This window comes from Terasakiella brassicae, from assembly GCF_014641495.1.
Lineage (GTDB): Bacteria > Pseudomonadota > Alphaproteobacteria > Rhodospirillales > Terasakiellaceae > Terasakiella > Terasakiella brassicae.
Genome location: NZ_BMHV01000022.1, coordinates 1 through 54,119, shown reverse-complemented (window position 1 = coordinate 54,119; position 54,119 = coordinate 1). Strand labels below are relative to the sequence as shown.

The window sequence follows — 54,119 nt, the reverse complement described above, 5'->3', positions numbered from 1 at the left end:
CCAGAGCATCATCTGGTTGTCCGAATACTGCGATACCCAAAAGGCCGGTGATCGCACCGACAGTATGATTTTGACCCATACCAGCCCAGTATCTGAATTAATCAAGGACCGTGGAGTAGTTCCAACATGGGCAGTTAAGGACTTTTTCGTCGTTGCACTGCCTATTTTTTCATCACCAACCAGTGGTGCCATGAGTTCGATTGTTAGATCGTGGCACTTCGCTTGAGCGTCATATCGGACGTCGATACGGCGGGTATACCGCTCCAACCATCTCTGTCTGTCGGTATCGCTGTCGCCGGTTTTGACCACCGTCAGCTTCATCAGTTCATTCAACCGTTGGTCGCTATTGTCCATCTCTGACAGTTGACGTGTTGACTGTGCAATATCGTCCTGTGTTGAGTGTCTGGATATGGTTAGTTTACGCTCAGGCTTCACTAGAAGTCTGAGCGTTGTATAATCCTGTCATGGTGAAAAAATTACATATCTATACCCGTGTCTCAACCGTAATTCAGGAAGAGCAAGGGACGTCATTAGAAACTCAAAAAGACATGGGTATTGCCAAAGCAAAAGAGCTTGGGTTCGACTATGAAATATGGAATGAAGGCGGCAAGAGTTCCAAGTTTGAAGACCTTGAAAATCGACCAATTCTGCGGAAGTTAATGCTGGCTATTGAAGATGAGCAGGTCACCGATCTGTTTGTCTTCAACACGGATCGATTAAGTCGCAATCAACGCACATGGGGCAGCATTCGCTGGAAGCTCAAAGAGAAAAAGGTGAGGCTGCATACGCCATCCGGGGTGATTGATTTAGCATCACCATTGGACGAGCTTATCATTGGGATTCTCTCAGAAATCAGTCAATACGATAATGCATTACGGTCACAAAGAAGTCAAATCGGCAAACTTAGTAAGGTCAAAGAAGGCTTCTGGCACGGTGGACCACCACCGTTCGGGTATCGTATTGAGAATAGTAAGCTGGTCATTGATCCGGTGGAAAGCGTGTGGGTCCAGCGTATATTTGAAATGTCCGCTGGGGGCATATCAACCATGAACATCAAAGATGAATTGGAGGTCAATCAGGTTGAGACACGGCGACGATCTAAAAATTGGTCTCTTGGTTCAATTCAGAAGATATTGCACAACACGCTCTATCTCGGACGCTACAGTTACACTGATAAGAAGCAGGATGAAACGGTCTGGTGTTGCTGTCCGGCGATTGTTGATCAGCGACTCTGGGATCGTGTGGTTCAACAACGAATGACGGTGTTGGAACGCAAAGGCCAAAACAACCGGACACAGAAGTTCTATCTGCTGCGGAACATGATGTGGTGTGGTCATTGTGGCACCATCATCGGTGGAAAGCGAAATCCGCAAAAACGGGAAGCTCTTTACTATTGTCCAGCCAAGGAACGGAAGTGGGTGAAGCGACCGTTGGAAGACGATGAAAAGTGGGTTCGTGGTAATGGCTGTGGTTTGGAACGATCACTGAATATTCCACGCACTGATGCCATCGTGTTTGATGCGGTCCATGAGACCCTGACGCATCCTGAGAAGCTCTACAATGCGATGAAGGATAAGTTGACTGATGCTGGCAGTATCAAAAATAGGAGGCGATTGGAGAAGCGGAAAAACGGTTTATTGCGTGACGAGCTTGAACGGATCGAAATCGCATTTTGTGATGTGGAAGCAGATTACCGGCTTGGTAAGATAGACCAGTCAATTTATGACAAACTCATAAACAAACTAACCATATCCAGACACTCAACACAGGACGATATTGCACAGTCAACACGTCAACTGTCAGAGATGGACAATAGCGACCAACGGTTGAATGAACTGATGAAGCTGACGGTGGTCAAAACCGGCGACAGCGATACCGACAGACAGAGATGGTTGGAGCGGTATACCCGCCGTATCGACGTCCGATATGACGCTCAAGCGAAGTGCCACGATCTAACAATCGAACTCATGGCACCACTGGTTGGTGATGAAAAAATAGGCAGTGCAACGACGAAAAAGTCCTTAACTGCCCATGTTGGAACTACTCCACGGTGACGGATTTGGCGAGGTTTCGGGGTTGGTCTACATCTGTGCCTTTGTGAATGGCGACATAATAGGCCAGCAGTTGGACCGGGATGGAATAAAGGATTGGGGCAACAAACGGGTCCACATTGGGCATGGTCACGGTGGCGATGCAATGGTCGGCCATTTTTTCGACGCCTTCTTTACTGGCCATGAAAATGACCTTGCCGCCACGGGCCACTGATTCTTGTGTGTTTGACGCGGTTTTTTCAAAGTTGCTGTCCATAGGGGCAATGACGATGATCGGCACATTTTCGTCAATCAGTGCGATCGGGCCGTGTTTCATTTCCCCGGCGGCATAACCTTCGGCATGGATATAGGAAATCTCTTTGAGTTTGAGCGCCCCTTCCATCGCAATCGGGAAACTGGAACCACGTCCGAGATAGAGAACGTCGCGTGCTTCGGCAACGTTTTGAGCAATTTTGCGCAAGGCTTCGTCATGATTAAGCACTTCTGCGGTGCGGCTGGGCACTTCTGCCATTGCCCTGCACAGGCGTGCTTCACAGGCGGTATCTATTGCCCCTTTGGCTTTGGCGAGAGAGATTGCAAAACAAGCCAGAACGGTTAATTGTGTCGTGAAGGCTTTGGTCGAAGCCACACCGATTTCCGGCCCGGCATGGGTCAAAAGGACGGCATCTGATTCGCGTTCCATCGAGCTTTCCGGCACATTGACGATGGAAAGAATGGATTGCCCTTGTGATTTGGCATAGCGCAGGGCCGCCAGCGTATCGGCGGTTTCACCGGATTGGGAAATGAACAGGGCAAGGCCACCGTCCTGCATGGGCGCTTCGCGATAGCGAAATTCCGAAGCAACGTCGATATCGACCCCGATACGGGCATATTGTTCAATCCAGTATTTTGCGACCAACCCGGCATAAAAAGATGTGCCGCACGCTACAATTGTAATGCGGGGTATGTTTTTTAGATCAAAGGGGAAATTCGGCATAGAAATGGTCTGTGCCGTTGGATTGAAAAAGGTCGATAGGGTATCGCCGATGACTTGCGGTTGTTCGTAAATTTCCTTCAGCATATAATGACGGTGATCCCCTTTACCGATCAAGGCGCTGGACATGGCGCTTTCTTTGATGTCACGTTGGACTTCCTGATCGTTTTCATCAAGAAAGATCACGTGCTCACGTCCTAAAATGACCCAGTCGCCTTCCTCAAGATAAGCGATTTGTTTGGTGAGGTGCGCTAGCGCCATCGCATCTGATCCCAGATACATTTCACCATCGCCAAACCCAACGGCCAAGGGGCTGCCGCGCCGTGCCCCGATGAGAAGGTCTTCTTCGCCGGCAAAAATAATACCAAGGGCAAAGGCTCCTTCAAGGCGTTTCAGAGTTTTGCTGACGGCATCGCGCGGGTTTGCCCCTTGATCCAGATAATAGGTGATCAGTAAGGGGACAACTTCGCTATCTGTTTCCGACAAGGGATGATAGCCGTTTTTGACCAGTTCAGCGCGAATTTCCTGAAAGTTTTCGATAATACCGTTATGGACGACAGCCACTTTCTCGGTTGCGTGCGGATGTGCATTGGTTTTATTGGGAATGCCATGCGTTGCCCAACGCGTGTGACCGATACCAACGTTACCGGAGGCGGGGGTTGTGCTGAGGACTTGCTGGAGATTGCAAATTTTTCCTTCGGCGCGGCGGCGCTCAATTGTCCCATTGGAAAGGGTTGCAATACCGGCGGAATCATATCCGCGATATTCCAGCCGTTTCAATCCTTCAACCAAAAGAGGGGAGGCTTCTTGTTTTCCGATAAAACCGACAATTCCACACATGTTTGAGATACTCTACAATGATTATTTGCTGTTTTTGCGAAGGGCTTGTTTGGCGCGGAACTTATCGGACCAGCCAACGAAGTTTTTCTGCGGGGCACGGGTGAGGCCGAGATCACCGGCCTCAACGTCTTTGCTGATGGTACTGCCAGCGCCGACATTGGCATTGTCACCGATTTTGACAGGGGCAACCAAGGCGGTATTGGACCCGATAAAGGCCCCTGCGCCGATGTCCGTATGATATTTGAAGAAACCGTCATAATTACAGGTAATCGTACCCGCCCCGATGTTGGCCTGAGCCCCAACGCGGGCATCACCGATGTAGCTGAGGTGGTTGACCTTGGCACCTTTTTCGATCACAGCTTTTTTAATTTCAACAAAATTACCGACTTTGACATCATCATGCAGGTCCGTTCCCGGGCGCAAGCGTGCATAAGGCCCCATGACAACACCGTTGCCAACTTGCGTGTCTTCCAGATGAGAAAAAGCTTTGATGGTGACATTATCACCAACGTTTACGCCGGGGCCGAAAAAGACGTTGGGTTCCACGACAACATCACGGCCCAAGCGGGTGTCGAAGCTAAAATGTGTGGAGGCCGGATCCAGCAGGGTTGCGCCATTAACCATCGCGTGATGGCGCAGGCGATCCTGGGCGATGGCTTCGGCACGGGCAAGCTCGACACGGGAATTTACCCCCAGAAGCTCATCTTCTTCCCCTTCAACCACACCACAATGCAAACCGTCTTTGCGGGCTAACGTAACGATATCGGTCAGGTAGTATTCGCCAGCGGCGTTGTCATTCGTGATACGCTCCAGCAAAGGGAACAGTTTTTTACCATCCACACACATGACACCCGAGTTACACAGGGCGATGGCGCGTTGTTCTGCATCGGCATCTTTAAATTCGACAATGGCTTGTAATTCGTTTTGCGCATCGACAATAAGGCGACCATAAGCGCCGGGGTTTTCAGGGCGAAAACCCAGAACGACCACATCGGCACGTTTTCGTGCCTCCAGCATTGCGTGGAAGGTTTGATCGGTGATTAAGGGGGTGTCCCCGAAGGCGATCAAAATATTTTCTTCATCACCACGCATTACGTCTTTTGCAGCAAGGACCGCATGCCCGGTTCCAAGGCGGTCTTTCTGAATTGCTGTCTTGTGTGGGGCCACTGTTTGTTCAAGTTCCGGCATATCGGGACCAACGATGCAGACGACTTCTTCGACGCTGGCGCGCTGCAGGTTGGCAATGACATGATTGACCATAGGCCGCCCCGCCAAAGGGTGCATGACTTTGGGTTTTGCGGACTTCATACGGGTGCCGAGGCCGGCAGCGAGAACGATGGCAGCAGATTTTGACATGATATTTTGGAGTCGTTCGAGGTTGAAAGCACTTGGTTCAATGCCTTTTTAAGCCTAAAAAGAGGCAAGAGCAAACTCAAACATTGTTACGGAATGCTACAAATGCCTTTAAAAGCAGTTATTTTTGATTTGGATGGTACGTTGATTGACAGTGCACCCGATTTACGCACGGCCTGTAATAAAGTGCTCGCCCAATATGGGTATCGTCCGATTACAATTGAAGAAACCATGACATTTGTCGGCAACGGGGCCGCAAAATTGATGGAACGTGCCTTTCGGGCGAGCGGGAAAGCCATTGATGTTGACCTTGAACAAATCGAATATCTGACAACGGCGTTTCTCAAGTTTTATGAAGGCCATGAAGCGGATGAAACCCGTATATATGAGGGGGTTGTTTCTACTTTGCACCACCTGCAAAAACAGGGAGTACGCTTGGCGTTATGCACCAATAAGCCAAGTCGTCCGACTTTAAATCTGTTAAAAGATCTGGAGCTTCAAGATTTTTTTGAAGTTGTTGTCGGCGGGGACGAACTGGAACATAAAAAACCGCACCCCCAAATGATTTTTCATGTTCTGGAAAGAATGCAGTTATCCGTATGCGAAGCGGTTATGGTCGGTGATAGCTCAAATGATATTGAGGCGGCGAAACAGGCCTCTATGTTAAATGTGGCGGTTTCTTATGGGTATCGAAAAGTTCCGGTTGAGGAACTCGGGGCCGATATGGTTATTGATCGTTTTTGTGATCTTCCGGGTGCCCTTGCGACTTTGTGAAAGACGTTCGCGATTATTCTTTCTTTTGAATCGTTTGTTTATCCAGTTTCCGGGAAAATCGGCTGTTGAAATCGTTCAGGAAACGATCTTTCCAAACAGACTTATTTGAGACCAGAATAGGGAAGGACGGGCTGGATTGCGCAGGGTTTGGGTATATATGGATGTTATTCTCCAAACCCATGATATCAGCATAATGTTTTACAACAGCTTGGGCATGGACAATACCGCTGACACGACCAACCTGTAACATTTTCAAACATTCTTCAATCGTTGGGACATAGTGAACATTTACGGGTTTGTTTTGATAAAATTGTGTGGCCCAACCATTCCCTAAGACATCGCAGAAAGTCGCCCCCATGACAGGGATTAAATTATCAGGCGATTTCAGGCGTTGGTCTGCGGCGCTTTCTTTCAGGGTTGTCAGAACAAACGGAACATAAAAAAGACTGTCTTGTGTGGGGGTGCTGTAGGTGAGCCGTTCTGGCGTTACTGTCGTGATAAAAGCATCGGCCGTCCCTTCGCGAATCATTTTTTGCGCCCGTCCCCAGGGGACAGCAATATGTTCAACGCGCAGGCCCATAATCTGTCCCAACAGGTGTTCCACGCGTTCAGGCAGGATCCCTTTGGTTTGTCCGTTTTCAATATAGGAAATCGGGTTCCAGTTGTTGGCGTAGACGATGCGAAATACGTTTTCTGTGTCTGGTGATTTTGCTTCTTGAGATAAGCCGTCAGCATTCCATACAAGTGTGGTTGAAAAGAGGAGGGCAAGGATTACGGCTGTTCTTTGCATTCAACGGCTCACTTTAAGATTTATCCTGTAGAGAATAGCACCCGGTTATTGAATTGACCAAGTGATTCGCAGAGGAGTTTTAGCGGTCTGTATTTTTCTTCCTGTTTTTTGAAAAAATTATGAAATTTTGTCCGCAAGAAGGCTTCTTTTTATAAAATTGCGGCTCCATCATGTCGTTTCACCATATAAAAAAAGTGGTTTTTGGAAATTCCTTTCTCTTTATGGGGGAGGCACGAAAATTCCGGTGGGAATAATAAAGTTTTTTGTATCAACTGTTTAATATAGTTTCTGAATTGTTTTTTATTAAAAAAACACAGTTTGGCGGAGTTGTTTTGCGCCCTCGAACAAATAGAGAGCCATCCGGATATCATTTTTTCGCCACATTTGATCAACGTAAAGGAATCAGGGTTTGGTCTATGTAAGCATGACGCACTGTTTGAATTAACAGGACCAGCTTGCTTGGGCGCAAACAGACAAGATGACCTGAGCCGACTGGACTTTTATTAACCTATATTGGGGGCAATGAAATGCGTAAGTTTGCATTTGGTACTTCAGTGTTGGGACTCGCTGCCGGCTTTATGTTCGGCATGGGTTCCGCCGTAAGTGCCGCAGAACCTACACTGTCTGAAGCTGATTTCGAAGAAGCCAAGCTGCTTTACTTCCAACGGTGCGCAGGCTGTCACGGTGCTGAGCGTAAGGGTGCGACAGGTAAAAGCCTTGAGCCGAAAGCGACTCAAAAACTTGGCCAAAAGCGTCTGGAAAAGATTATCACACTGGGTACCGAAGGCGGTATGAATAACTTCGATGATATCTTCTCTAAAGAGCAGATTTCCAAACTCGCTACTTTCATTCAGATGGAACCGCCGAAACCGTCTGAAATGTCTTTGGAAGATATGAAGAAAAGCGTAAAAATTTACGTGAAGCCCGAAGATTACGTTAAAAAGCCGATGCATGGTCGTAACTGGGAAAACTTCTTCGTCGTTATTCTTCGTGACGCTGGTAAAATGGCGATCATCGACGGCGATACCAAAGAAGTTCTGTCCAAAGTCGACACAGGCTATGCGGTACACGTAACCAAAGAAACTTCTGACGGTCGTTTCTGGTACACCATTGGTCGTGATGGCAAGCAAAACAAAATCGACCTTTGGATGGATCCGCCGCAAGTTGTTGCTGAATCTCAAATTGCATACGATGCGCGTGACATTGCTGTTTCTCATTACGGCGAATGGAAAGACAAATACGTCATCGCCGGTGGTTACTGGCCGCCGCATTTCGTAATTTCCGATGCTGTTACTATGGAACCGTTGAAAGTTGTTTCCACACGTGGTGTGAACGTTGACGGTGCCTTTGTTAACGAAGCACGTGTTGCTGCGATCTACAACACGCCGAAATCTCCGTCTTGGGTTGTTGCGGTTAAAGAATTGGGCCAAGTTTGGCAGGTTGATTACTCTGACCTGGAAAACCTGCGTATCGAGCAAATGGACTCTCACAAGTTCCTGCACGATGGTTTCTTCGATCCGACACAAAAATACTTCCAAATTGCTGCGAACGCGTCTAACCGTATGGAATTCTTCGATACGACTACTCGTAAGTTCGTAGGTTCCCTCGAAACTGGTAAAATGCCGCACCCGGGTCCGGGCGCAAACTGGACTGACGAAAAATGTGGTCCTGTTGGTGCAACTGGTCACATCGGTGAAGGTATGATCACTGTTTGGGGTAACGATCCGGAAGGTCACCCTGACCAAGCATGGAAAACTTGCTACAAAACCGAAACTGACGGTGCTGGCCTGTTCATCCGTACACACCCGAATACACAGTATGTGTTCATGGATCAGCCGAAACACCCGGAACCGGAAATTCAGCAGTCTATCCAAATCATGGACAAAAAGACTCGTAAAATCGTTAAAACAATCCGCGTAACCGATCGTGAAAAATCTATCGCGCTGCACGGTGAATTTAATGCTGACGGTTCTGAGCTGTGGGTATCCGTATGGGCCCGTGGCGGTAAAGCTGACTGGATGAACGGTGAAATCGTTGTTTACGATACAAAAACTCTCGAAGAGAAAGCACGTATCAAAGGTCTGGAAACTCCGACTGGTAAATTCAACGTTTACAACCGTGTACACCACGTAACCTGATCTTCAGGCATAACGTGAACTGATTGGGGCGGGCACATATCATTATCTGTGCCCGCCTTTTTCAAACGAATTCATTATATTATAGTTCTAGCATTTACACGGGGATTATTCTTTCCCGTTCACCCCCTACTTTGAGGATTGATCGATGGCCGAGGGTAGCTTTCTTTCACGCCTGTCGAAGATGAAGATTCTAGGTGCCAGCCTTATTGGTGCGGCGGTTATCTTTATCGGCGGTATTGTTTTTTGGGGTGCTTTCAACACGGCAATGGAAGCAACCAACCAGATGGAATTCTGTGTAACCTGTCATGAAATGGATCAGGCAGTTTATCCAGAATACCAACAGACTATTCACTATAAAAACCGGACAGGCGTGCAGGCGACCTGCCCGGATTGTCACGTTCCGCGTCCCTGGATTTACAAGATTGTACGTAAAATTCAGGCATCCAAAGAAGTTCTTTATTGGTTGACCGGTGAAATTAATACGCTGGACAAGTTTGAAGCCAAACGTCTGACGCTGGCCAAAAACGTTTGGAAAGCAATGAAGGAAACCGATTCACGTGAGTGCCGCAACTGTCACTCATGGGATGCGATGACGGACGAAAAACAAAAACCGCGTGCATGGAAGCAGCACCAGAATGCCAAACAAGAAGGCATGACCTGTATCGATTGTCACAAAGGCATTGCCCACCGCAAGGTTCATCATTTGATTGAAGATGAAGAAACATTCTATGATGGCAAACCGAACCCGGCGCGTCTGGACGTTCTTGATCCGCGTGAAGAAGTAAAACGTATTGCGGCGGAAAAAGCAGCCAAAGCAAAAGCGGAAGAAGAAGCCAAACAAAAAGCAGCTGAAGAAGCCGCCGCCAAGGCAGCGGCTGCACGCGAAGCAGCGGCAAAAGCTGGTACGGCTACCGGTGGCGGCAACGCACAAGGTGTTGCATGGGATGCCATTCCCGGTACCGATGTTGATCTGATGTATCCAGGGCAGGCCTCGCTGGAATGGATTTTCCAAGGCAAAGATCATGGCGGTGCCCGTGCGGTCAGTAAAACTGGTGATCGTTGTGCGGAATGCCATATGAAAGAAGTTCCTGCAATGGGGGCGAAAATTGTCGGCGGTGAAAAGGCGGAAGCCACACCGATCCCGGGTAAAGCAGCGGCGATCAAAATGAACGTCAAAGCGGCAAACGATGGCAATAACCTTTATATGCGTTATGAATGGGCTTCTAACCCGCATACCCCGGTACCGTTTGTTGACGGTGGCAAAATGGATGCGGAAAACCCGTTCAAACTGGCGATGATGATCAATTCCGGTAAGTCCGAAATTGGGGAACAGGCCGGTTGCTGGGCAACGTGTCACCATGACAGCCGTTATATGCCGGATGCACCCGAGAAGCTGGAAGGCGAAGCTGCCAGCCGTCTGGATGTGTCCACAGGCATTACCAAGTATCTCAACGAAACCCGTACCGAGTTCGAATATAAAGGGCGCGGCGGCAAAAAACGTGGTGCATGGGATAAACTGAAATCTCAGGAAGAGATTGATGCCTTGTTGAAAGACGGTTTGTTCCTGGACTTGTTGCGCTATAACAGCGGGACCAAAACGTCTGAAGATGGTCATGTCTTGGAACAGCGTGTCATGACCGGTGGTCAAGGTGTTGAGTTCGTGCACGAAGAAGTGGACGGTAAAAACGTTCTCTATATGACACGTAAACTGAGCTCCGATAAACCGGGTGACGTTTCATTCGAAGGCGACAAACTTTATAAAGTTGGTTTTGCCATCCATGATGACTTCACGGATGCCCGTTTCCACCATGTCTCTATCGATTGGTATCTCGGCCTGAACAATCCGGATGCACAGATCAATGCCATCACTATTGCGGCTCCGGCGGGTGGTGCCGGCAAGGCAGCTTCTTCTGCGCCAGCACCAGCTGCTGCGGGGAACGCGGCCGCTGGTTCTGTGAACTGGGCTGGTATCGAAGCCTTGAAAGTACCGTTGTTCTATCCGGGCCAAGCCTCTATGGAATGGATCTTTAAAGGGTCTGATCATGGTGGGGCACGTGCGGTTGCTAAAATCGGTGACCGTTGTTCGGAATGTCACGGTAAAGAGCAACCCGATATGGGTAAACGTATTGTTGGCGGTGACAAGGCAGAGCAAACGCCTATCCCCGGCAAGTCAGCCTTTATCAATGCCGAAGTCAAAGCCGCACATGATGCACAGAACGTTTATTTCCAGGTTTCCTGGAAAGATACGGGTGAAGATAATGCGGCACCCTTTATTGACGGTGGCAAAATGGATAAAGAGAACCAGGTCAAGCTTGCTATGATGATCTCTCCTATGAAGGAAGAGTTCTTTGGCTCGCAAGCGGGATGTTGGGCAACGTGTCATAATGACAGCCGTTATATGCCGGATGCCCCTGAAAAACCGGAAGGCGAAGCCGCCAGCCGTCTGGATGTCTCCACAGGCATTACCAAGTATCTGAACGAAACACGTACCGAGTTTGAATATAAAGGACGTGGCGGTAAACCGCGTGGTGCGTGGGACAAGCTGAAATCTCAGGAAGAGATTGACGCGCTGTTAAAAGACGGGACTTTCCTTGATCTGATGCGTTTCAAAAGCGGAAACGGTGGTCAGTTCGAAAATGGTTACGTTCTTGAACAGCGTGTAATGGGTAAAGGCATCGATGTGACAGGTCAGGCTGAACTGAAAGACGGTGTCTGGACTGTGACAATGCAACGTCCGTTGATCTCCAACGAAGTTGGCGACATCTCGTTCGAACCGGGTAAAGAGTATATGGTTGGTTTCGCTCTTCACGATGACCATACTTATGCCCGATTCCACCATGTATCTTTGGAATATAAGATGCAGTTGGACAGCCCGGATTCACAAATCAAAGTGATGCAGCAATAAGTTTGCTTAAAAGCTGATCTTGCATAGACCCGACTGAGACTTCATACTCTCAGTCGGGTTTTTTGTTTTTTACCAACGGAAAAGGAAGAGTGACATGTTATCTAAAACGTTTGCATTTGCGTTGCTTGCGGGTGTGATGATGATCGGTTCCGCACAGGCTGGTGATGTCTGCGAAGAGGCGGAGGCACGATATCAGGAGGTAAAAAACGAGTTACCCTCAGATGAGGGTGTGACTGTCGTAAAGCTCTATAACTATAACTTTTGCCCCCCAAAACTGACCGTAAAAGCCGGAACTACCGTGCGCTTTGTCAATGTGGATAAACGCACCAGCCATAGCGTCTGGTTAAAAGAGGCTGGTAAAGAAGAAAGCGAACGTTTCTTCCCCGTTGAATTTTGGGAGTTTCCTTTTACTGAAAAAGGCGAATACCCTTACCTGTGCGGCCCCCACTGGGAACGTGAAGGCATGCGTGCAACCATCACGGTTGAGTAAAAAAAATAAATCAGGATAACAGTCGGGCTGCATCCGCAGCCTGTTGAGCAGGGTTGGTCGGACAGAGATCTTCCAAGGCCAGATCCGCCAAGAGACGCGCATCCATCAAGGGATAGTCAAACGTGATGCAATGCCCGGCGACAATATAGGGCAAACCGGCCCGTGGAATATCATCCAGTAAAAAAGCGTTGGGGACATCCTCGCACAGGTGGGTGCCGCGTCCGGCCAGAATCGGACAAACCAAGACATTGCGTCCCAGTTTCAGGTCGCGCCAATCGTTTAATTGCGGTTTGTTGGACAGGAATAAAACATGGGTGGAAATGCCCTGATCGCATAAATCGCGACACAGATTTTGCGCGGTCAAAGCCGGACCGGCGCTGACACTGGATCCGTGGGCAACGATAATGACATCATCGGCATGATGGTGTTTGGCTTTCATGGCAATCTGTCGCGAAATGCCGGGGTGAAGGCCAAGCGGGCGGTGAATGCGTGCGCTGCGAAAACGTTTACGTTCGACCTCTAGGCAGGATTGCAGGTGGTCGTTGACAAAGGCTCCGGCTGCGGCAAAATGCGGCAGAACTTCAAGATCAATCCCATCGGGCAGGCATTGCAACAAGGCACGGACTTTCATTTCCTGTTTCATAAAGCCGCAATGCACCGCATTGAAATGGTTGCTATGGAATAAAAAACGTGAAAGGTCATGGGTGGAATTTGCCGCGTGCGGTCGCTTGGTTGACCCGTGCCCGACGACAACGACATGCAAGCCCGATTTTGTCATGTTCTCCCCCTCCTACCTTCAGATTAAAGGAGTCAGATTATCGCTGGTCTTTTTTTGAAAAGATTTGAGCTTGGTTAAGTTTTATCGCCCTGTAATCATTTTTCCATAATTTTTATATTGTTATTAAAATAGATCAATTTAATCAGATAGATATATCGTATTTTCTAATTATTTTGTATTTGCTTTGATCAACATCAAACACTTTTAAGCCTCGGGCGTGATAAAAATTCAGACCATGAACGAAGCCTTTGGGGGGCGGGTGCAAGACTGGAATTTTTCCTGACTTTGCGTGTTTATCAGGAGTGGCAAAAGTGACGACCAACGCTGATGTAAATGTGTTTCTGGTGGGGTCCGGACCGGGGGATCCCGATCTGTTGACAGTAAAGGCACATCGTTTGATATCCGAGGCCGATGTGGTTGTAATCGACCGTCTGGTTTCCGATCAAATTTTGGATATGATCCCGTCTAATACCACGCGGGTGTATGTGGGAAAACAGCCGGGGAATCATCATCATTCTCAAGACGAGATTAATGATATTTTGGTGCGTCTGGGGAAACAAGGCCGCAAGGTGGTCCGCCTGAAAGGTGGTGATCCTTATATTTTTGGACGCGGTAGTGAAGAAGCCGAACATCTGCTGAAACATGGTATCGCATTTGAGGTTGTACCCGGTATTACGGCGGCACAAGGATGCAGCAGTATTAACGGTATTCCGCTGACTCATCGGGGATATTCCACCGGGGTGCGTTATGTCACGGGTCATCGTCGTAACGATGGAGATCTGGCTTTAAACTGGGCGAGTCTTGCGTGTGATCAAACAACGCTTGTGGTCTATATGGGGGTATCCAGCATCGGTTTGATTTCTGAAAAACTGATTGCGCATGGTTTGCCAGCCAGTACACCCGTTGCAGCGATTGAAAAAGGACTATCGCAAGATCAGCGTCAAATTATTTCGACGCTGGATAAAGTTTATGACGAAGTTATGGCGGCTGAATTCTGCCCGCCGACTTTGTTTATTATCGGGAAGGTCGTGGCCTTGGCTGAAACCCTGAACTGGCAAGACAATGGCTTGGATTTAAGTGATGTTACATCTGAAGAGACCCTTTACGCAGTGCGTTAAAGCATTGTGTGGCGTCCTGATCTTTTGCGGGGCGGCACAGGCCGAAATCGCACAAGACAGAAAAACAGAATTGCTCAATTTTCTGGAGCAGGACTGTGGGTCTTGTCATGGCTTGAAGCGCACAGGTGGTTTGGGTTCCCCCTTATTGCCGGAACGTCTGGAAGCGATGGAAGATGAAACCCTCGCCGATATTATATTGAACGGAATTCCTGAAACGGCGATGCCGCCGTGGAAAGCAATTATCGCAGAAGAAGAAGCCTATTTCCTTATCAAGCAATTGCGCGACGGATTGAAAAAACAATGAAACTCTTCAAACACCTGAAAAAAATCTCTACAGCCGGTTTGTTCGGCAGTGCCTTGTTGTTGTCGGCTTGTGCCAGCGATGGTTTGATCCGTGGCACGGGCGATATGGGGATCGTGATTGAACGGGCGACAGGCTCAGTTCTGGTCGTTGATAACACCAAGGATGAGACAATCACACGGGTGAATGGGCTGGGCGATTTGTCCCATGCATCGGCTGTTTATTCCCGCGATGCGCGCTATGCTTATGTATTTGGGCGTGATGGTGGCCTCAGCAAAGTGGATATCCTGAAAGGTGAATTGGTTAAACGGGTTATTCAAGGCGGCAATTCCATTGGTGGCGCGATTTCCCAAGATGGTAAGCTGGTTGCGGTTTCCAACTATGAACCGGGTGGTGTGCGCGTTTTCGATGCAAAGACTCTGGAAATGGTGGCTGACATTCCGGCCAATGACGGTTCAAAGACCGTTGGTCTGGCGGATGCGCCGGGCAATGTGTTTATGGTCAGTCTGTGGGATGATGGCGAGATTTGGAAACTTGATTTTTCCAAAGGCCTGACACCGGCAATTACGAAATTTAAAGATATCGGCACCAATCCTTATGATGCCTTAATCAGTCCTGATGGTCGTTATTATGTGGCAGGCCTGTTTGGCGAAGACGGTCTGGCAAAATTGGACCTGTGGAATGAAGCCAAAGGGGTTACGCGCATTTTGGACCATTACGGCAAAGGCGAACAAAAGCTTCCCGTTTACAAAATGCCTCATTTGGAAGGCTGGGCGGTTGCCGGTGATTTAATGTTCTTGCCTGCGGTTGGGCGACACGAATTGCTGGTGTTGGATAAAAACACATGGAAAGAAGTTGGGCGCATTCCGGTACATGGTCAGCCGATCTTTGCAATGGCACAACCGGGTGGGAAATATATTTGGGTGAATTTCTCGGTTCCCAAAAACGATACCATTCAGGTGATTGATGTACAGCAGCTTAAAATCATCAAGACAATGAAGCCCGGCAAAGGTGTGCTGCATATGGAATTCACACCGCGTGGTGAAAAGGTCTGGATGTCGGTTCGGGATGAAAACCGTGTCGATATCTATCGTACCGACAGTTTTGAAAAAGTGGGTTCTATCGAGGCAACCAAACCCAGTGGCATTTTCTTCACTGATCGTGCGCACAAGATCGGCCTGTAAGATGATAGACGAGATCGACAAACATCTGCTCAACGATTTCCAACGCGGCTTTCCTTTGTGTTCGCGCCCTTATTTGGAAGTGGCAAACCGATTGGGGATTGACGAGAACGAGGTCATTGGACGTTTGTCGCGTTTAAAAGACAGCGGACATGTATCGCGCATTGGCGCGATTGTAAAACCCGGCAGTATCGGGGCCAGTACCTTGGCGGCCTTGCAGGTGGACGAAGATAAAATTGAACAGGTTGCGTCCTATATCAATGCCCGTGACGATGTTAATCACAATTATTTGCGCGAACATGACTATAATATGTGGTTTGTCCTGAATACCTCGTCCAAGGCCGCGTTGGACCGTGCCGTTCAGGAAATTGAAGAGGCAACTGGTTTGCAGGTTCTGGTCTTACGTATGTTGAAAGATTTTCACCTTGATTTGGGGTTCGATTTAAAATGGCACTCCTAGAACAAGATTATCTCATTTTAGAAGCCTTGCAGGGCGGACTTCCCTTGGTCGCAGAACCTTACAAAGTGATTGCTGATCAATTGGGGATGAAAGAAGCATTTGTACTTGAACGCTTAAATGATCTTTTGAATAACGGAACGCTGAAACGGTTTGGTGTGATTGTGCGCCACCATGAATTGGGCTATCGTTGCAACGGAATGTGTGTTTGGGAAATCCCGATTGAACGTATCGACGAAATTGGCCATGCCTTTAGCCAATATGATTTCGTAACCTTGTGTTACGAGCGCAATAAACGTTTCCCGGACTGGCCTTATAATCTGTTCTGTATGATCCATGCCAAAGACCGCGCCCATGTTTTACAGCATGTAGACCAGTTGGTGCGCGAAAATGATTTGGCAGATGTGAAACGCGATATTTTGTTTAGCACACGGCGTTTTAAGCAACGTGGTGCCCGTTATAATGACTGTCGCCCGGCACATGTCAGTTTACAAAGGGCCGCACAATGAGACGCAAAATAGATCCGATCGAACTGGATGATCTGGACCGCCAGCTCATCAATGAACTGCAAAATGGCTTTCCGGTATCTGAACGTCCGTTTCACGATGTGGCAAAACAACTGGGCAGTGATGAAAAGACTGTCCTTGCCAAATTGACCCGATTGCGCGAAAGCGGTGTTTTGTCACGCTTTGGCCCCATGTACCATGCCGAACGTATGGGCGGGGGCTTAACTTTGGCGGCCTTGTCCATCCCCGAAGATGATTTTGACCGGGTGAATGATATCGTGAATGCCTTTCCCGAAGTGGCCCATAATTATAAACGCGAACATGAACTGAATATGTGGTTCGTTTTGGCCACGGAAACACCGGAACGTGTAGAGGAATGCTGCCACGAAATTACCGAGGCGACCGGCTATCAGGTCTATAACATGCCGAAAAAACAGGAGTTTTTTATCGGTCTGAGGTTCGACGTATGAGCAACTGGCAAATGGACGAAACTGATCGTAAAATCATCAAGGCGACACAGGAAGGTTTGCCCCTGGTGGAAGCCCCTTATGAAGCTGTCGGGGCTGAAATCGGTCTGTCCGGGGATGAGGTCCGTCAACGGCTGAACGCCATGTTAGAAGCCGGTGTCATCCGCCGCATCGGGGCGGTGCCGAACCATTACGCATTGGGTTACACCGCCAATGGCATGAGCACATGGGATGTGCCGGACGAAAAGGTCAAAGAGATTGGGGAGAAAATCGGTGCGCTGGACTTTGTCAGCCATTGTTATGAACGCCCGCGTCATCAACCGATCTGGAATTATAATCTTTTTGCCATGGTACATGGTAAAGATAAGGAAACCTGCATGAAGCGTGTCGAAATGATTGCGCATATGCTGGGCGAGGATGATCGCGGCCATGAGGTTTTGTTCAGTTCCAAAATACTGAAAAAAACCGGCTTGCGTATCGCCTGAATGAAAGAAAAGGACCAGAAACATGTTTCGAATTTCCGCCATGATGAAGGAATTGGTCAGCCCGAGCGAGGCGCGCGAACATCGCGACCCACCGGGACCGGTTGTCATTTGGAATCTGGTGCGCCAGTGCAATCTGGGCTGTAAACATTGTTATGCCGGGTCTGTTGATAAACCGTTTCGCGGTGAACTCAGCACACAGGAAGTTTTCGATACAATGGTCGATCTGAAAGCCGCCCGTGTCCCGGTCCTGATCCTGTCCGGTGGGGAACCGTTAATGCGCCCGGATATCTTTGACATTTCCCAACGATCCAAAGAGATGGGCTTTTATACGGCCCTTTCCAGTAATGGGACGTTGATCACCGAAGACAATATCGATGATATTGCGCGCATCAATTATGATTATGTCGGTGTCAGTATTGATGGGATCGGGGCGGTAAACGATGCTTTTCGTGTGAAAGAGGGCGCCTATGAGGAGGCGCTGAAAGGTATTCGCCTCTGTCGCGAACGAAATCTTAAAATCGGTTTACGCTTTACCCTGACCGAAGATAATGTGGAAGAATTTCCCAAAATTCTAGATTTGTTAAAACAGGAAGATGTGAACAAATTCTATCTGTCGCATTTGAATTATGCCGGGCGCGGAAACAAGAATAAGGGCGATGATGCCTATTTCCAACATACCCGCTGGGCAATGGATCTGTTGTTTGATCTGTGCTGGCAAAATCTGCAAGAAGGCCGCGAACTGGAGGTCACCACCGGTAATAATGATGCGGACGGGGTTTATATGCTGCATTGGGTGCGCAAGAATTTCCCCGACAAGGCCGAACATTTCCATAAAAAATTGATCCAGTGGGGCGGAAACGCCTCGGGTCAGAACGTTGCGAATATCGACAATCTGGGCAATGTCCATCCTGATACGATGTGGTGGCATCATAAACTTGGCAATGTGAAAGAACGCGCTTTTGGTGAGATCTGGCACGACACAAGTGATCCGTTAATGGCCGGCCTGAAACAGCGTCCGCGTCCGGTTAAGGGACGGTGCGCAGAATGTGCTTATCTGGATGTGTGTAACGGCAATACACGTTGTCGTGCACACCGTGTAACCAATGATTACTGGACCGAAGATCCGGGCTGTTATTTGAGTGATGACGAAATCGGCTTGCCGAACAGCAAAGATGCGGCAGCAGAATAAGGGTTAAGAAAAAATGATGAAAAAACTCCTCGGGGCAACAGCCATTTTGGCGGCCAGTCTGTCGTTTAACGCAAACGCCAGCGATGTTAATGTGCAAGAGGTCTTTAAAGAACATTGCGCAAGCTGCCACGGATTGAACCGTTATGGGGCGATTGGCCCGGCTTTGTTACCGGAAAACCTGAAACGTCTGCGCAAGAAAAAGGCTGTTGGGGTCATAAAAAATGGTCGTGCCGCAACACAGATGCCTGCTTTTGGCGAACAATTAAATGAAGCCGAGATTACAGCTTTGGTGGAGTTTATCTATACCCCGCTGGACAAATTGCCGACATGGGATATGGGTCAAATGAAAGAAACCCATGAAGTTCATGTTATCCCGTCACGTCTTCCGGGGAAGCCGGTATTTGATGCCGATCCCTTAAATCTGTTTACGGTGGTGGAAACAGGGGATCATAGTGTGACCATTCTGGATGGGGATAAATTTGAACCGCTTTGGCGATTTAAGTCACGCTTTGCCCTGCATGGCGGGGCGAAATATTCGCCGGACGGACGTTTTGTCTATCTGGGATCCCGCGATGGCTGGGTGTCTAAATATGATCTTTATACCCTGCAATTGGTGGCTGAAATCCGTGTTGCGGTGAATATGCGCAATATTGCAGTGTCCAGTGATGGGAAATGGGTCATTGCCGGGAACTATTTGCCGCATTCTCTGGTGATTCTGGAAGCCGAGACCCTTGAACCCGTTAAATATATTGATGTGTCGGACGGAAACGGGAATTCATCGCGTGTTAGTGCGGTTTATAATGCGCCGCCCCGTCAAAGCTTTATTGCCGCCCTTAAAGATATGAAAGAAGTCTGGGAAATCACTTACGACCCGGACGCAGACCCGAAATACGGGGCTTTTGTCCATGATTATCGCGGTAAGGAAAAAGACGTCGAAGTCACGCAGACCGGCACACTCAGCTATAAACGGATTGAGCTGGATGATTATCTTGACGATTTCTTCTTCGATCAGGATTACATCAATGTCTTTGGGGCGTCTCGTGACGGGGTGCATGGCGTTGCCTACAATCTGGATGCCGGGAAAAAAATCGCAAACCTTGATTTGGCGGGAATGCCGCATTTGGGGTCTGGCATTACATGGAATTACAAGGGGACACCCGTCATGGCCACCCCGCACCTGAAAGAAGGCAAGATCAGTGTGATCGATATGGAAAGCTGGGATACGATTAAAACGATCAAGACCAAGGGGCCGGGTTTCTTCATGCGATCCCATGAAAACACCCCTTATGCCTGGACCGATGTATTCTTTGGCAAAGATCGTGATCTTTTGCATATTATTGATAAGCGCACACTGGAAATTGTGAAAACCATCAATCCGCAGCCGGGTAAGACCAATGCGCATGTGGAATTTACCCGCGATGGAAAATATGCACTGGTTTCAGTTTGGGATATGGACGGCGCGCTGGTTGTGTATGATGCTGAAACATTTGAAGAAGTCAAACGCATCCCGATGAAAAACCCGGTGGGTAAATATAACGTCTGGAACAAAATTTCCTATTCTGCCGGGACAAGCCATTAACCTCTCTATCAACTACTGTCAAACTTGCAAAAGCGGCTAAGGTCTTTCTTTAGCCGCTTCTTTTTTTCCTTGAACAAGGGGGATGGACAACTTACTAAGTTGGGACGTTCCATCAACACAGGCCGCAATAATGACAGACCTATTTTCCAAAGAAATGCGATTGAATGCTGCTGCCCTTTTATTAGGTGCATCGGTTGCCTCGTTATATATGGGCCGTGCAGTTATTGGTATTTTCTTAGGCCTTGCTTTGATCCTGACGCTGGTGAGCGTCAACCATCGTGAAGTTGTTCACGCGCTGCGTCCTTATCTGGATAAAAGGTTGATGGGCGGGGTCGGTATTGTTGCTCTGGCCTTGGCGGTGAATATACCTTTCTCCCTGCGCATCGGTTTGTCGGCCGAGGCCTGGGCGCGCACATTTGTTGTGGCGGGATTGATCTTTTATATCCTGTTTTGTTTACGGCACCACTTGCAAATCGCAATTTGCAGTCTCGTCACATCGATCTTCATCGTGATGCTTGCGGCGCTGTTTCTGTCAAAGGGATTACCCAAGGCTTTGGTCAATGGCTTTGTTCTAATAATTCCGGCTTGCCTGTACCTCATTGCGACCCGACATGGCTATATCTGGAAAATACTGGGGATTGCCAATATCGGCTTATGCGTGACCCATATTATGTTGATGTCTTCTAAAGTCAGTTTATTGGGACTTTTACTGGTTGCGCTCAGTGGTGTGCTGATCTTATTTGTGGATCGGCAAAACCGTTTACGTCGTTTATTTCTTTTTATTGCGGTTGTTGCAATTGGGGTGGGGATTGCTGTTGTTTGGCTACCAGAACAAACAGTTTTTAGTAGTCGAGAAAATAGCGAAACTGCTCTAATACCTGTATGGATGGTTGATTTACATCGTCAACTAATCTGGAAATTTTCCTTTGATCTGTTCCAATATAGCCCTTGGGTCGGTTTGGGGCTGAATGCATCGAACTATCATCCCATGGCTGAGATGTCGCTTTTGGATTATATGGCGCAAAAAGGGACGCCGTTAGTTAATTTTCTGGACGTACAGGCTTTACCCAGTCACCCCCATAACTGGATCGTAGAAATTATCTTGGATGGTGGAATTATCGGGGCGATCCCGTTTGTGATGATGGTCTGTTGGGTTTTTATTAAATCTTTGCGCGTTTATTTAACGACCTCATCCTTTGCCATGCTGGGGGGCATTGCGGTAAATGCGGTTTATTGGGGAACCGGCCTTTTTAATTTTTCTTATTGGAGCATGTGGTGGCAGGTCTCTTACTTTGTGACAAGCGGCCTGTTTTTGATGCTTTTTATCGTTGAACGAGAAAGAATGCGTGCAGATCAGTAGAAAACCTCGTCACAGTCGTTGCGCTTAAACATACAGGTCGGGCCAATCTTTGAAATCAGGGTATAGCCGTTGTTAATCAAATGATTATAAGACCATGATTTGTCCATTTCCCGTAAATCGACAATATGGATTTCACAGGCGATGAGTTTTGGGGCGTATTTAGAAAGATCGAACCCTTTAAAAACTTGATCTTCAAAACCTTCAACATCGATGTTCAAGAAATCAATGGATTGAATCCCGGCTTCTTTTAAAATGCCGTTCAGTGTCCGGGTTTTCATGGTGCGGACATTATAGGGCTTGCCCATTTTTTCCGCCCACTCATCCGCCGCATCTTTGTCCAGTGTGTTGAGGACATTGCCGGCATCAAAACTGTAGCAATCTACATCTGCTTCATTGTCAGAGATGGGGCAGCAGAAGGATTTGTCACGGGGACGATATTTTTTGCAAAGGTCGATGTTTTTCTGGTCAAAATCGATATTTACACCGGACCAGTTACGCTGGAATAAGCGGTAGGTAATGGACCCTAAAACCGGATGATTACATCCGACATCGACATAGGTGCCGTTTTCAATATTGGCGGTGGCCTTATCTACCCAGAAATCTTCTGCCCAGAATGAATAGGCCTTATGATAGGTGCCATATCTAAAACTACGATATAAATCATATAGATAGGTATTCTTAATATATTTCTTTTTAAATTCACTGAACATGATGACAACCCCAGCAACCCCAGAAAACCTCTGTATATAGGGTGTGTAGACGTAAATCAACTGCTCTGCTCACGGGAAGCAGGATGAATATAATTTAGATTAATCGGGGAGATTTGGAGCGGGCGAAGGGAATCGAACCCTCGTGTACAGCTTGGGAAGCTGTCGTTCTACCATTGAACTACGCCCGCTTGACCAAAAAGGTTTTAATGGAGGGGGCCGTCGGTTTCAATAGAAATTTGATGTCTTGTGAAAAATAAATGATTGTCTGGTTAAATGGGTAACCTGCACCCTTTGGAAAGATATCAACCCTGATGTTTTTATTATGAGAGAATTATCCAGCGTCAAGGTGATGGGAGGAGGACCTTCTTAGGATCACACCCAAATGAAACAGATAAAAAGCGGTGCACCCTATGATTCTTCAGGCCTATATTGTGACGGTTCTACTTGCAGGATTGCTCCTGATTGCTGTGATTGCTAAATTGTTTTTCTCAGAATTTCCAACGGATAAGACGGATAAACGATCTTTTTTCTCACGCTGGGTTGCCTACCCTAAGTATAAAATGTGTGTTGAAAAACGTGCGCGCGGGTTTTTGACTTTTCTTTATTACACGCAGGCTGTTCTTCTGGTCGTGGTGATTTTTGTTCTGATTGTTGGCGATTATTCCATGTAATGCTTTTTTCGAAGGTGTTCACGTTTTTTTGAATTGGTCCGAACTCTGGATCAGGGTAGTTTTTAGAGGGATGGATTAAAAAAAGGAACGCCCCGTGGATCGCCCGTTACCCTATACAAAATTTGAACACCCCGAGATAACGGCAAAAGGGGAAACCCGCGCACATGTCGCATTAAAACAGCTGGAAACCTTGTGGTTCAATACCGGAAGTTTGTGCAATTTGTCCTGTCAGGGCTGTTACATGGACTCCAGTCCGACAAATGATCGGTTGGTCTATATCACAACGGATGATGTGCGAACATTCCTTGATGAAATTGTCACACACAGTATGACGGTTCAGGAAATCGGTTTTACCGGCGGTGAACCGTTTATGAACCCACAGATTATCGAGATTTTGACCCTCTGTCTGGAACGAGGGTTTGATGTGCTGGTTCTCAGCAATGCGATGAAGCCGTTACATCATCACAAAGAAGCATTGTTGAAATTAAAGAATACATATGGACAGAAATTAGCGATCCGTGTTTCCGTCGATCATTACCGCGCAAAAGATCACGAAAAACTGCGCGGCCCACAGAGCTGGGACACGATGATTGAGGGCTTGTGCTGGTTATCTGAAAATGAATTTAAACTGGCGGTTGCCGGGCGCACGTTATGGCAGGAAGGCGAAGATGTCGCGCGGGCCGGGTATGGACACATGTTTGCGCAATATGACCTTTGTGTCGATGCAATGGACCCCGCAAAGTTGATTTTATTTCCCGAAATGGATGTTGACGCAGATGTACCCGAAATTACGGTGGCCTGTTGGGATATTTTAGGGGTTCGTCCCGATGCCATGATGTGCGCGACGTCACGCATGGTTATTCGGCGCAAAGGCGATCGTGTTGCCAAAGTTGTGCCTTGTACGCTCTTGCCCTATGATCCAAAATTTGAAATGGGAACGCGTTTATCGACATCGGGGGGGCCTGTGGCCCTTAATCATCCTCATTGTGCAAAATTTTGTGTGCTTGGCGGCGGTTCCTGTCGTAAAGCTTGACAGGAAATGGAAGCGATGGTGCAGCAATAAATAAAATTTGGAAACAATCATTTTCTAAATCCCCCTATTATCGATTTTAAAGAAACAAGGCATCCTCTTGGCAATCGAAGTTTCATTCCTGTGAGGTTTAAAAATGTCTAAATTGCTTGTGATCCATTCCAGCCCGATGGGCGATAAATCTGTAACACGTCAATTGGCGGCAGCGTTTGTTGAACGCTATCAATCGACCCATGATGGTGTCGAAGTTGTCGAACGTGACGTGTCTGCGTTGAACTTGCCCCATCTGGATGGTGAAATTCTGGGCGCTTTTTTCACACCAGCTGAAGATCGTACAGAAGAACAGGCCGCGCATGCCAAACGATCTGAACAACTGATTGCTGAATTTAAAGAGGCCGACAGTGTAGTAATCGGGGCACCGATGCATAATTTCGGTATCCCTTCAACCCTGAAAGCCTATATCGATCATATTGCGCGTGCAGGTGAAACGTTCAAATATACCGAGAACGGGCCGGTCGGCTTGGTTGAGGATAAACCGGTTTATGTGATTGCCGCACGCGGTGGAGATTATTCCGAAAACGGATATCCGCACATGGACTTTGTCCTGCCTTATCTGCAAACGGTTCTTGGTTTTATCGGTGTTCAGAATGTGACCATGATCCAAGCCAATGGGATTGCGATGGGTGAAGAGGCAGCCGCCCAAGCGATTGCCGGGGCAACTCAGGACATTTCAGCAGCGTTGGCTGCGTAAAGTCTACGCGTATTCTGCCAAAGGGAGGGGTGTTTTAGCCCCCTCCCTTTTTTATTTTGTGATTAGTTTTAAGGTTTCCCCGGCTTGTAAGCCATCGCTTAAGGTTTCGTTGTTAAGAACTTTGAGCCAGTCTTCTTTGAACTTTTCCACTTTCATTTGTTGTGCCAACGAGGCGATACTGTCTTTCTTTCCGGCACGATAGAGGGTGATATGATAGCCCGTAATCGCGTTGGCTTCACGTTGAGACAGACGTTCAAAGCTGTAGGTCACCTTGCGAAATGGCAGGGCCAAGGCTTCTGTCATATTGGGCAGAGTGAGGAACTGGAATTGAAAAATTTCGTCGCCATCGACAATTGCAAGGTAACGCAGGTCACGCACCCCTTTGGCATTTTTGATGCGCACCAATCCGGTGGCCCCGTCCAGTCCATTAATGTCCAGAGTTTGTAGTTCACGTAAATTATATTTATTGGCCCAGATCTCTGTCAGATATTTGTGGGCTGTAAGGCGGCCATACCCTTTTTTACCCATTGTAAAGACAAGGGCATTTCCGTTTTTATCCGTGGCGACAACCATGTCTGGCTTGTTGACCAGCTGGAATTCATCGGGAACGCTAAAGCGGATGCGTAGATCGGGATGAACAAAGGTCTGGTCTTCAATCAGGCCTTGTTTAATGCTTTCACCATACGCAATTCCGTTGATCAGGGCGAGATAGGTTTTTTGGTTCAGGAAGTCCACATCCGGCGGGTAAGATTGTGCAATCTTGCTGGATGCGGCGATCCGTTTACGTGTGTCAGGGTGGGAGGCAAAAATGGAATAATGTGATTGCTGTCCCTGTTCGCCTTTCATACGGGCTTCAAGCTCGGTATGTTGGGCAAGCTTTTTAAAGAAGCTGGCGGAGGCTTTGGGATTATAGCCCAGCTTGGTCATGTAACGAATGCCGAGCATGTCGGCTTCCATTTCATGGTCGCGCGAATAGCTGGCGAGATAAGCCTGACCGGCAAAGTTGGCGATATCCCCGGCAGGGCCACCGATAACAATTCCCAAAATGGTCGCGCCGACACCGGTTAAAACCGATTTACTATATCGTTGAGCGGTATGACGCGCGGTCACATGACCGATTTCGTGACCGAGGACGGCGGTGAGTTCGGCCTCGTTTTCGGCCAATGCAATCAGACCGCGACTGATGTAGATAAAACCGCCGGGCAAGGCAAATGCATTGATAATGGGATCATCAAGAACCGTAAATGTCCATTTCAGATTCGGTAATTCAGATTCTTTGGCGAGACGCTGGCCTAAATCGTTTACGTAGCGTGTAATAGCCGCGTGGTCGTAAGCGCCACCGAATTGTCTGAGAATTTTCGGATGCTCTTGTTTTCCAACATTCAGTTCCTGTTGTTCCGACATCAGGCCGGTAAAACTGCTTTTCCCGGTTGCCGGATTGACCGAGCAGCCGGAGGTGGACACTGCAAGCAGGGCGAAAACGCTAAAAAGGATAAAAGGCTTCATGCGGACCGTTTAAAAATGGTTTTGAGTCTGAATGTTCCCGGTAAAGATAAGCTGAAACGCACGTAAATCAAAGCGTTTGACGGTATTTTTCTTGTTCCTGACCTTAAAACAGGCTAAACCGCAGCCTTGTTATTTAACTCACGGGTTTTTGAATATGATTCGCTACGACCTCCTTTGTGAATATGACCATAAGTTTGAAGCGTGGTTTCGCGATAGTGCCGCTTATGATGAACAGGTCAAAGCCGGTGAGGTCCTGTGTCCGTTCTGTAGCAACGATAATATTCGCAAGGCGGTGATGGCACCGGCAATTGCCTCACATAAAGAAAGTGTTGCCTCAACCGGGCGCGAACTGGCGATTGAAGCGGCTGAAAAAGCTGCTGATGATATGCGGGAAGGGACTGACCCGCAAGATGCGGCGCATGCCTTTATGGAAGTGGTCAATAAACTGCAAAAGCATGTGGAAGAAACATGCGATTATGTCGGTGAAGATTTTGCACAGGAAGCGCGCGCCATTCATTATGGTGAAGCAGAAGAACGCAATATTTATGGCGAAGCATCCCCGGAAGAAACGCGGGAGTTACGCGACGAAGGGATCGAGGTTTTGACCTTGCCCAAACCATTGGATAAAAAACAGGCAAACTAAACGTAATCGGCTGATTTTAGTAAAAAAATATCTGACTTCCATAAAAATAGACGAATTAAGTCTTACATTATTGTTTAAACCGTATTATGAAAATCAACTGTAAGTAACAATCTTATTGTAGTGTTTTGTATTATTTGATTATTTTTTTAAGTTATAATAATTGAAATAGTCTTCATAGCCCACCAGATAATATATCTATTGGCTGGTTGAAGGAGGGTATATCTGTGTTAAGTAATATAAGAATTCGTTCAAGAATCATTCTGGCGCTGGTTCTTCCTGTTCTTGGATTGTTGTTTTTTGCAGGCGGCAACATCGTCGAAAAACGCCAGATTGTTGCAGATATGGAAAAACTGACAACATTGGCAGAGTTGGCCCCGACGATCAGTGCCTTGGTCCATGAATTACAAAAAGAACGCGGCACATCTGCGGGGTTTATCGGGGGCAAGGGCCAGAAATTCCAAACCAAACTGACCGACCAGCGCAAAGAAAGCGATATCCGTTTTGGTCAACTCCAGCAGGCGTTAAAGAAATTTCCAGTTCAGGATTACAGTGCAGTTTTAAAAACGAAAATTGATGTTGCACAGAAAGCCCTAGATCAATTGGGCGCGAGCCGGGACAAGGTCACAAAACTGGAATTTTCCGTGCCGCAAATGGCAGGGTATTACACGCCGACAATTGCAAAACTTCTGAGTATTGTGGAAGAAATGGCGGTGCTGAGCAATGATTCAGCTGTGACAGGTGCAATCGCGGCCTACACAGCATTCTTGCAGGCAAAAGAACGTGCCGGGATTGAACGCGCGATGGGTTCCGGTGGGTTTAGTGCTGGTGAGTTTAGGCCCGCAATTTATCGTAATTTTTTACAATTGATCGCCATGCAGGAAACATTCCTGAGCCGTTTTAAAATTTTTGCAAGCCATGACCAAATTCAATTTATGATCGATACTGTTAAAGGCAAGGATGTCGACGAAGTTGAACGTATGCGCAAGATTGCTATTGAAAGCCCGGTTACGGGAACAACTGAAGGGGTTGAAGGACCCTATTGGTTTGATACGATTACCAAAAAAATCAACTTATTGAAAACGGTTGAAAATAAAGTTGCCCAAGATCTTGTCAGTTTAGTGGATCAGGTCAGAAGTGATGCGCAAACCGCTTTTTATATGACGAGTGTGTTCACCGTTCTGTTGTTGGTAATTACCTTTGTGATTGTGTTACGTATTGTGGCGGGCATTACGAAACCGATTTTAAGTCTAAGCACGGTTATGAGCCATTTATCACAAGGCAATTTGACGATTGCGGTTGAAGGAAGTGAGCGTGGTGATGAAATCGGTGCAATGGCGCATTCCGTCGAAGTTTTCAAAAACGGTATGATTGAAGCCGAGCGCCTCAATCAGGAAAAACAAGCAGAACAGGAAGAAAAACTGCGTCGACAAAAATTGTTGGAAGAATATATCCATGATTTTGAACTGACGATGATCACTGTACTGGACGGCCTGTCCAGTGCGGATACCACCATGCGTGAAACCTCTGCTGAAATGAATGAAATTTCGGTCAATACCAAGGGGCAGTCTGCAACTGTGGCAGCATCGGCGGAAGAAGCCTCAACAAATGTGGAAACCGTTGCGAGTGCGGCAGAAGAACTTTCCGCCTCCATCGGTGAAATTTCAACGCAGGTATCATCCGCATCCGATACGGCCCTGACCGCCGTACAAGCAGCCACCGATACATCCCACAAAATCAGCGTTTTGGAAGACAATGTGGCCAGAATTGGTGAATTTGTCGGCTTGATTAATGATATTGCGGATCAGACCAATATGCTGGCGTTGAATGCGACGATTGAAGCCGCGCGCGCTGGTGATGCGGGCAAAGGTTTTGCGGTTGTGGCTCAGGAAGTGAAGACACTTGCCAATCAGACATCCAAAGCAACGGAAGAAATTGCCAAACAAATTGCCGAGGTGCAGGCCTCTACCTCCCTATCGGTGGGCGCGATTGCCAGTGTTTCACGTTCTATCAGTCAGGTGAGCGAGATTTCGGCCTCGATTTCAGCGGCGGTGGAAGAACAAAGTGCGGCCACCAGTGAAATTGCCCGCAATGTGGAGCAGGCTGCAACGGGAACGCAAAATGTTTCGTCTGAAATTGTGCATGTGGTTGAATCGGCAGAACGTGCGGAAAAAGCATCTGACCATATCGGGGATGCGTCACGCGCCCTGTCGTCGCAGGCTGAGATATTGCGCGCCAAAGTGACGGATTTCTTGCAAAAAGTTCAGTTTGATAAACAAAGCCATGAAAAGAATTTGGTGGAATGGTCCGATGATCTGGCCTTTGGGGTTAAACAAATTGATGATGATCATCGTCAGTTGTTGGGGATGGTGAATCGTCTTTATAAGTTTATGAAAACCAATGCCACACGGGAAGATATTGATCAGGCGTTTAATGAGTTGCAGGCTTACACCCGAACCCATTTTGCCGCAGAAGAAAAATTGATGCAGGATCATTCCTATGCCCTTTATGACGAACATAAAAAAGCGCATGAAGCCTTCTGTCTGCGTGTGGAAAACATGTATGCACGTTATAAATCCGGTGAAACATCCGGTGAAGTTGACCTGACAGGTTTACTGGGGAGCTGGTGGGTCAATCACATTCTATCCCATGACAAACGATTGGCAGACACTTTAAAAGCTTGATTTGCTCCACAAGAATAAAGAATGGGCGTATCCGGTGATCCGGGAAACGCCCTTTTTCTTTATTGCGAGAGTGCGAAAGTCCCGGCTTTTAACGCATTGACCATATTGGCAATCATTTTCATTTCGCGGCCTTCACGGGTGTAATAAGTTTGGGTTTCATCATCAAACAAGGCCCAGAAGGCCCAACAACCATAAGGGTTGATGTCGGCTTCTTTGGTCCCAACATTGTGGGCTTGTGGATAAAGCATGACAATGTTGTTGGCCTCGGCCAATCCATTGTAAATATTTTTATAAAAGAGATCGCCAAAAGTGACTTTTTGTCCCGCTATCGCCGACCCGACTTTGCCAGTAAAGGTCCATTGCGGGAATTGTTGACATCCATGCAAGGCGACATGAAGCTTACAATCTGTTTCCCCTGATTTACAGGCATCCGGGATATAGGCATACCCGGTCGAACCGATGCCGTGATCGTTTAATTCCTGATCTGTTGCAAGATCATCCACATATGTTTTTTGCGCAAAGGAATAGAGGTTCTCTGCTTTAAAGTCTGTCGGGCTTTTTATGCTGCCATAAAGATGGGATAGAATATCTTTACCAAGATCATATCCGGCGACAAACCCGTAATTGCAATGGTACATCCACGGATCATTGCCGCGCATAAACTGGTTGGGAAACCAACTGTATTGCTGTGAATTGGACGGGGCACAGGGAAGGGCGGCATCGCCAAGGTTTTCGTATTTATCAAATATGCTTTTGGCGGTGGGCATGCCGTGGGCAACCGGATAAAAGGGGCCATAGGTTGGTATATAGGCCCAGGCTTTGACGTTGCTGTTTTGATTTTCAATAAAATGATCATAAAACAGGCGCGAGGCGTTGCCCAAAAGCGGGTTAATGACCTGATCACTTTGGGAATTGAAGATAAAAACCTTGTCATCTTTCAAATTTTCCACCGGGGCAATTTGCCCGTTTGCGGACAGGGTTTCGGCTTTATCAATATAGGTTGTCGCGGTGAGATCCGCACCGATCCCCATCATACATTGCTGTTTGATGGTTGCAATGTCACTGGGCGGCATATTCTGCGCACAAAAAAATGGCCCGCCAGCGACAGACCCCATGCCGGAAAAAATATCGGAATAGGCGACATGAAGTTGTTGCGCCATAAACGCACCGGACGATACGCCGGAGACGGTGATTTGGCTTTGACTTATTTTAGGGGCCGGATTTGCCGCCCATGTCGCAGTGAGAATAAAAAAAGAAAAAAAGACGGTGAGAAATATCATACGCATGGTGATCATCACTTAAAAAGGGAGAGGTTGCGTTATGATGCATGCAAGAGGTGTTTTTTGCAAGTCCCGCAGGTGGGGGCGCTATGATTGCGCGTGTGCCAATGCAAGGATTTCTTCCGGGCTTTCGATCACATGCAGGACATCGCCACAAATCATGGAAAGCCGTGTACAGGCCAATGTCTCCACATCAAATTCATTGCTATCATCACCCGCGCCGTAAAGATTCGATGGATAAGCACAGGCGATCTGGTCCAGACGAACAAGGACGCATTCGCCTTCTAGCCCTGTGAGTTTTGTCAGACCTGGTGTTGTTTGGCTCATTTGTTCAGGTGGTTTGTTTTGTTGCGAACAACAGGTAATTAACGCTGAGATCGTCGGTCAGGGACCAACTGTCCCGCAAAGGATTAAAGGTCATGCCTTTCATCTGAATGACGTTCAATCCATTTTGACGCAAGCCATCGGCAAATTCACCGGGTTTGACGAACTTGTTGAAATCATGCGTGCCACGCGGCAACCAGCGCAAGATATATTCAGCCCCGACTTTTGCCATGGCAAAAGATTTAATGGTGCGGTTCAAGGTCGCCCCGATCATGGCGCCCCCCGGTTTAATAAGGGCGCAGGACGCCTCAAGGAAGGCATCGATATCGGCAACATGTTCGATAACTTCCATATTTAAAACGCCGTCAAATTGCAGGCCTTCTTTGGCGAGGTCTTCTGGAAAGACACAACGATAGTCGATATCCAGTCCGCCTGCTTCGGCATGAACTATTGCGGTTTTAATGTTTTTGTCCCCGGCATCGATGCTGGTCATTTCAGCCCCCATGCGGCACAGCGGTTCTGAGATTAGACCGCCGCCACAACCGATATCCAGAAGGCGCAATCCCTTAAGCGGTTGTTCAGCATTTTCATCCAGTCCGAAATGATCACAGAGACGTTCACGAATAAAGGCCAGACGTGTCGGATTGAATTTATGTAACGGGCGGAATTTTCCGTTCGGGTCCCACCATTCGTCTGCAATGGCGGTGAACCATGCCACTTCTTCCGGGTTGACTGTCGTAGAGGCCATGTGATTGCTCCGGTCTTTTTCGCCTGTTCTATCCGTTTATTTATACGCGCAGGTTTGGCTTTGCCAGTCTTAAATGAAAAAATGAACTGATTTGTGTAAACTCACGGGATGGAACCATGTCAAAGAGCAGCATTTTACGCTGTATTTGGCTTGCAAAAATAACGGATTTAAGAGTATGTATAGCGCGCGCACGCTAAAGCGTCGCATTTGACTTATCCTTTTTTGACTTTCGCCTTAAGGAACATTTCTTCAAATGGCTCGGATCGTAATGAAATTTGGCGGCACTTCGGTGGCCGACCTCGACCGGATCAGGAATGTCGCCCAACGCGTGAAAAACGAAGTGGATGCAGGTAACGAAGTGGCCGTTGTTGTTTCGGCCATGTCCGGTGTCACCAACCAGCTTGTCGGTTATTGCGAAGATGCATCGCCCATGTACGATGCCCGTGAATACGATGTGGTTGTGTCCAGCGGGGAACAGATTACTTCGGGTCTGCTGGCTATCGTTCTTCAATCGATGGGTGTTGCTGCACGCTCTTGGCAGGGCTGGCAAATTCCAATCCGTACTGACAGTGTTCATGCAAAAGCACGTATCGAAGAAATCGGTACCGAGGAAATCGACACGCGAATGAAAAACGGCGAAGTTGTCGTTGTGCCGGGTTTTCAGGGTGTCGGCAATGACAACCGTGTCACCACATTGGGTCGTGGCGGTTCTGATACGTCTGCCGTTGCATTGGCAGCGGCCACAAAAGCCGATCGTTGCGATATCTACACGGATGTGGATGGTGTCTATACGACGGATCCGCGCATCGTTGCCAAAGCGCGTAAACTCGACAAAATCACCTACGAAGAAATGCTTGAGCTGGCTTCACTCGGTGCCAAAGTTTTGCAGACCCGTTCTGTGGAAATGGCGATGAAACATGATGTGCGCCTGCAAGTGTTAAGCAGTTTTGAAGATAAGCCCGGAACCTTGGTTTGCGGGGAGGATGAAATCGTGGAACAAGAACTTGTAAGCGGCATCGCCTATTCACGCGATGAAGCGAAAATCACTCTGGTCGGTGTTGCCGATCGCCCCGGTGTTTCTGCCGGTATCTTCGGCCCGTTGGCCGATACCTCCATCAACGTCGATATGATCGTTCAGAACGTTTCTGAAGACGGTCAGAAAACGGATATGACTTTTACGGTGCCGCGCGGTGATCTGAAACGTGCCATCCAGTTGTTGGAAGAACGTAAAGACGATGTTGCCTATGAGCGTATGATCTCTGACAGCGATGTGGTTAAAATCTCTGTGGTGGGGGTCGGTATGCGAACCCACGCCGGGGTAGCGGCTACAATGTTCAGCGCGTTGGCTGAAAAAGGGATCAACATTCAGGTGATCACAACATCTGAAATCAAGGTTTCTGTCTTGATTGCGGAAGAATATCTTGAACTGGCCATCCGTGCGTTGCACTCTGCATATGGCTTGGATGCCGATCAAGAATAATAACGACAATAAGGGGTAGGGTAATGAGCGAAGCTGCCAGACAACAGCTGGATAAATTGTGGCAACGCGGGAAAAATTTTCTCGGTTGTGAATTTGCCGTTCTGGGCGGGGCGATGTCCTGGATTTCGGAAAGAAATCTGGTGTCGGCTTTGTCCAATGCCGGTGGCTTCGGTGTGATTGCAGGTGGTTCTATGGGACCGGAATTGTTGTCTGCTGAAATTGCAGCGACCAAAGCAATGACCGACAAGCCGTTTGGTGTGAACCTCATTACCATGCACCCCCAGTTGGACCAATTGATTGATGTCTGTCAGGAACATGCGGTTACTCACGTGGTTCTGGCCGGTGGTTTGCCCAGTGGCGCATCCATTAAACGGGTGAAAGATTTCGGGGCGAAGGTGATCTGTTTTTCCCCCGCCCTTGTTCTGGCAAAACGATTGATCCGCAACGGTGCAGATGCGCTGGTTATTGAAGGGGCGGAAGCCGGTGGGCATATCGGCCCGGTTGTGACGTCTGTTCTGGCGCAGGAAATTTTGCCGCAGATTAAAGACGTGCCGATCTTTGTTGCCGGTGGTATCGGTCGTGGTGAAGCCATGCTGTCCTATCTGGAAATGGGGGCGAGCGGTGTGCAGTTGGGGACGCGTTTCGTCTGTGCCCATGAATGCATTGCCCATGAAAATTTCAAAAAGGCATTTATTCGGGCCGGAGCCAAGGATGCGATGACAACCTTGCAAATTGATCCGAATTTCCCGGTTATTCCCGTGCGGGCCCTGAACAATAAAGGGACCGAGGAATTTATGGCGACTCAGCGCCGCGTTATTGAAAAATTCAATAACGGTGAGCTTGAAAAAGAAGCTGCGCAGTTGGAAATTGAACATTTCTGGGCAGGTGCCCTGAAACGTGCAGCCATCGATGGCGATGTGGAATTTGGTTCGGTCATGGCCGGTCAGTCCGTCGGCATGGTGAAAAAAGAACAACCCGTTTTGGAAATTTTGGAGGAATTGGTCGAGCAGGCGTGTGCCGTCCTAGAGACACGTCAATCGATCTAATCGCAATCAGGTTATGATCCCCGGTCGTTCAGCCATCGCCCCGAAAGGAATTTTGTCGCGCCTGCGCTCCGTTATGGCAGCAGATGCAACGGCGGAAACGCGCCTGCAACTGGTGACCAATATTGTCGCGACCGATATGGTGGCGGAAGTTTGTTCCATCTACATTATGCGCGCGGGCGAGGTTTTGGAACTGTTCGCGACCAAGGGGTTGAAACTGGATGCGGTCCACCTGACCCGTTTGCGGGTTGGTGAAGGGGTTGTCGGGGCAATCGCGGCCTCGGGCCGTCCGATGAACCTGTCGGAAGCCAAAGACCATCCGTCATATGTCTATCGCCCGGAAACGGGGGAAGAAGATTACCATTCCATGATGGGTGTTCCCTTGTTGCGCATGGGACGTGTCCTTGGGGTTCTGGTCATCCAGAACAAGACACAACGTCATTACACCGAAGAAGAAGTTGAAACCCTGCAAACCGTCGCCATGATTATTGGCGAACTGGTTGGCAGTGGCGAGTTGATCAATAAAGAGGAAACCCTGCCCACCGACGGTATCGCCATGTTGCCGTTGCGATTGGAAGGCTCGGCCCTGAATGCCGGGATCGGGATGGGCGCTGCCATTTTGCACGAAGCCCGCGTGGTCATCACACGCTTTGTTGCCGAAGACCCGGAAACCGAACTGGAACGTTTGCGCAATGCCTTAAGCGAAATGCACGGGGCGTTGGATGATATGTTGCAATCCTCGGAAAGTCTGGACGATGAACATCGCGATATTCTTGAAACCTATCGCATGTTTGCCGAGGATGCAGGCTGGCTGGGCCGTATCCGCGAGGCGATTAAAACAGGCCTGACCGCCGAAGCCGCTGTGCAAAAGGTCCATGACGACACCGAAGCCCGTATGGCGCAGGTTCAAGACCCTTATTTGCGTGAACGCGTCAATGATTTGCAGGATTTGGCCAACCGTTTGTTGCAACATCTGGTCGGGGTTGAAAAGCTCTCCCCCGAAGATATTCCCGAACATGCGGTTTTGGTTGCCAAAAATATGGGGCCGGCGGAACTGCTGGATTATGACCGCACCCGACTGCGCGCCCTTGTTCTGGAAGAAGGATCGGCGACATCTCATGTGGCGATTATTGCGCGCGCGCTGGATATTCCGGTCGTTGGGCAAGTTAAAAGTGCTTTGTCGCGCATCGAAGCAGGTGACCCTATTGTTGTAGATGGCAATAACGGGCAGATTTTTATCCGTCCGGGCGAAGATGTTCTATCTGCCTTTAAAAACAGCGTGAAGGCGCGTATTCGCCAACGTGCAGCTTATGCGGCTTTACGTGATAAACCGGCGGTCACCAAAGATGGTGTGGTTGTCTCGTTAAACGTGAATGCGGGTTTGCTGGTTGATCTGGAACATCTGAAAGAAGTCGGGGCCGATGGGGTTGGGCTTTATCGTACTGAAATACCGTTTATGGCCCGCTCCGACATCCCTGGTGTGGAAGCCCAAGTTTCATTGTATCAAAAAATAATGGACGAAGCAGGCGGTAAGCCCGTTGTCTTTCGCACGTTGGATGCGGGTGGGGACAAGGTACTGCCTTATTGGGATAATCATGGGGAAGAAAACCCGGCGATGGGCTGGCGCGCTATTCGTGTCACGCTGGATCGTCCTTATTTGTTGCGTCAACAATTGCGCGGTTTGATCCGGGCTTGCGGCGGGCGGGAACTCAACGTGATGTTTCCGATGGTTGCAGAAGTTGCCGAATTTGTGCAAGCACGCCGTCTTCTGGATATGGAGATCGAACGCGAAAGTATCAAAGGCCATCGTTTGCCGTCTCGGGTGAATGTCGGCGTGATGCTCGAAGTGCCCTCTTTGATGTTTCAGTTGGACAGTTTGCTTGAAAAAATTGATTTCCTGTCTGTTGGATCGAACGATTTGTTTCAGTTCCTCTATGCGGTTGATCGTGGCAATCCCCGTATTTCGGGACGTTATGACACCTTGTCGCCGCCCATGCTGAATGCGTTGAAAGCGGTTGTCGATAAATGCAATAAGGCCGGTGTGACATTAAGTCTGTGTGGTGAAATGGGCGGACGGCCTTTGGATGCGATGGTACTTGTGGGTTTGGGGTTTCGCAAATTGTCCATGTCGGCATCTTCTATCGGGCCGGTGAAAATGATGATCCGCTCCCTGACTTTATCGGAATTGGAAAACTTTTTGCACACTCAAGCCGGTAAGTCTCGTCACAGTTTGCGTCCCGTTCTGCGTCAATTTGCAAAAGACCGTGACATCGCGTTGTAATCCATATACAGATTGTTAACAAAAAGCGCATATAGTGTAAGCTTCAATCGGTCTGGGACTTGAGGAGCCATGATGAGAAATAAAGGGCGTAATGCACAACAGGAGCCAGCATTTACGGGGCCGGGCGTCAGTGAATTACTGAAAACGACGCGCGAACGTGCTGGTCAGGATCTGCAGGTTATTTCCCAAGTCTTGCGAATTCGCTACATTTATCTGGAAGCGATCGAAGGGGGACGCTACGACGAATTGCCGGGCAAAACCTATGTCATCGGGTTTGTTCGTGCCTATGCGGAACATTTAGGCCTTGATTCAAACGAGGTCGTCAAACGTTTCAAGCAGGAAGTTGACGGTCTGGAAGGGCGTTCCGAATTGATGTTCCCCTCTCCGGTAACGGAACAGTCCGTACCGGGCGGTGCCATTATTATGATTGGTCTGGTTGTCTTGGCGGCGGCTTACGGGGGATGGTATTTTTTATCCTCGCAAGATCGCAGTGTTGCGGAATTGGTGCCTGATCTGCCGGCAAAGTTTTCTGAAATGATGGACCGTGTTAAAAATGGTCAGCAAGAAGAAACCCCCGCACCGGTAGAAACAGCACAAGAACCGACAACACCGGAGCAAGCGCCTTCTGTATCCAATGAGCAGGTCAGTGAAACTGACGCGCAGGATATGGCACAAAAGGCGATGGAGTCTTTGGAAAAAGCAAAGGCGGAAACCAAGAAACAGGAACAGGGTGTTGAAACCGTCAAACTAAATAAAAAAGCCAATGACGAGGCTGTTACGCAAGAACAAGCGGAACAAGTGCAAGCGGTCCCGCAAAACACTGTTGAAGAAACAGCGGAAAAAGCGGTGGAAGCGGTAGAAGAAAAAGTTGAAGAGACTGTCGCTGCGGTTCCGGCTGATGCTGAAACGCTGACCACCCCGGCGGTTGAGACGGAAGAACCCGCAGCAGCGACTGAGGAAAAAACAGAAGAAACCTCGACCCCTGTGACCCCTGTCGTTGAAAATGAAGCGCCCGCTGAGCCACAAGTTATGACTGAAAAGGTGATGTTGAAAGCGGTTGATTATTCGTGGATTCAAGTCACAGATGCGGATGGCAACGTGATCCATACGCAGGTTTTAAACGAAGGTGAAGAATATCAAATCCCGCAAACACAAGGTTTGATCCTGCGCACAGGGAATGCCGGTGGCCTTGAAATCTATGTGGACGGTACGAAAGTCCCCTCGATTGGTGAAGCCGGTGAAGTCCGCCGTAAAGTCCTGATCAACCCTGAAAAATTATTGGCGGGGAAGGCCGTGGAAAGCTAAACCTTTCCCCGTTGGCCTGTTTGCATACCGACAAGACATATCAGTCCTTTTTTTAGCCTAAAATATAAGCTATAAGGCGCATTCTGTTTAATTGTGATGAGCTTTGATCGCTATGTCCGTGCGCCCTTATAGAGATATCATCCGTCGAAAATCCCGTCAAATCCGTGTCGGTGATGTGTTGGTTGGTGGCGATGCGCCGATTTCGGTGCAATCAATGACCAATACATTGACCACGGACGTGGATGCAACGGTTCGTCAGGTTCTGGCAATGGAAGAGGCCGGTGCCGATATTGTGCGTATTTCGGTGCCTGATGAAGCCTCCTCAGCCGCGCTGAAAGATATCATCAAACAGGTCAATGTACCGATCGTTGCCGATATCCATTTCCATTATAAACGCGGGATCGAGGCAGCAGAGGCCGGTGCGGCCTGCCTGCGGATCAATCCGGGCAATATTGGGTCTGCGGCGCGTGTGCGCGAAGTGGTCAGGGCGGCAAAAGATCATGGCTGTTCCATGCGCATCGGTGTGAATGCCGGATCATTGGAAAAAGACCTGCTGGAAAAATATGGCGAACCTTGCCCCGAAGCGATGGTGGAAAGTGCGCTGAACCATGCGCGTATTCTGGAAGACAATGATTTCTTTGAATTTAAAATCAGCGTGAAAGCATCCGATGCCTTTTTGGGTGTGGCAGCTTATCAAGGGTTGGCGGAAGCCTGTGATTATCCCTTGCATCTCGGGATTACAGAGGCCGGTGGATTGCAGGCCGGAACGGTTTTATCTTCTATCGGGATTGGCAATCTGTTATGGGCCGGTATTGGCGATACGTTGCGTGTGTCGCTGTCTGCCGACCCGGTAGAAGAAGTTAAAGTCGGTTACCATATTTTAAAATCGTTGGGTTTACGTACCCGTGGGGTCAGGGTCGTTTCCTGCCCATCCTGTGCCCGTCAGGGCTTTGATGTGGTAAAAACGGTCGCGGCTGTGGAAGAACGTTTGCAACATATTCGCACACCTTTGACGTTGTCTATCATTGGGTGCGTGGTAAATGGCCCCGGTGAAGCGCGTGAAACCGATATCGGTTTGACCGGGGGCGGGGGTGGAAGTCACAAGGTTTATGTTGGTGGCGTTCCTGATCACAATACCTCAAGCGAAGAAATGATTGACCATATCGTGCAGTTGGTTGAACAAAAAGCTGCACAAATCGAAGCACAGAAAGAAGAATAATCATGGCTGGATTACAACCTGTTAAAGGCACTTACGATCTCCTTCCCAAAGAGCGCGCTTTGCACCGTCATGTGAGCGAAACCGCGCGCTCGATCTGTGAACGTTATGGTTTTAACGAGGTCATCACACCGATTTTTGAATTTTCCGAAGTCTTTTCACGCACGCTGGGTGAGACATCGGATGTCGTGACCAAGGAAATGTTTTCTTTTGTGACCAAAGGCGATGACCAGATTACACTTCGCCCCGAAGGGACAGCGGGGATTTGCCGTTCGTTCATTTCTAACGGATTGCAGCAGGAAACGCCGGTTAAACATTTTTATTACGGCCCGATGTTTCGTTATGAACGTCCGCAAAAGGGGCGCCAACGTCAGTTCCACCAGGTCGGGATTGAGCTGATCGGCGTCGATAGCCCGCAAGCCGATATTGAAGTGGTCGCTGCCGGATATCATTTCCTGAAAGAATTGGGGTTCGCAGATGTGGTGACACTGGAACTGAACAGTCTGGGGGATAGCGAAAGCCGTAATGCGTACCGTGAAAAGCTGGTGGCTTATCTCAGCCCGTTTGAAGATAGATTATCCGAAGACAGCAAAAAACGTCTGGTCACCAATCCGTTACGTATTCTCGATTCCAAAGATGAAGGCGATCGGGAAATTGTGAAAGATGCCCCATTGTTGGGGGAATGTCTGAACGAAACGTCTCAGGCTTTTTATGACGAAGTGAAACGTGGGCTGGATATGCTGGGCGTACCATATGTGGAAAATCCGCGTCTGGTGCGCGGTCTGGATTATTATTGTCACACGGCCTTTGAATTTACGACCAATACATTGGGGGCACAGGGTACGGTCTTGGCAGGCGGGCGTTACGATGGCCTGATTAAAATGATGGGCGGGCCGCAGGTTCCCGGTGTGGGATGGGCATCCGGTGTGGAACGTCTCGCCTTGATGCTGGGCGAAGACAAGGTGAAACTACCGCGCCCGATCATGGTGATCCCGGCCGCAAATGATCATCAGGACGAGGCCTTTCTGGTCGCCAATCGTTTGCGCCAAGAAGGTTATATTGTTGAACAGGGTTACAGCGGAAATTTCAAGAAACGTTTGAATAAAGCGAATAAACTGAATGCTTTTGTTGCAATCATCGTGGGGATGTCGGAATGTAACGAAGGCGAGGTGATGTTCCGCGATTTGAACACAGGTGATCAGGTTCAGGTTTCTGTGGATGGACTGCCTGCTTTGATTGAACGTGCAAAAGGGTAATTGAAAATCCGATGGCTGGTCTGTTTTCAAGTGATGCGAAAGTTTTGGTGATTGGGGCGAACCATCGTTCCAGCTCCCTTGCTTTGCGTGATCGTCTGTTTCTGGACGAGCCGGAAGTCATTCCCTTTCTGGATAAGTTGAAAGATGACGGGGTGGAACAATGCCTTGTGGTGTCTACCTGTGACCGGGTGGAAGTCCATTGCGTTGATCATAATCCGGCCCGTGCGCACGAACTGATCGTTGCCCGTTTGGCAGAACGCGCCGAATTGGATAGCCATACCATTGCAAGCCAGTTGTACGTGCATGAAGGCGAAGAGGCCGTTCGCCATATCTTTCGGGTTGCCGCCTCGCTTGATAGTTTGATGGTGGGGGAGCCCCAAGTCGTTGCGCAGGTGAAAGATGCCCATCGTCTGGCGGTGGAAGCCGGCAGTGTCGGTGCGGAACTGGAACGTATTTTTCAAGCCGCTTATGGAACGGCAAAACGGGTGCGTACAGAAACCGCCGTGGGCGAACGCCCGGTTTCCATTGCATCGGTTGGCGTTCAAATCGCCAAGGAATTGCATGGGGATCTGAGCCGTTGCCGGGGTCTGTTAATCGGGGCGGGCGATATGGGGGAATTAACCGCACAAAACCTGATTGAGGCGGGTTTAAGCGATTTTACCTGCATCCATTCCTTTGCGGGACGGGCTCAACGGATCGCGCGTCATTTGTCCTGTCATTTTGATGACTTTGACAACCGAAACCGTTTGGCGTGTGAGGCCGATATTATTGTCACCTCGATGAATAAACGGACCCGGGTGGTCAGTGCTGATATGGTTGCCAAGGCTTTACAGGTTCGAAAAAATAAACCGATTTTCCTGATTGATACGGGTATTCCCGGTGATGTGGATCCGGCGGTGAATGACGTGGACGGTGCGTTTTTATATGACCTTCACGATCTGGAACGTGTGGCGATGGAAGGCCGTGCCTCGCGCGAAGCCGAAGCGCGCGCGGCCTCTGCTATTTTGGACAAGGATTTGCATGATTTCTTCCGGGGCAAGGAAGAACGCACAGCTGTCCCCTTGGTTAGTTCTTTGCGGGATCGATTTGAAACAGAACGTCAGGCTGTTTTGGCTTTGCACGCAAATGATGCGGATAAGGCCACCCGTTTGTTAATTAACCGCTTGCTCCATACACCAAGCGAGGAACTGCGCGCACTCGCCGCTGTTAAGAAAAAGAAAGAGTGGGAAGCGGCAAGCGATCTTGTCGAACGACTTTTCCTCAAGAAAGATTGAAGGTAGAAAATGAGTTTTCAGGAAGCGCTAAGCCAGGTTGTCAACCGGCATGAGGAACTTGCGGCGTTAATGTCGGATGCCTCGTCTTTGAATGCGTCTGAATTTACAAAAATGTCCAAGGAATATGCCGAACTGACACCTGTTGTGGAAGTGGTGAATGCCTTGCGCAATGCTCAGGGCGAAATGGCGGAATGTGAACAGATGCTGGCAGACCCGGATTGTGATGCGGATATGAAAGAGCTGGCAGAAGCCGAATATCACGATTTGAAAAAACGCGTACCGGAACTGGAGCGCGATGTTCAATTAATGTTGCTGCCCAAAGACGAAGCCGATGAAAAGAACGCCATTCTTGAAATTCGTGCCGGAACGGGCGGGGATGAAGCCGCGCTTTTTGCTGCAGACCTTTACCGCATGTATCAGCGTTACGCCGAACGCATGGGCTGGAAATTTGAATTGTTGGATGTCAACGAAATCGGTATCGGTGGTTTTAAAGAAGTCTCGGTCAATATTACCGGGAAAAACGTATTTGCCCGGTTTAAATATGAGTCTGGCGTGCATCGTGTGCAGCGTGTCCCCGCAACAGAAAGCGGTGGGCGCATTCATACTTCTGCCGCCACAGTTGCCGTTTTACCCGAAGCCGAAGATGTGGATATCAAGGTGGAAGCAAAAGATTTGCGCATTGATACCTATCGGTCCCAAGGGGCAGGCGGGCAGCACGTCAACACAACCGATTCTGCGGTACGGATTACCCATATTCCGACCGGCCTTGTGACACAGTGTCAGGACAACAAGTCCCAGCACAAAAACAAGGAACAGGCGATGAAAATGATGCGGGCAAAATTGTATGACCATGAACGCCAGCAACTGGATGCGGAACGGGCTGCGGATCGTAAAAACCAAGTAGGGTCCGGGGACAGGTCTGAACGCATTCGCACCTATAACTTCCCGCAAGGCCGTGTTTCTGATCATCGGATTAACCTGACGCTTTATCGATTGGATGAAGTTTTACAAGGGGATCTGGATGAAGTGATTGATGCCTTGATTGCCGAAGATCAGGCACAGAAATTGGCGGAACTTTCATAAAGCAGGTCGGTGATTATGACCACGATTGCCTATGCGATACAGATGGTTTGTAACCGGTTTGAAAAAGTCGGAATTGAAAATGCCCGCTTTGAAGCCCGGCTTTTATTGTGTCATGTGCTTGGGGTGGAAACGCAAATCCTGATCGGTTATCCGGAACGCGATATTTCCCAAGACGATATGGATTGTCTGGAGGCTTTGATCAAACGCCGGGAAGGCCGGGAACCCATGTCCCATATTTTAGGGGAGCGGGAATTCTGGAGTTTGCCGTTTAAAGTAACGAAAGATACACTGACCCCGCGTCCTGATAGTGAAACCCTGATCGAAGCAGTTTTGCATCACATCCCGGATATGATGCGAAATTTGCGTGTTCTGGATTTGGGAACCGGGACGGGGTGTTTGTTGTTGAGTGTCCTGTCTGAATATCAACAGGCAAGTGGTCTTGGTGTGGATATCAGCCCGGCTGCCCTTGAGGTGGCGAAAGAAAATGCCCGAAATCTGGGACTGGAAACACACAGTGATTTCCAGCTTGGGAATTGGGGGGCGGGTATTTCTGAAAAATTTGACCTGATTTTATCCAATCCTCCCTATATCGCGCTGAGTGACAAAGAGATGTTAGCGCCGGAAGTCGTGCAATTTGAACCGGACAGTGCTTTATTTGCAGGACCGGATGGTTTGGATGATTATCGCAAATTGGCCTTGGCCTTGGTTGACGTGTTGCGTGAGGATGGATTGGCCGTTCTGGAAATTGGTATAAATCAAGGGGATGCAGTTTCTGAATTGATGGAAAATGCCGGTTTGTGTGTTTTGGAAAGACCAAAAGACCTGTCTGGGATAGAGCGATGTGTAATAATTCGTAAAAAACTTTAAAAAAGGCTTGGAAAACAACTGAAACCTCTATAGGTTGGGGGTTGTAACGGACACATTGGAAAGCCGCTCGGGGAAACTGTCGGCTCTTGGTATTCCGTCATTTAGCAAAGACTTCCAAAACAATATCGTCGCGCTCCTAAGAAGAGCAGATGTAGGTGTATCCACCTTGTTTTGGAAATGGGTTATCTCTTTTTATATATCAGGATCCATGAGACAAGGTTCCAATAATCAAACCAATCGTCGTGGGCGTGGCCGGGGCCATACCCATAACAACAATCGCCGTCACAATCATGGTGGCAACCGTAACCAGAATTACGACAGTAATGGTCCTCAGGGACGTATTCGCGGGACAGCCAAACAGGTTTTTGAAAAATACCTGCAATTGGCAAAAGACGCCATTTCTGCCGGTGATCGTGTTTTGGCGGAAAGTCTTTTCCAACATGCGGACCATTACGGTCGCATTGCAGCCTTATATGCGCCCAAGCCGAAACCGGAACAGGATGAAAACTTTGAGGCGCAAGGTGCCGATGATGATGTTCAAACGGATGAAGATGATGGCAATGACGACACAAAAGATGTTGCTGAACGCGTCACAAAATCCGTTAAAGTCGATATAGAAGATAGTAATGTTTCGGCTGATGAGGCGGAAAAGCCGGCAGAAGAAAAACCGAAACGCCGTGCACCGACCCGTCGCACCACAACACGTAAAAAAGTGGAAGACGACAAGCCCAAATTAGGGGGCGGTAACAACGCGGTTCCTGATTTTCTGGCACGTCCGGTTGATATGGACAGTCAATCTAACGAAGATGAACCGGCTGCTGAGGCTGAAGAAAAACCGAAACGCCGTACGGCAACGCGTCGAACAACGACCCGTAAAACGCCAACGGCAAAATCCGATGCACCGAAAACCACCCGCACACGCCGTAAAAAAGCCGATGATGCGGACGCTTCTACGGATACGGAAAAAGAAGCCAGCTAGAGCAAATCCCGAGTAATCTGAAATAGATTACGACGACGTATTTGCGTAAGATTAATATTTTGCAGCTTCTACAGATAAAAACGCCCGGTCTTTTGATCGGGCGTTTTTTTTATTGGGGAATGAAATATTGCAAGAGCCAGATGGTAACGGGCAAGGACAAGAAAGCGAACAAGGTCTGTTGCGTGATAATCGTCGCCATGATTTCGTGATCTCCGCCCAGTTGACGCGATAAAATATAGGAAGACGGGGCGGTGGGGGTTGATAAAAATAAAATCAATGTGGCGGCCATTATGCCGTTAAGCCCGAGGAGGTAACAACAAATAGCGGTACTGACGGGTTTAAACAGGAATTGAATAATACCGACAAAAAAGGATAAACCTTTGTTTTTATAAAGGGCTTTAAATTGTAACGCGGCCCCGACTGTCATCAAGGCAACAGGCAGGCTGGCCCGGCCAATGACTTCCAAAGTTTTGGACAAGGCCGTCGGTATGTTTAAACCGGAAAAATTTAACAGAAGGCCGATCACACATCCGATGATCAGGGGATTCTGGATGATCTGTGACATGACGGTTTTGAAGATATTGGTACCCCGATTTAAGGAAATAGAAAAGGTGGTCACGCATAACAGGTTGATGAGCACAATCATAAATCCGGCACCGAGTGCCCCGATAATAAGACCTTGTGTGCCGTATAGTTCTTGAGCAACTGCCAAACCCACAAATGTATTGAAACGCACACCGCCCTGAAACAGCGATGTAAAACGTTCCGCACTGATCTTCGGGCCGAGATAACGACTGATCCAGAAAATAAAAGCGGCCAGAAGGATGGGGATATCAACAGCCAAGGCAATTTCTTGCCAAGGCATTTGGTCAAGACTTTTACTGGAAAGCACATAAACCAACAAAATAGGGGTCAGCACATAATAGCTGAGTTTTTCAAGCGCGGACCAAAGGTGAGGATCAAAAAAATTCGTGCGCTTTAAAAATGTCCCAAGGGCAATCAGGCTGAGTATGGGCATAAGGGCATTGATGGTGATGAGCATATTCGGCCTCAAATCACAAAGAAGGGGGAGACCAGTAGTACGAGAACTTTTGATTAAATAAAAGTTTATAAAATTAACGAGTTTATTAAAAATAATTTAAGTTTGGTGCAGCGGTATGATGCTGTAGCGAATGGAAAAAAGCATCAATAACGTGGTGCCACGGGCTTTCCTTTTTATGCATCAATCCTAAACTACGATAAAGCGGTGGATCGCTGAAAGGAACGACCTTCATGGATTGGGCCAGTTTTTGGGCACGATGATCGGGTAAGGAAACAACCGCAACGCCAAGCGAGGCCTGCGCCATTTTAATGGTAGCCTCCAGTGAGTCGAGTTCCATACCATCCTGCGTGACAATGCCATCTTGTTTGAGCCGTTGTTCAACCATTTGCCCTGCCCAGGCTTGTCGGTCAAAACAGACATAAGGATGGTTTGACAACAAACCGGCGGGGGTCTCTTCCGCAAAATCTTTCGGGGCGAGGACAAAAAAACGTTCGTCGAAATAAGGGCGCCATATCATTGTTGTCGGTAAAATAATTTGTGGGGCGGTGGTGATGGCAAAATCCAGTTGTCCAGCTTCAACAGCCTGTGTCAATTCCGCAGATAAACCGGTTTTAATGCTGATTTGCAGGTTGGGGTGCGTGTCCTGAATTTCCCGAATGACGATAGGTAAAGGGGCGGCTTGTACCGTGTTGATGGATCCGATAATCAAGGGGCCGCTAAACGATTCGTCTTGATGAAGAAGTCCTTTTAGACGGTCATATTGTGTGACAATCTGACGGGCTTCTTTTAATAATGCCTGACCCTTGGTGTTTAAACGTGGTTTATGTCCACTGCGATCAAAAATTTCGGTTTGAAATTCATCTTCCAGTTTTTTGATTTGCAAACTGACGGCGGCTTGTGTCAGTCCCAGTTTTTGAGATGCCGCCGCAAAACTGCCATATTTATCAATGGCAATCAGCGTTTTCAGGGCGCGGATCGACATGGCTATTCAAATTCAACAAGATAGGTGATGACGGCGTTTAAATCATCTTTGGTCAGTTTTGACGTGGTTTTTGCAATCACATGTCCCATAGACCCGCCAAGGAAATCACCATCCGGTGTCATCCCCATGCGCAAGGCGGTTCGATAATCGCCCTCTTCCCATCCTTTCGGGCGGATGTTGGGGATTTTTTCTTTATCCGGCCCGTTTGGATTACCTTGAAATTTTTTGGATGTGTCACTGCCACCCAAACTATTGCGAGGCGTGTGACATTCTCCGCAATGGGCTGGACCATTGACGATATAGGCCCCCCGGTTCCAAACCTCGGATTTATTGGGGTTTGGGGTAAACGTGCCTTCATCAAAGAACATCATTTTCCATCCCATCATCAAAAACCGCATATTAAACGGGAAGGGGATGTCGTGTTCGGGTACAACATTTTTAGAAGGTGCTACCGTATCCAGATAGGCCTTCAGGTCCAAAAGGTCCTGTCGGGTCATTTGGGTATAAGACGTATAAGGAAAGGCTGGGTAATAATGTGATCCGTCCGGGGATATGCCTTGCGTCATTGCCGCAATGAAGTCCTCATCACTCCATCCACCGATTCCGACATCGGGTTCTGGTGTGATATTCGGTACGTAAAAAGTGCCGAAGGGGGATTTAATGGCCAGTCCGCCGCTTAAATCCGCACCTTTTTGGTTTGGTGTGTGGTGACAGGAAATGCAGCCGCCCATATTCAGGATATATTTCCCTTTTTCTGCATCTCCGGCGGCATGAAGCGGGGAAGCCTGCAGGCAAAATAGAATCAGGAATAGGGCGGTGCGTTTCATCGTGTCTATCCGAATAGGTCGTGATTAAAATATGATAGGCAGTATGCCTTATTTTTTCTTTTGACGGAATTCAGTATGACAGGTTTTACAGTTGCCGGTCATTTTACCAAACGCTGGTAAAATTGCACTTTCATCACCTTTGGAGGCGGACATTGCAAGGACAGCAGAATCTGCGGCGAGACTTTCAATCAGGCCACTGAATTTTGCCCAATCTGTCCAGATATTTGGTTTGGCTTCAGATTCTTCAGAAAGGCTACCCTCAGGGAACTTGCTCGCAACTTGTTTGGCAGCTTGTGAAATTGCTGTCGCACCTGCGGCAACCGCTTTCATATCCAAATCCGCGCCCCCTGTTGCCATGGGTGCAATCATCTTTGTGTTTTTCCCGATGATTTTCATCAGATCCATGCGTTCTTTGATCACACCCGTTGCCCCGTCATGTGCATAGGCGGTTGAAAGGGCAAGAAAAGTTGCGCCGATGGTGCAGAGTGCAAGTGTTTTGTGAAACATGTTGAGCCTCGTATAAGCATTTTTAAGATTATTCTAATTCGCCGTAAACTTTGCCAGAAAAACATCCCTTGCGCAATGCAACGCTTGAGACATATTCTATTTAAGAACTTAAACCGACAGAGGTTTTCCACAAGTTGTTGCTTCTTAAGAAGGGCCGGGTTGGAAAGCTGTCGATCACCCTAAAAGGTTTGAGACCATGAACATTGAAAAATATACCGAACGTGCGCAAGGATTTCTGCAAGCTGCCCAGCAGGGAGCTTTGCGCGAGAACCATCAGCGTTTTACACCTGAGCATTTGCTCAAAGCTCTTCTTGATGATGAAGAAGGGGGCGCTTTTGGCCTGATTGAAGCCGCTGGCGGAAAACCGAAAGTCGCAAAAAAAGCAGTTGAACGGGCCTTGGGCGCCATCCCTAAGGTCGAAGGCAGCGGGGCGGGTAATCTTTACCTGTCCAGTGAAATTGCCAAACTGTTACAACAAGCTGAAGAAGCCGCAGACAAAGCGGGTGACGAGTTTGTCACCACCGATATGTTGCTGCTTGCTTGTGCCTTGGCCACAGGGACACCTTGTGGTGATGCGTTGAAAGAAGCAGGTGTGACACCGCAAAATCTCAACGGTGCCATCAATGCCATGCGAAAGGGGCGAAAAGCAACCTCACGCAATGCCGAAAATAACTTCGATGCCTTGAAAAAATATGCCCGCAATTTGACCGAGGCAGCTTCTGCCGGCAAGCTTGACCCGGTTATTGGACGCGATGAAGAAATTCGTCGTGCCATTCAGGTTTTGTCGCGCCGGACCAAAAACAACCCGGTTTTGATCGGGGAACCCGGTGTGGGGAAAACCGCAATTGTCGAAGGCTTGGCAAACCGTATTGTGCAAGGCGATGTGCCGGAAAGTCTGGCGGAAAAACAACTGTTGGTTCTTGATCTTGGCGCTTTGGTCGCCGGGGCCAAGTTTCGTGGTGAATTTGAAGAACGCTTAAAAGCAGTTCTGGAAGAAGTCGCCACAGCCAATGGTGACATTATTCTGTTTATTGATGAAATGCACACCTTGGTTGGGGCTGGTGCGTCCGAAGGATCAATGGATGCATCCAACCTGTTGAAACCGGCCTTGGCCCGTGGCGATTTGCACTGTGTCGGTGCGACGACCTTGGCAGAATATCGTAAATATGTGGAAAAAGACGCGGCTTTCGCCCGGCGGTTCCAGCCTGTCTTTGTGTCGGAACCGACGGTGGAAGACAGTATTTCCATTTTGCGCGGTATTAAGGAAAAATATGAATTACACCACGGGGTTCGTATTACCGATACGGCCTTGGTCGCGGCTGCAACATTGTCAAATCGTTATATTACGGACCGTTTCTTACCGGATAAGGCGATTGACTTGATGGATGAGGCTGCCTCGCGGCTGCGTATGGAAGTCGATTCCAAGCCGGAAGAAATTGACGAGCTGGATCGCCGTATTATCCAGTTGAAAATTGAACGTGAAGCCCTGAAAAAAGAAAGTGATCAGGCCTCACAGGATCGTCTGCAAGATTTAGTCACCGAACTGGAAGACCTTGAGATTAAATCCGGGACTTTGACAAAAGCATGGCGTGAAGAAAAAGAGGCTCTGGCCGATGCAACCAAAGTGAAAGAGCTTCTGGAACAGGCCCGCATTGATGTTGAAATCGCCCAACGGGAAGGCAAACTGGAAAAAGCCTCGCAGCTTTTGTATGGCGAGATTCCGGCGTTGGAAGAAAAATTACGTCTTGCGGAAAGTTCGCAGCAGGAACGTACGATGGAACAGGCGGTGCGTGAAGAACATATTGCCTCGGTCGTGTCGCGCTGGACAGGTGTGCCAGTGGATAAATTGTTGCAGGGCGAACGTGAAAAACTCGTGCTGATGGAAGACCAATTGTCCAAACGTGTGATTGGTCAACGCGAGGCCTTGCAAGCGGTTGCTGATGCGGTTCGACGATCCCGTGCCGGGTTACAGGACCCGAACCGACCAATTGGGTCGTTCCTGTTCCTCGGGCCAACGGGGGTTGGGAAAACCGAACTGACCAAGGCCTTGGCAGAATTTATGTTTGATGATGAAAATGCGCTGGTGCGTATTGATATGTCTGAATATATGGAAAAACATGCCGTTGCCCGTTTGATCGGTGCACCACCGGGCTATGTCGGATATGAAGAAGGCGGGGCCTTGACCGAGGCCGTGCGCCGTCGTCCCTATCAATTGGTTCTGTTTGACGAGATTGAAAAGGCACATCCCGATGTCTTTAACATTTTATTGCAAGTGTTGGACGAGGGACGTTTGACCGATGGTCAGGGCCGTACAGTCGATTTCAAAAATACTCTGATTATCCTAACATCGAATTTAGGGGCCGAAATTATGGCCGCACAGGAAGAAGGACATGATTCTTCCGAAATTCGTGAGGACGTTCTGGAAATTGTGCGCGCTTCTTTTCGACCGGAATTTTATAACCGATTGGATGAAGTGATACTCTTCCACCGTCTGTTCCGCGAACATATGGCGGGCATCGTCGACATTCAGTTAAAACGCTTGGAAAGCCTGCTGAGTGATCGCAAAATCGTACTGGAACTGGACGAAGATGCCCTGCATTGGTTGGCCAATGCCGGATATGATCCAGCCTTTGGGGCACGTCCTTTAAAACGGGTGATCCAAAAATCTTTGAAGAATCCTTTGGCTGTTTTGATGCTGGAAGGACGTATTCAAGATGGAACGACCGTACAAATTGGGGCGGATGATGCAGGCCTGACCTTAAATGGGCGCAGTGCCGCCGACCTTTAAGGCTCTGTGACGACCATCACTTACGTTTTTTGTTTAATTCTGCTATTCTAATGGTACGAATTAAGTGAAAGATGAAGTGATGGTCGAACCCGTCAGCTCTTTAAGCACAGCTTTTAGCCGTAACATTCGCAATACGCAAAATATTGCAGAAGTCAGCCGTGAAAGATCGAATCGTCTTTCTACAGGCTTGCGTGTTAGCCAGCCCAATGGCGACCCTGCCGATTATTTTCGTGCCAAGGCGTTGATTGATCGTGTCAGTGATCTGGGCAATGCGAAAGGCGCGCTTCAACTGGAACAAGGGGGTTACCAAACCTCGGTTCTGGGTTTGGATACGGTTGAAAAATTCGCAAAACAGTTGGAAGGGATCGCACTGGCTGCAAAATCGGCTGAATCTGCACAGGAACGCCAAGCACTTTCCGATCAGTTTAACGAGGTTCGAAATCAAATTAACAATCTGGTCGGGGATGCGACTTTTCTGGGTAAAAACCTAATCGCATCCAATACGGTGAGTGATCTGAATATCGGAGATGCGAACGCCGACTATAATGGGTTTGCGACATTCAACGATATCGACACGGCGATTGCCTCGCTCAACAGTGCGGTTTCTCAGGTGCGTAGTACGCAATCTGATTACGCGGTTGATCTTGCAATTTCGAATGTGCGTGAAAACTTCACCGATGATTTAAGCAATATTCTGCAAGATGGTGTCGATAAGCTGGTGAATGCCGATCTGAATGAAGATGCCGCGACAGCATTGGCGGCGCAAGTGCGCAGTGATTTGTCGTTTCAGGGGCAGAAGATTTTAGCGCAAGGTGAAAGCCTGCTTCTTGGACTTTTTTAAGCGTAGCTTTTAATGACTAAAACCGGATACGATGCTTACAACCAAACCCATAAAAACGGCTTGAAGGGGCGTGCGCTGGAAGGCGAATCCTTTATGAAAGCCGTTCAGCTTTTAAGACAGGCACAGGAATTTGACGGCAATCGCCGCCTGTTGATGGAAGCCTTGGATTATACCCGTAAGCTCTGGACCATTGTGCAGGCGGATTTGAAAGAACCGGATCATCATTTGAACGAGGATATCCGCGCCAATCTTCTCTCGCTCAGCCTTTATGTGGACCGTACATGTTATGAAGCCGCAAAAAAGCCCCATCGGCAAAAGCTTCAGGGGCTTATTGATGTGAACTATCAGATTGCCTCGGGCCTACTCGGCACTGGCTAGACGTTCAATAGAAGTTGTCGGGGCCAGTTTCGCATATTCTGTTTCGAACTTGCTTTTCACCGCAAAGAAACGATCCAGTTCTTGACCGGCCAGTTTTTTCCCGGCGGGCATACGAACGCGCAACGGATTGGTTTTGCGACCATTTTTGATGATCTCATAATGCAGGTGTGGCCCGGTGGAACGACCAGTCGTACCAACATAACCAATGATATCGCCCTGCTTCACCCGTTTACCTTTATACGTGCCTTTTTTGAAAGCGCGCATATGGGCATAAGCGGTCTGATATTCTGAATTATGACGGATACGAATGTATTTACCATAACCGCCTTTGCGTGCGGCATAATCGATCACACCGTCACCAGCTGCAAAAATCGGTGTGCCAGATGGTGCCGCAAAATCAATCCCTGTATGCATTTTGGAATATCCAAGGATCGGATGACGCCGCTTGCCAAAACCGGATGATAAACGTGCGCCATTGATCGGGGTCCGCATCAGGGCTTTTTGGGCGCTTTTACCTTGGTCATCATAATAGGCAACCCGACCTTCTTTATCTTCATAGCGATAAATCGGTAAGGCACGACCGCCAGTGTTCAGGCTGGCAAATAAAATATTGCCGACTTTTTTATGTTTACCGTCTTCTGTGGCCACTTCTTCATACATAATCTGAAAACGGTCGCCTTTTTGAATGTCACGTTGGAAATCGACATCAAAGGAATAGGCAAAGATAAACTCCATCAAAAGAGAAGCCGGTAAGCCCGCCTCAGTTGCGGCAACATAAAGACTGGAATCGATTGTGCCTTCTGCATGGCGCAATGTTGTGACCAGATCTTTGACTTCTTCATGGGCTTTATAAACGCCGCCGGTTTCGCGTGAGACATATACATTATGATTAAAACCGGTATTCAGTCGCATTTCTTCAAAGCTGTGCGGCATATCTTCATGTAAGCCGGGCTGGAAGGTCACTTCGATCTTTTGTCCCGGGCGCAAACGACGGGGGTCGTATTCTTCGCGCAACGCTTCGATGGCTGTATAGGCGTCACCACGGTTGATGCCTGCCTCCAGCAAAATCTTCATCAGCGTATCACCGCTACCGACTTCCAGTGTACGCACATAACTTTCAGGAAGTTGCTTGCGCGGTTCACTTGTCGGTGTTTGCTGAATGGCGGCATTGGCGATGGACCCGACTGTTACTGTCGGTGTTTCGACGTGGGCTGTCTGAGTAACCGGTGCCTGCAAGCGAAGTTGCGGTGTCTCTTCGCTTTGTGGCAGATCGAGCATAAAGAGCCCGCCTGCGATCAAGCTTGAAGAGATGATGGCCGTCAAAGGTAAGCGGCGGCGTATCATGTTTCGAAATCCCCTGTGTGATCGTTTAGTCATTGGCGTCCGACAGTCGTCTATCTTTTATATATAAAGCCCTGTCATTGGCCTTGTGTCACAAAACAGTCAAGGACAATGAGTGTACAAGGCTCAGTTGTCAAGTGGATTCGATCCATTGAATCCTTGGGTTTTATTCTAATGAGGCTTTATTAAGGAAGGGTTTCTAAACCACAAAAAAAGCGGCGCCCATGATCTCTATCAATAGAAGAATAAAGATATGACGATTTGTATATCATCGGGTGGCTGATTCCTGCGTCATGTGAGAGGGAATATGGGATATACGGTAAAAAGTAACCTTTTGTTAATTCTTGCACCGTGTGGAGTGGTTTTAGTGCAAAAGATTATATTGTTTAAATTCAATAACTTACGTGAAATTAGTTAGTTTTTTCATTTTTTTTGAAAAAAGGTGTTTACAGGGTGGTTTGAGGTCTTTATAACCCGGCTTCACCAACGGGGCGCTGCCTCGGAGGGGCTCTCAAAAAGCTTCGGCAAAACAAGGGCTTAGACAGAGGAT

At 48.4% G+C, this 54,119-nt stretch carries 48 protein-coding genes, 1 tRNA gene and 1 pseudogene; 34 read left to right on the top strand and 16 right to left on the bottom strand.

The genetic code is table 11. The annotated features are described in order from the left end of the window. Positions 1–333, bottom strand: a 333-nt coding sequence (locus tag IEW74_RS17405) for a hypothetical protein (protein WP_229734368.1), incomplete at its 3' end; no start/stop codon positions are given. Between the two features lie 116 nt (positions 334–449). On the opposite strand from IEW74_RS17405, the gene IEW74_RS13800 reads away from it, so the two are divergent. After that, positions 450–2,054, top strand: coding sequence for a recombinase family protein (locus IEW74_RS13800; RefSeq protein WP_188666231.1), 1,605 nt, complete (start codon positions 450–452; stop codon positions 2,052–2,054). On the opposite strand, the gene glmS is transcribed toward IEW74_RS13800, so the two are convergent. Both glmS and glmU read right to left on the bottom strand, forming a co-directional pair. Continuing rightward, complete coding sequence (glmS, locus tag IEW74_RS13795; protein ID WP_188666229.1) at positions 2,041–3,864, bottom strand: glutamine--fructose-6-phosphate transaminase (isomerizing); 1,824 nt, start codon at positions 3,862–3,864, stop codon at positions 2,041–2,043. The two genes, IEW74_RS13800 and glmS, sit on opposite strands and share 14 nt — an antisense overlap. Before the next feature lie 21 nt (positions 3,865–3,885). Further along, a complete protein-coding gene (gene glmU, locus IEW74_RS13790; RefSeq protein ID WP_188666227.1) occupies positions 3,886–5,220 on the bottom strand; it encodes a bifunctional UDP-N-acetylglucosamine diphosphorylase/glucosamine-1-phosphate N-acetyltransferase GlmU in 1,335 nt (444 codons plus the stop codon). Between the two features lie 102 nt (positions 5,221–5,322). Between glmU and IEW74_RS13785 the strand changes: the two genes are divergently transcribed. Then, entirely contained in the window at positions 5,323–5,991 is a 669-nt protein-coding gene (locus IEW74_RS13785) for a phosphoglycolate phosphatase (RefSeq protein WP_188666226.1), read from the top strand. Positions 5,992–6,004: 13 nt separating this feature from the next. On the opposite strand, the gene IEW74_RS13780 is transcribed toward IEW74_RS13785, so the two are convergent. Next, complete coding sequence (locus IEW74_RS13780) at positions 6,005–6,781, bottom strand: substrate-binding periplasmic protein (protein WP_188666225.1); 777 nt, start codon at positions 6,779–6,781, stop codon at positions 6,005–6,007. A gap of 527 nt (positions 6,782–7,308) precedes the next feature. Between IEW74_RS13780 and IEW74_RS13775 the strand changes: the two genes are divergently transcribed. From IEW74_RS13775 to IEW74_RS13765, 3 genes are all read left to right on the top strand, one after another. Then, positions 7,309–8,919 carry a cytochrome D1 domain-containing protein gene (locus IEW74_RS13775; RefSeq protein WP_188666224.1) on the top strand — a complete coding sequence of 537 codons (1,611 nt, stop codon included), beginning with the start codon at positions 7,309–7,311 and terminating at the stop codon, positions 8,917–8,919. A gap of 145 nt (positions 8,920–9,064) precedes the next feature. Next, positions 9,065–11,824 (top strand): NapC/NirT family cytochrome c, encoded by a 2,760-nt coding sequence (locus IEW74_RS13770; protein ID WP_188666223.1) that lies wholly within the window; start codon positions 9,065–9,067, stop codon positions 11,822–11,824. Positions 11,825–11,918: 94 nt separating this feature from the next. After that, complete coding sequence (locus tag IEW74_RS13765; protein ID WP_188666221.1) at positions 11,919–12,314, top strand: cupredoxin domain-containing protein; 396 nt, start codon at positions 11,919–11,921, stop codon at positions 12,312–12,314. A gap of 10 nt (positions 12,315–12,324) precedes the next feature. On the opposite strand, the gene IEW74_RS13760 is transcribed toward IEW74_RS13765, so the two are convergent. Continuing rightward, the gene (locus tag IEW74_RS13760; RefSeq protein ID WP_188666219.1) at positions 12,325–13,092 is read right to left on the bottom strand and encodes a CbiX/SirB N-terminal domain-containing protein; all 768 of its coding nucleotides are present in this window, start codon (positions 13,090–13,092) and stop codon (positions 12,325–12,327) included. Positions 13,093–13,403: 311 nt separating this feature from the next. On the opposite strand from IEW74_RS13760, the gene cobA reads away from it, so the two are divergent. From cobA to IEW74_RS13715, 10 genes are all read left to right on the top strand, one after another. Beyond that, positions 13,404–14,210 (top strand): uroporphyrinogen-III C-methyltransferase, encoded by an 807-nt coding sequence (gene cobA / locus IEW74_RS13755; protein ID WP_229734367.1) that lies wholly within the window; start codon positions 13,404–13,406, stop codon positions 14,208–14,210. Further along, positions 14,173–14,514: a c-type cytochrome gene (locus tag IEW74_RS13750; RefSeq protein WP_188666215.1), complete on the top strand. Its 342-nt coding sequence runs from the start codon at positions 14,173–14,175 to the stop codon at positions 14,512–14,514. Before cobA ends, IEW74_RS13750 begins: the two co-directional genes overlap by 38 nt. Then, the gene (locus IEW74_RS13745; RefSeq protein ID WP_188666213.1) at positions 14,511–15,695 is read left to right on the top strand and encodes a cytochrome D1 domain-containing protein; all 1,185 of its coding nucleotides are present in this window, start codon (positions 14,511–14,513) and stop codon (positions 15,693–15,695) included. Before IEW74_RS13750 ends, IEW74_RS13745 begins: the two co-directional genes overlap by 4 nt. Continuing rightward, a complete protein-coding gene (locus IEW74_RS17400) occupies positions 15,652–16,152 on the top strand; it encodes an Lrp/AsnC family transcriptional regulator (protein ID WP_229734366.1) in 501 nt (166 codons plus the stop codon). The genes IEW74_RS13745 and IEW74_RS17400 overlap by 44 nt, the downstream gene beginning before the upstream one ends. Then, a complete protein-coding gene (gene ahbB / locus IEW74_RS17395) occupies positions 16,140–16,658 on the top strand; it encodes a siroheme decarboxylase subunit beta (RefSeq protein ID WP_229734365.1) in 519 nt (172 codons plus the stop codon). The genes IEW74_RS17400 and ahbB (IEW74_RS17395) overlap by 13 nt, the downstream gene beginning before the upstream one ends. Then, positions 16,655–17,125 (top strand): Lrp/AsnC family transcriptional regulator, encoded by a 471-nt coding sequence (locus tag IEW74_RS13735; RefSeq protein ID WP_188666211.1) that lies wholly within the window; start codon positions 16,655–16,657, stop codon positions 17,123–17,125. The genes ahbB (IEW74_RS17395) and IEW74_RS13735 overlap by 4 nt, the downstream gene beginning before the upstream one ends. Further along, positions 17,122–17,607, top strand: a complete 486-nt coding sequence (gene ahbB, locus IEW74_RS13730; protein ID WP_188666208.1) for a siroheme decarboxylase subunit beta — start codon at positions 17,122–17,124, stop codon at positions 17,605–17,607. The genes IEW74_RS13735 and ahbB (IEW74_RS13730) overlap by 4 nt, the downstream gene beginning before the upstream one ends. Positions 17,608–17,629: 22 nt before the next feature. Next, positions 17,630–18,796: a heme d1 biosynthesis radical SAM protein NirJ gene (gene nirJ, locus IEW74_RS13725; protein WP_188666206.1), complete on the top strand. Its 1,167-nt coding sequence runs from the start codon at positions 17,630–17,632 to the stop codon at positions 18,794–18,796. Positions 18,797–18,809: 13 nt separating this feature from the next. Continuing rightward, on the top strand, positions 18,810–20,375 hold the full coding sequence (locus IEW74_RS13720) for a nitrite reductase (protein WP_229734364.1): 1,566 nt from the start codon (positions 18,810–18,812) through the stop codon (positions 20,373–20,375). A 130-nt stretch (positions 20,376–20,505) separates the two neighbouring features. Continuing rightward, positions 20,506–21,735 (top strand): O-antigen ligase family protein, encoded by a 1,230-nt coding sequence (locus tag IEW74_RS13715; protein ID WP_188666205.1) that lies wholly within the window; start codon positions 20,506–20,508, stop codon positions 21,733–21,735. On the opposite strand, the gene IEW74_RS13710 is transcribed toward IEW74_RS13715, so the two are convergent. Both IEW74_RS13710 and IEW74_RS13705 read right to left on the bottom strand, forming a co-directional pair. Continuing rightward, on the bottom strand, positions 21,729–22,445 hold the full coding sequence (locus tag IEW74_RS13710; protein ID WP_188666204.1) for an FkbM family methyltransferase: 717 nt from the start codon (positions 22,443–22,445) through the stop codon (positions 21,729–21,731). The genes IEW74_RS13715 and IEW74_RS13710 overlap by 7 nt on opposite strands. A gap of 114 nt (positions 22,446–22,559) precedes the next feature. Then, positions 22,560–22,633 (bottom strand) — tRNA-Gly (locus IEW74_RS13705). Positions 22,634–22,855: 222 nt separating this feature from the next. Between IEW74_RS13705 and IEW74_RS13700 the strand changes: the two genes are divergently transcribed. The 3 genes from IEW74_RS13700 to IEW74_RS13690 all read left to right on the top strand — a co-directional run bounded on the left by IEW74_RS13700 (position 22,856) and on the right by IEW74_RS13690 (position 24,897). Beyond that, entirely contained in the window at positions 22,856–23,116 is a 261-nt protein-coding gene (locus tag IEW74_RS13700; RefSeq protein WP_188666203.1) for a hypothetical protein, read from the top strand. Positions 23,117–23,210: 94 nt separating this feature from the next. Then, positions 23,211–24,149: a radical SAM protein gene (locus IEW74_RS13695; protein WP_188666202.1), complete on the top strand. Its 939-nt coding sequence runs from the start codon at positions 23,211–23,213 to the stop codon at positions 24,147–24,149. A gap of 133 nt (positions 24,150–24,282) precedes the next feature. Then, entirely contained in the window at positions 24,283–24,897 is a 615-nt protein-coding gene (locus IEW74_RS13690) for an FMN-dependent NADH-azoreductase (protein ID WP_188666201.1), read from the top strand. Between the two features lie 51 nt (positions 24,898–24,948). On the opposite strand, the gene IEW74_RS13685 is transcribed toward IEW74_RS13690, so the two are convergent. Then, on the bottom strand, positions 24,949–26,403 hold the full coding sequence (locus IEW74_RS13685; RefSeq protein ID WP_188666200.1) for a M48 family metalloprotease: 1,455 nt from the start codon (positions 26,401–26,403) through the stop codon (positions 24,949–24,951). Between the two features lie 154 nt (positions 26,404–26,557). On the opposite strand from IEW74_RS13685, the gene IEW74_RS13680 reads away from it, so the two are divergent. Together IEW74_RS13680 and IEW74_RS17550 are read left to right on the top strand one after the other, a co-directional pair. Beyond that, a complete protein-coding gene (locus IEW74_RS13680; protein WP_188666198.1) occupies positions 26,558–27,046 on the top strand; it encodes a DUF1178 family protein in 489 nt (162 codons plus the stop codon). A gap of 224 nt (positions 27,047–27,270) precedes the next feature. Further along, positions 27,271–29,727 (top strand): bacteriohemerythrin, encoded by a 2,457-nt coding sequence (locus tag IEW74_RS17550; protein ID WP_188666197.1) that lies wholly within the window; start codon positions 27,271–27,273, stop codon positions 29,725–29,727. A 59-nt stretch (positions 29,728–29,786) separates the two neighbouring features. Here the strand turns inward: IEW74_RS17550 and IEW74_RS13670 are convergent, their stop codons facing one another. The 3 genes from IEW74_RS13670 to ubiG form a co-directional block, all read right to left on the bottom strand. Next, on the bottom strand, positions 29,787–31,013 hold the full coding sequence (locus IEW74_RS13670; RefSeq protein WP_188666195.1) for an alpha/beta hydrolase family protein: 1,227 nt from the start codon (positions 31,011–31,013) through the stop codon (positions 29,787–29,789). Between the two features lie 81 nt (positions 31,014–31,094). Continuing rightward, positions 31,095–31,334, bottom strand: a complete 240-nt coding sequence (locus IEW74_RS13665) for a hypothetical protein (protein WP_188666193.1) — start codon at positions 31,332–31,334, stop codon at positions 31,095–31,097. 4 nt (positions 31,335–31,338) lie between these two features. Continuing rightward, positions 31,339–32,079: a bifunctional 2-polyprenyl-6-hydroxyphenol methylase/3-demethylubiquinol 3-O-methyltransferase UbiG gene (gene ubiG, locus IEW74_RS13660; protein ID WP_188666191.1), complete on the bottom strand. Its 741-nt coding sequence runs from the start codon at positions 32,077–32,079 to the stop codon at positions 31,339–31,341. A gap of 253 nt (positions 32,080–32,332) precedes the next feature. Here ubiG and IEW74_RS13655 point away from each other — a divergent pair, with 253 nt between their 5' ends. The 11 genes and pseudogenes from IEW74_RS13655 (at position 32,333) to IEW74_RS13610 (ending at position 44,863) form a co-directional block, all read left to right on the top strand. Then, a complete protein-coding gene (locus IEW74_RS13655) occupies positions 32,333–33,559 on the top strand; it encodes an aspartate kinase (RefSeq protein ID WP_188666190.1) in 1,227 nt (408 codons plus the stop codon). 23 nt (positions 33,560–33,582) lie between these two features. Next, on the top strand, positions 33,583–34,605 hold the full coding sequence (locus tag IEW74_RS13650) for an NAD(P)H-dependent flavin oxidoreductase (RefSeq protein ID WP_188666188.1): 1,023 nt from the start codon (positions 33,583–33,585) through the stop codon (positions 34,603–34,605). Positions 34,606–34,618: 13 nt separating this feature from the next. Then, the gene (gene ptsP / locus IEW74_RS13645) at positions 34,619–36,883 is read left to right on the top strand and encodes a phosphoenolpyruvate--protein phosphotransferase (protein WP_188666186.1); all 2,265 of its coding nucleotides are present in this window, start codon (positions 34,619–34,621) and stop codon (positions 36,881–36,883) included. A gap of 69 nt (positions 36,884–36,952) precedes the next feature. Next, positions 36,953–37,192 (top strand): annotated as a pseudogene (locus IEW74_RS17660) (helix-turn-helix domain-containing protein); the annotation flags it as partial. Positions 37,193–37,255: 63 nt separating this feature from the next. Beyond that, entirely contained in the window at positions 37,256–38,188 is a 933-nt protein-coding gene (locus tag IEW74_RS13640; protein ID WP_373283814.1) for a DUF4115 domain-containing protein, read from the top strand. A gap of 112 nt (positions 38,189–38,300) precedes the next feature. Beyond that, positions 38,301–39,407, top strand: coding sequence for a flavodoxin-dependent (E)-4-hydroxy-3-methylbut-2-enyl-diphosphate synthase (gene ispG, locus IEW74_RS13635; protein WP_188666182.1), 1,107 nt, complete (start codon positions 38,301–38,303; stop codon positions 39,405–39,407). Positions 39,408–39,409: 2 nt separating this feature from the next. Continuing rightward, positions 39,410–40,660: a histidine--tRNA ligase gene (gene hisS / locus IEW74_RS13630; protein WP_188666180.1), complete on the top strand. Its 1,251-nt coding sequence runs from the start codon at positions 39,410–39,412 to the stop codon at positions 40,658–40,660. An 11-nt stretch (positions 40,661–40,671) separates the two neighbouring features. Further along, positions 40,672–41,934 carry a glutamyl-tRNA reductase gene (gene hemA / locus IEW74_RS13625; protein ID WP_188666178.1) on the top strand — a complete coding sequence of 421 codons (1,263 nt, stop codon included), beginning with the start codon at positions 40,672–40,674 and terminating at the stop codon, positions 41,932–41,934. A gap of 9 nt (positions 41,935–41,943) precedes the next feature. Further along, the gene (prfA, locus tag IEW74_RS13620) at positions 41,944–43,017 is read left to right on the top strand and encodes a peptide chain release factor 1 (RefSeq protein ID WP_188666176.1); all 1,074 of its coding nucleotides are present in this window, start codon (positions 41,944–41,946) and stop codon (positions 43,015–43,017) included. Positions 43,018–43,032: 15 nt separating this feature from the next. Then, positions 43,033–43,884 carry a peptide chain release factor N(5)-glutamine methyltransferase gene (prmC, locus tag IEW74_RS13615; RefSeq protein ID WP_188666174.1) on the top strand — a complete coding sequence of 284 codons (852 nt, stop codon included), beginning with the start codon at positions 43,033–43,035 and terminating at the stop codon, positions 43,882–43,884. Between the two features lie 208 nt (positions 43,885–44,092). Continuing rightward, positions 44,093–44,863 carry a DUF4167 domain-containing protein gene (locus tag IEW74_RS13610; protein WP_188666172.1) on the top strand — a complete coding sequence of 257 codons (771 nt, stop codon included), beginning with the start codon at positions 44,093–44,095 and terminating at the stop codon, positions 44,861–44,863. Between the two features lie 109 nt (positions 44,864–44,972). Here IEW74_RS13610 and IEW74_RS13605 read toward each other — a convergent pair whose 3' ends face one another. The 4 genes from IEW74_RS13605 to IEW74_RS13590 form a co-directional block, all read right to left on the bottom strand. Further along, positions 44,973–45,905: an AEC family transporter gene (locus tag IEW74_RS13605; protein WP_188666170.1), complete on the bottom strand. Its 933-nt coding sequence runs from the start codon at positions 45,903–45,905 to the stop codon at positions 44,973–44,975. Positions 45,906–45,990: 85 nt separating this feature from the next. After that, positions 45,991–46,887, bottom strand: a complete 897-nt coding sequence (locus tag IEW74_RS13600; protein WP_188666168.1) for a LysR family transcriptional regulator — start codon at positions 46,885–46,887, stop codon at positions 45,991–45,993. 2 nt (positions 46,888–46,889) lie between these two features. Continuing rightward, the gene (locus IEW74_RS13595; RefSeq protein WP_188666167.1) at positions 46,890–47,714 is read right to left on the bottom strand and encodes a c-type cytochrome; all 825 of its coding nucleotides are present in this window, start codon (positions 47,712–47,714) and stop codon (positions 46,890–46,892) included. Between the two features lie 48 nt (positions 47,715–47,762). After that, positions 47,763–48,221, bottom strand: coding sequence for a c-type cytochrome (locus IEW74_RS13590; protein WP_188666165.1), 459 nt, complete (start codon positions 48,219–48,221; stop codon positions 47,763–47,765). Between the two features lie 196 nt (positions 48,222–48,417). On the opposite strand from IEW74_RS13590, the gene clpB reads away from it, so the two are divergent. From clpB to IEW74_RS13575, 3 genes are all read left to right on the top strand, one after another. Further along, positions 48,418–51,009 carry an ATP-dependent chaperone ClpB gene (gene clpB / locus IEW74_RS13585; protein WP_188666163.1) on the top strand — a complete coding sequence of 864 codons (2,592 nt, stop codon included), beginning with the start codon at positions 48,418–48,420 and terminating at the stop codon, positions 51,007–51,009. A 79-nt stretch (positions 51,010–51,088) separates the two neighbouring features. Continuing rightward, on the top strand, positions 51,089–51,850 hold the full coding sequence (locus IEW74_RS13580; protein WP_188666161.1) for a flagellin: 762 nt from the start codon (positions 51,089–51,091) through the stop codon (positions 51,848–51,850). A gap of 12 nt (positions 51,851–51,862) precedes the next feature. Further along, positions 51,863–52,228, top strand: coding sequence for a flagellar biosynthesis regulator FlaF (locus IEW74_RS13575; RefSeq protein ID WP_188666159.1), 366 nt, complete (start codon positions 51,863–51,865; stop codon positions 52,226–52,228). Here the strand turns inward: IEW74_RS13575 and IEW74_RS13570 are convergent. After that, positions 52,211–53,572, bottom strand: coding sequence for a M23 family metallopeptidase (locus IEW74_RS13570; protein WP_188666157.1), 1,362 nt, complete (start codon positions 53,570–53,572; stop codon positions 52,211–52,213). The two genes, IEW74_RS13575 and IEW74_RS13570, sit on opposite strands and share 18 nt — an antisense overlap. Positions 53,573–54,119 lie beyond the last annotated feature (547 nt).

Coding starts and splice junctions, on each gene's coding strand:
- IEW74_RS13605 (WP_188666170.1), bottom strand. CDS start 45,905: ATGCTCATCACCATCAATGCCCTTATGCCCATACTCAGCCTGATTGCC.
- IEW74_RS13570 (WP_188666157.1), bottom strand. CDS start 53,572: ATGATACGCCGCCGCTTACCTTTGACGGCCATCATCTCTTCAAGCTTG.
- IEW74_RS13710 (WP_188666204.1), bottom strand. CDS start 22,445: ATGTTCAGTGAATTTAAAAAGAAATATATTAAGAATACCTATCTATAT.
- IEW74_RS13575 (WP_188666159.1), top strand. CDS start 51,863: ATGACTAAAACCGGATACGATGCTTACAACCAAACCCATAAAAACGGC.
- IEW74_RS13690 (WP_188666201.1), top strand. CDS start 24,283: ATGTCTAAATTGCTTGTGATCCATTCCAGCCCGATGGGCGATAAATCT.
- IEW74_RS13685 (WP_188666200.1), bottom strand. CDS start 26,403: ATGAAGCCTTTTATCCTTTTTAGCGTTTTCGCCCTGCTTGCAGTGTCC.
- prmC (WP_188666174.1), top strand. CDS start 43,033: ATGACCACGATTGCCTATGCGATACAGATGGTTTGTAACCGGTTTGAA.
- IEW74_RS13655 (WP_188666190.1), top strand. CDS start 32,333: ATGGCTCGGATCGTAATGAAATTTGGCGGCACTTCGGTGGCCGACCTC.
- IEW74_RS13775 (WP_188666224.1), top strand. CDS start 7,309: ATGCGTAAGTTTGCATTTGGTACTTCAGTGTTGGGACTCGCTGCCGGC.
- IEW74_RS13640 (WP_373283814.1), top strand. CDS start 37,256: ATGTTCCCCTCTCCGGTAACGGAACAGTCCGTACCGGGCGGTGCCATT.
- IEW74_RS13720 (WP_229734364.1), top strand. CDS start 18,810: ATGATGAAAAAACTCCTCGGGGCAACAGCCATTTTGGCGGCCAGTCTG.
- glmU (WP_188666227.1), bottom strand. CDS start 5,220: ATGTCAAAATCTGCTGCCATCGTTCTCGCTGCCGGCCTCGGCACCCGT.
- ubiG (WP_188666191.1), bottom strand. CDS start 32,079: ATGGCCTCTACGACAGTCAACCCGGAAGAAGTGGCATGGTTCACCGCC.
- IEW74_RS13750 (WP_188666215.1), top strand. CDS start 14,173: ATGTTACATCTGAAGAGACCCTTTACGCAGTGCGTTAAAGCATTGTGT.
- IEW74_RS13760 (WP_188666219.1), bottom strand. CDS start 13,092: ATGACAAAATCGGGCTTGCATGTCGTTGTCGTCGGGCACGGGTCAACC.
- IEW74_RS13765 (WP_188666221.1), top strand. CDS start 11,919: ATGTTATCTAAAACGTTTGCATTTGCGTTGCTTGCGGGTGTGATGATG.
- prfA (WP_188666176.1), top strand. CDS start 41,944: ATGAGTTTTCAGGAAGCGCTAAGCCAGGTTGTCAACCGGCATGAGGAA.
- ahbB (WP_229734365.1), top strand. CDS start 16,140: ATGGCACTCCTAGAACAAGATTATCTCATTTTAGAAGCCTTGCAGGGC.
- IEW74_RS13610 (WP_188666172.1), top strand. CDS start 44,093: ATGAGACAAGGTTCCAATAATCAAACCAATCGTCGTGGGCGTGGCCGG.
- IEW74_RS13580 (WP_188666161.1), top strand. CDS start 51,089: ATGGTCGAACCCGTCAGCTCTTTAAGCACAGCTTTTAGCCGTAACATT.
- IEW74_RS13680 (WP_188666198.1), top strand. CDS start 26,558: ATGATTCGCTACGACCTCCTTTGTGAATATGACCATAAGTTTGAAGCG.
- IEW74_RS13715 (WP_188666205.1), top strand. CDS start 20,506: ATGACAGACCTATTTTCCAAAGAAATGCGATTGAATGCTGCTGCCCTT.
- IEW74_RS13600 (WP_188666168.1), bottom strand. CDS start 46,887: ATGTCGATCCGCGCCCTGAAAACGCTGATTGCCATTGATAAATATGGC.
- nirJ (WP_188666206.1), top strand. CDS start 17,630: ATGTTTCGAATTTCCGCCATGATGAAGGAATTGGTCAGCCCGAGCGAG.
- hemA (WP_188666178.1), top strand. CDS start 40,672: ATGGCTGGTCTGTTTTCAAGTGATGCGAAAGTTTTGGTGATTGGGGCG.
- IEW74_RS13745 (WP_188666213.1), top strand. CDS start 14,511: ATGAAACTCTTCAAACACCTGAAAAAAATCTCTACAGCCGGTTTGTTC.
- IEW74_RS13590 (WP_188666165.1), bottom strand. CDS start 48,221: ATGTTTCACAAAACACTTGCACTCTGCACCATCGGCGCAACTTTTCTT.
- ptsP (WP_188666186.1), top strand. CDS start 34,619: ATGATCCCCGGTCGTTCAGCCATCGCCCCGAAAGGAATTTTGTCGCGC.
- hisS (WP_188666180.1), top strand. CDS start 39,410: ATGGCTGGATTACAACCTGTTAAAGGCACTTACGATCTCCTTCCCAAA.
- IEW74_RS13665 (WP_188666193.1), bottom strand. CDS start 31,334: ATGAGCCAAACAACACCAGGTCTGACAAAACTCACAGGGCTAGAAGGC.
- IEW74_RS13670 (WP_188666195.1), bottom strand. CDS start 31,013: ATGCGTATGATATTTCTCACCGTCTTTTTTTCTTTTTTTATTCTCACT.
- IEW74_RS13650 (WP_188666188.1), top strand. CDS start 33,583: ATGAGCGAAGCTGCCAGACAACAGCTGGATAAATTGTGGCAACGCGGG.
- glmS (WP_188666229.1), bottom strand. CDS start 3,864: ATGTGTGGAATTGTCGGTTTTATCGGAAAACAAGAAGCCTCCCCTCTT.
- IEW74_RS13735 (WP_188666211.1), top strand. CDS start 16,655: ATGAGACGCAAAATAGATCCGATCGAACTGGATGATCTGGACCGCCAG.
- ispG (WP_188666182.1), top strand. CDS start 38,301: ATGTCCGTGCGCCCTTATAGAGATATCATCCGTCGAAAATCCCGTCAA.
- clpB (WP_188666163.1), top strand. CDS start 48,418: ATGAACATTGAAAAATATACCGAACGTGCGCAAGGATTTCTGCAAGCT.
- IEW74_RS13700 (WP_188666203.1), top strand. CDS start 22,856: ATGATTCTTCAGGCCTATATTGTGACGGTTCTACTTGCAGGATTGCTC.
- IEW74_RS13770 (WP_188666223.1), top strand. CDS start 9,065: ATGGCCGAGGGTAGCTTTCTTTCACGCCTGTCGAAGATGAAGATTCTA.
- IEW74_RS13785 (WP_188666226.1), top strand. CDS start 5,323: ATGCCTTTAAAAGCAGTTATTTTTGATTTGGATGGTACGTTGATTGAC.
- IEW74_RS13595 (WP_188666167.1), bottom strand. CDS start 47,714: ATGAAACGCACCGCCCTATTCCTGATTCTATTTTGCCTGCAGGCTTCC.
- ahbB (WP_188666208.1), top strand. CDS start 17,122: ATGAGCAACTGGCAAATGGACGAAACTGATCGTAAAATCATCAAGGCG.
- IEW74_RS13780 (WP_188666225.1), bottom strand. CDS start 6,781: ATGCAAAGAACAGCCGTAATCCTTGCCCTCCTCTTTTCAACCACACTT.